This window comes from Microcoleus sp. bin38.metabat.b11b12b14.051, assembly GCF_013299165.1.
GTDB lineage: Bacteria > Cyanobacteriota > Cyanobacteriia > Cyanobacteriales > Microcoleaceae > Microcoleus.
On the sequence record NZ_JAAFKD010000009.1, the window covers coordinates 57,672 to 115,342 of the forward strand.

Consider the following 57,671-nt stretch of genomic DNA (forward strand, 5'->3'; position numbering starts at 1 on the left):
CTAGGGCGAGTACGGGGGTAGCGCCCCTAGAATTTGAAAACCCAATTGTTTTGGAAGAAACGGACACAACTGGTAACAAAACGATAGAATCCTATGTCATAACTTCTGACCTTCAGATCTCCAACTCTACCATGATGGATTCAACAGCCGATACCCTGGAGAACTTGCCCCGCGAGGTGAGGGTTCAGGAACTCCGCAACCTGATCGAAACGTTGCACATAGCTGACGAAGTTGCCACCAAAGGCTACTTGATTACCAGTTCTGAACTGGCTGATTTGATGGATGTAAATGCCAGCGCTGTCACCAGTCGCGGAGACAACTGGGTGTGGCGCAACTGGGTAGTTTCTCGCGTGCGCCGCGAGGGCAACCAAATTCTCTGGCAATTAGAGAGAATCGACCATGTAAGTACAACTGATTAGTCGTTAGTCATCAGTCATCAGTAGACCTCTTGCAAAAATAGCTAGGAACGGGCAAGATGCCCGTTCCACAAAATAACTTTTTCTGTGGAACGGGCATCTTGCCCGTTCCAAGATCTGATTAAAAAGACTTTTGCAAGAGATATAGTCATCAGTCAGGTTCTGACCAGTGGCTTCTGCCTATGACGATATCTAGGACTAATTCCCAGAACTATAACGGTAGGTGCGCGCCGCGCACCTTACCTCATTTCAAGATATTAAAAATAATTTCACCTATAATTAAAAAAGATAAACAAATCATGAACATACCGTGAATAACCAGAGTTTGCTCGGTTTAATCAACTGGCTGCAACCCAAACAAGAAACCGTTTTGCTGTGCGACTCAACGGCAGCAGCTTCTGACATGGCATTTATGCTCAGCGGTCACTGGGATGGCTGCAATAGTTTGGTTCTACCTAAGTGCGACAAGGTAGCAATTGAAGCAGCCGCTAGTTTGCTGGAGACATCGTGGTGCTACCAAAATGCTTGCGAAACAATATTAATTCGGCTGGCAGTTGACGAATTTCTGCGCCGTTACGCCCTGGGAGAAAGATTTTTTATTAATGCTAACTTGAGATGCGCTCAATTGGGTGATGTTTGCTTGGAAAACATTGATTTGAGTTATGCCAAATTGAATTTGGCTGACCTGGGCGGCACTAATTTAAACAAAGCAAACTTAAGAGAAGCCGAGATGCCAGCAGCAAATTTGAGTGGCAGCAACTTGAGTGGAGCGCAACTTGTCAGGGCTAATTTAGCAGGAGCTAATTTATCAGGCGCTAATCTGAGAGGTGCCGATTTGAGTTATACAGAGTTAAGCAATGCTAACTTAAAAAATGCAGATTTAAGAGGTGCAAATTTAGGGAGGACAGACTTAAGAAAAACTTGCTTAACTGAGGCGATAGTTGACTAAAATAAGTGGCACGGTGAAACCTTCACTTACTTCGATCGCGCGCACGTTCGTAGTGCGGACTTCAGTCCGCTCCCAGGCTGCGGACTGCATCCGCAAAAAGGCTAGACGATCGCTCAAAGGACAAAGCCAAAACAGCCCTTTGTACCACGTGCGATCGATCGCGCGCGCGCACGTTCGTTCGTAGTGCGGACTTCAGTCCGCTCTCTGGTTACGGACTGAAGTCCGCACTACGAACCGTTTTTGCAAAAATATTCGATCGCCCTCTCCCGCGCAAGTCCTCCGGCGGAGAACGGACTGAAGTCTGCACTACGAACTGCAAGCGGACTGAAGTCTGCACTACGAACTGCAAGCGGACTGAAGTCCGCACTACGAACTGCAAGCGGACTGAAGTCCGCACTACGAACTGCAAGCGGACTGAAGTCTGCACTACGAACTGCAAGCGGACTGAAGTCCGCACTACGAACTGCAAGCGGACTGAAGTCCGCACTACGAACTGCAACCGGACTGAAGTCCGCACTACGAACTGCAACCGGACTGAAGTCCGCACTACGAACTGCAAGCGGACTGAAGTCCGCACTACGAACTGCAAGCGGACTGAAGTCCGCACTACGAACTGCCACACTTGTATAAGAACACAACCTTAAAGTCCAGATATTTTATGCACAATGCAACTGTCACCGGCCCAGCGGGGCGGCTCAATTTCACCGACACGGGCGCGGTAAGCAGCGCAGAATCACCAACTATTCCCCTCCTCCTGGTACATGGTATGGCATATCACCTCGGAGTCTGGGATGAGACGATCGCACTTTTGCGCGCCAATCTCGGTCAAAACCAGCGCATTCTGGCGATCGACCTCCGGGGCCACGGCGCATCCGATCCGCCCGCAGACGGCGATTACACCCCCGATAGCTGCGCCGCCGACATCCTCGCCGTCCTCGACGCGCTGAATATCCCGCAAGTAGCCCTTGTCGGGCACAGCTTCGGCGCCCTTGTCGTCCTCGCCACCGCAGCGGCAGCACCAACGCGGGTAGCGCAGGTCATCCTCGCCGATCCTCCCGGTGACTTTAACTACCTGCCGCCCTCCGTATACGAGGAACAGATGGTTCCCTTCCTCGCAGCCTTGGCGGGCGATAACTACCGCGCAGCAGCAGAGGAAAAATTCGCCCAAGCGTTGGAAGGCGGTACTCCTGCGACGCGCGAAACCACGATCGCACGTCTCGGGGCCACGCCGCGCGATCGCCTAATCGGTATGTACAAAGGTATGTTTGCTTACAATGCAGTCGGTGCGATCGATCGCTATCTAGCAACTCCGGGCACTCAAATCTCAGCAATCCTCGCGCCGTCCAACTCCTGGCCTTTCAGCCTCCACCTACTCCGCCCCCAAATTCTCACCACCGTCATACCAGAAACCAGTCACTGGTTGCAGCTTGATGCGCCGGTTCCCTTCGCGGAAGTCGTAACAGCAGTCATTCGTCATTAGTCATTCGTCATTAGTTTTTGGGATTTAGTCCTTGGGATTTAGGGCGATCGATCTGCAACTACAACGACAATCATCTAATAAAGTATCAAGTTCTTTAGCAACTTTCCACGGATTTCGACCTTTAAAAACAGCAGCGATCGCAGCTTCATAGGGATTTCTCCCAGTTTTTTTGACAGCCGCGATCGCCTTTTCGTTAGAAAATCCCCGCCCGCTAACCAACCAAGCAGCCAAAACCTGTCCCGTGCGCCCAATCCCACCGCCACAGTGAACTACCACCCGATCGCCCGATCGACTTGCAGATGCCAAAAATGGTAAGATGCGATCGACTAAAATCGAGCGATCAGCTAATTCAAAATCTGCGATCGGAGCCCAACAAACGCGATCGTACCCGAATACTGTTCGATAGCTTCCCAGCAAGTCACCATAGCCGATAAGTTGTGTCTCCGGAAGCAAGCAACAAACTCGATCGATCTTCTGTCGCCGCATAAAATCAATCCAGCCAACAACTTCGCGATCGCCGTATCCCGGTTTTGCCGCACCAAACACAACTAATTCATCCTCCGCAGCCGCCGCAAACTTGTACATCAGCCCTAAATTTTAATCCTAAATTAGCTTATACCTTTTTAACTATTCTTAGTCTTATGGTGTCATTTTTGACCTGATTATTGTTCCTCGTTACCAGGCTCTGCCTGGTAACGTATATCTTGAGGCTCTGCCTCGTTTTACCTCTCAGCTTATAGGAAAAAAGACTATAGGAGGTGTTTAAGTTGTTATTTTTACCCATTAACCAGATTTATTCAAACCCGTATCTGTAGGGTGTGTCGCCATCGATCGTACCCAAAACAGCTCAAAAATCTTATAGCGACGCACCGACAATATTTGAGAAAACAACCCGCACGTTCACTACGCCCCAAATTTGTATTGTAGCAAGCATTTTTCAAGTTTAGTATTACGGGTCTTTTCATTTTAGCCCTTTTTTCAGAGATTTGCATTCATTGAGATGCACCGTAGCCATTCGGTACTTTTTGTGGTTGCAAATTACAGAATAACTGACTAAATCATTGACTGCAATTATCTCGCTCGAACTTCAAAACCTTGCAAAACATACTTTTAAGCTAATAACTTCTGTTGTTTGTGCAACAGTTTTTAAGTGGCTAGCTTAACTGTCTAACTGTCCTGGACGTTAGCTGTCAATCAGGACAAAGTTGATATATCAGCGTGCAGCGTTAGATTTCAACAAATCAGGAAATCAAGAGTATGCAGTTTAAGGATTGCGGTATTTCCTCTTGTTCTAATTTACATTTCACTCAAATTCACAGCCAAGTTTTGAGTGCGACACCTATCGCCGCACCTGACATCTGCAAATTGCCAGTCTAATTCACAAATTGCAGATAAGTTATTAACCGATCGTGGCGCTTGCTATCGCCCGATGCAGTTCAGACAAATTGATCATTGTTTTTGGAGAAAATTAAGATGGCTAACATTCCAGGTACTCCTAATAACGACTTACTAAATGGCACGCCTGACAACGATACCCTCACAGGGTTAGCAGGGAACGACACACTCTACGGTAAAGATGGAGACGATGAGCTTGATGGTGGTTCTGGTGCAGACAAAATGTATGGTGGTAGCGGTAATGACGGCTACTTTGTCGATAATATTGCTGACGTAGTTGTGGAGAACACTGCCGAAGGTATCGATCGAGTAGAATCCACTGTAAGCTACACCTTGGGAGCCAATGTCGAAGACCTGTTTTTGAAAGGAACCGCTGCTATTGACGGCACGGGCAACAACGCGCACAATGCTATGGTAGGCAACGATGCCAACAACTCGATGTATGGTTTGGGCGATCGCGATTACTTATTTGGTGCAGGCGGTAACGACTTCCTAAATGGTGGCGATGGAGATGACCAAATCTATGGTGGTACCGGAGACGACCAACTTTATGGTGGTGCTGGCGCCGACGAAATGTTTGGTGGTACAGGTAATGACCAATTCCTTGTTGATAATGTTGGTGATTTAGTTACCGAAAAACCAGGTGAAGGCATTGATACCGTAGTCACTTCCACTATCAGCTATACCTTGGGTGCAAACGTCGAAAACCTGACCTTAAGTGATACTGCTGATATCGATGGCACCGGTAATGACTTGAATAATTATATTCTGGGTAACGCCGGCAAGAACTTCATCAAAGGTGAGAGTGGAGACGATCTAATCAATGGTAGAGGTGGCAAAGATATCATTCTTGGTGGTGATGGATATGACACGCTTTTAGGTGATGCTGGAAATGACAACCTACAAGGCATGAAAGGTAACGATATCCTCTACGGTAACGATGATAATGACCAACTTTCCGGTGGTGGTGGCGACGACATCCTCTATGGCGGTAATGGTAATGATGTCTTAGTTGGTGGTGGCGATATCGATCCTGCCGGCAATAACATTCTTTGGGGCGGTGCAGGCGCAGATGGATTCAGATTCTATTTTGCTCCCACAGGCATTGACACCATCAAAGACTTCCAGAAGAGTGAAGTTGACAAAATTGAAATTCACCGAAGTTTTGGCGCTACTTCTCTCGACCAATTCAGCTATAACAAGACTACTGGTGCTTTATTGTTCGGTCAAGTTCAGTTTGCAACTCTTGAGAATAAGCCAGCAGACTTCTTAGTATCGCGAGATATTGTTCTATTACCATGAGGCTGAATTGAGTTCTATCTGAGTTCAAGTCCGTTTAAATCAGTCATGTCTGGCAACCCATGCGACAAAGAAACCGGGTTTTTACCTAATCTGTGGACTACACAGAAGGATGTTTGTAAGAAACCCGGTTTCTCTCCATCCGTGGGTAACTCTGATGTATTTTGCACCATTTTAGATTAGCCATGTACGGGCGAAAAAAATGTCTGCATACAATAGAATTAACTCTTTGTAGAACAGGCAAAAAAGTTTATTTGTGATAGAAGTGCAAGATATGAATTTAATCTAAAATTTCCACGGCGGGAAACTTTTAAAATGCTATAATTCTTGTGAAAATAAGAATTATAGCATTTTTAAATTCGATGGCTACACCCATAGATACAGCCAATTTCAGGTAAGTGAAATACATATCAAGCAGAGGTATGGACACGGCATTGCTGTTTCCTATAATTAATCTATCAGCCGTACTTCATAATGTGGAATCTCCTATATTTAGGGATTGTTGAAATTGTCGCTTGGTGCGTCGCTATGAAATTTTCGAGAGAATTCAGGGATTTTTCACAGCGACGCACCCGTACAAATTAGGGATTATTGAAATTGTCGCTTGGTGCGTCGCTATGAGATTTTTCATAGAATTTAGGGATTTTTCACAGCGACGCACCCTACAAATACTGACTGAATCACTGAATATCATCATTTTAGAAAAATCTCAAGCCTTTGCAATATCTATATTTAAACCTTAATTACTCAGTTTTTTTTTGACTTCCGCTTAAGTGGCTAGCTTAAGTGTCTAAATGTCCTGGACGTTGGCTGTCAGTCAAGACAAAGTAGATATATAAGCGTGCAGCGTTAGATTTAGCTCAATCAGGTAATTAACCTCATGATCAAAAATGTGGTACTTCCTATTTTGCTAATTTCCATTTCACTCAAAATCACAACATATGTTGGGTACAACCTTAATCTATCGCTACACCTTATATCTGCTCGATCGCACAAATAGCGCTTGTGAATCTAATTCGCAATTCTCACATAGGTTCTTAACTTTTAGAACCAGAGAAAATAAGCCAACAAACTTCAAAATTTAGGAGAAATTCCGATGGCAAAGCCAATTATCGGTACATCATTCGACGATACGTATTTGGATGGTACTAACGGGGCGGATACTATCTATGCCTTAGCGGGTAACGACTCTTCCTCTGGCGGGGCTGGCAACGATACGATGTATGGAGGGTCTGGAAATGATACCTTGTGGGGATACTCCGGCAATGACCTCATCTTCGGTGAAGAGGATAATGACTACCTCTATGGCGAAGAAGGCGCGGATACCGTCTGGGGAGGTGCAGGTAATGATTACATCAACGGTAGCAATGGTTTATTTAATAGTACCGATTCTGCCGATCGACTTTACGGTGAGGCCGGCAACGACACCTTAGATGGTTGGACTGGTAACGACAGCCTTTACGGTGGATATGACAACGACCTCTTGCTTGGTTCCTTCGGTAATGACTACCTCAATGGTGACTATGGCAACGATCAGCTTTATGGCGAACCTGGGAATGACACACTGTATGGAGGTGGAGGCGCAGATAAGTTTATTTTCGACTTCAGCCCAGCCTACGAAGGCATTGATTTGATCCAAGACTTTAATTACTCCGAAGGTGATAAAGTTCAAATCTCTATCAGTGGGATGGGAGTGTCTTCAGTCAGTCAATTCCAATACAACAACAGCAGTGGTGCGTTGTCGTTTAACAACCAACAGTTTGCCAAAGTGCCGGGTGGATTTCGCCCCGATTCTGATATCGTCTTCGTTCCTTAAGACTCCTAGCCCTTGCTAGGAAAGTCCTGGACAAATCAGCGAAAAGAAACCGGGTTTTTTACCTAATCTGTGGACTACAACCAAGGATTTTAGTAAACAAATCCGGTTTCTGATTATTTGTGTCTCCGAGATTGAAAAATTAACATCAATGAATCGATTTTGTTCTGGAAAATCTCAAGCCGGAGAAAGCCCAGGTATAGTAGGTATTTTGCAAAAGTCCTTTCGATCTAAATTTGGAACGGGCTCTTCGGCCCGTTCCACATAAATAATTCTTTTTGTGGAACGGGCCGAAGAGCCCGTTCCTACCTATTTTTAGAAGAGGTCTAGTCAGGTTTGATGTTTGAAAAATATTTGCGGTCTATAGAACCCATTTGACATCTTTGAGTTTTTGGGTTGGGTGACGAGAAATACCGAGATTAACCCGGTTTCTGAGATTTACGCCCGGGGCAAGAAACCGGGTTTCTACGAGTTTTTGGGTTGGATGACGAGAAATACCGATAGAAACCCGGTTTCTGAGATTTACGCAGAATAGATCTCAAATGGGTTCTATAGCACTTAAAAAATGTATTAGATCGCAACTGCGGTATAATTATAAGTTAGCGCGCAGCGGGCGGCATGGTCGCGCCTTGTGTCGCAGAAGGAATACAATCATCAAATCAAGCGATCGCATTGTCTAGAGGAGCAAGACTGTATGAACAAATTGCGTGTTGCTCGGCCAACAGATAATTTGGTCGAAATTACCAATTTTTATTGTGATGGGTTGGGGATGCAAGTTCTTGACTCCTTTGAAAATCACAACGGCTTTGACGGGATTATGTTGGGACATCATAACTCTGCTTATCATCTGGAGTTCACGCACCATAGGGGCCACACAGTCGGTAAGGCTCCAAACCAAGACTGTCTATTGGTTTTCTATATTCCCGATACATCAAGTTGGGAAGAAACTATCTTAAATATGGAAGCTCGCGGTTATCAAGCCGTCAAGTCCTATAATCCGTATTGGGATGAGAACGGCAAGACATTTGAGGACATTGACGGTTATCGTGTGGTGTTGCAAAACACAGAGTGGCAACTATAAATAAGTCTTCAACTGCCGCGCTAACAATCTGATTAGATTGTCGATTCTGGAGTCAATCTAAAATCTATAATCTACAATCGATTCGCCCCCAACACCTCCAATCTGGCTTTCTGACCTTCTATAATACCCATGACTCTGGTAATATTCTTATCTTCATAGGGGCGATCGACTCTGAGAGTTCTCAAACCTTCACCTGTGTTGACATCGCAGAGTCGAATTTCTACGGATTTGACTATATTTTTAATGACTAAGTAGGTAGGTGCAAATAAACCAAAGTATGTAACAAAAGGTAAAGGAATCGCAACCGCTGCGATTGCTTCGCTTCACTTCGTTTCGCTCGCAATGACAACTTATGTTTTTTTGCACTCATCTACTTACAACTGCCAATTAACCCGTTCCCGATTTCAGCATAAGTGACCGAATTGCTGGAGCGACTGCCGAGCAAAAAACCTCAAACCCTTCGAGAGGAAGGCTTGCAGTCTTCAGTCATCGATTGTTTTTCAAGCAAAATTAAGTGACCAGCTTAAGTGGCAAACTGTCCTAGACATTTTCTGTCAGTCATGACAGATTGATTTCATGATTTCAATTACAACTTTTCATCGGGGGAAGAGATCGTGGCTTTACAAACAGATCCATCCGAACCGCGCCGCTTAATTGGCGACAATACATCCGAACAAGTTTTTCTATCTAGCGCAGATGCCAATAATTTCCCTTTGGGAGTCTGGATGCTTGGAGGCGACGATACAGTCAACAGCTCAGCAGCTAACAATTTGGTGTATGGCAATGAAGGAGAAGACATTCTCAGGGGAAGCTTGGGTAACGATTCCTTATTCGGAGGCAGGGGGAAAGACTTACTAGGTGGAGATGCTGGAAATGACTATCTCAGCGGAGGACAAGATGCAGACTTGATTTATGGCTTTGGGGGAAACGATATTTTATTGGGCGGTAGAGGCAATGATTTCTTAGTTAGCGGTAATGGGTATGACACTCTAATTGGAGGTTTGGGGCGAGACTTTTTAGTGGGCTTTAATGATGACAATTCTGGGCCTAAAATCGGCAGCAACTTGTATGTCCTGCAAGCAGAGCCAGGAGTTACAGATATCAATAATATGGATTTGATTGTTTATTTTGGAGCTGGCGATCGCATTGGATTAGCAGGAGGTTTGACTGCCAATGATGTAGTCCTGGAAAACCTAACAAATGTGACAATTGTATTGGACTTCGATGGGTCACAAGCTGTAAAAAATATTACTCAGGCATCTCCACTAAATCCTGGGCCAATTGTCACTAAAGGAACTTTAATTAAGGTTAAAAATTCCGGGGATATATTAGGTTTTGTTGACAGTGTAACACCGGCCCAGGTTCAAAACAATCTCATCTCGGTTCAAGGATTTTAATTGCCAATAACAAGATGGTACTCTTGACCGGACAGAATCACTTTGTCCGATTGGATCGGTTGCGTCGTAATAATCGGGGCAAAGCATTAGGATACAAATCTAATTGAATTTATTTCAAAAATAATCGCCCGAATGCTTCTCCCCTACAACTGTCAACTGTTTACGATCGCCCCCAAGACCTCCAATGTGGCTTCCTGAGCTTGTGTAATGCCCGTAACTCCGGTAATATTCATACCTTCATAGGGGCGATCGGCTCTGAGAGTTCTCAAACATTCACCTGTGTTGACATCCCAAAGCTTAATCGTCTCATCGGCACTGCTGCTTGCCAGAACCAAGTCGCGATTTTCTGTCCCATTCCAGACAACAGGACGCCAACTAACTGACCAAACTTGACTTGTGTGGCCCTCCAAAATGTTCAAACATTCTCCCGTGCGCGCATCCCACAGTCGAATAGTTCGATCGTGCGAACAACTAGCCAGCATTTCACCGTCGGGACTCCACACCACCGCCCTTACCCTATTGCTGTGTCCCTGCAAAATTTTCAGACACTTACCAGTTTTGCTATCCCAGAGTCGGATGCTTCCATTCTGCGAACCAGTGACAACAGTTTTGCCATCAGGACTCCAAGCTACCGATTCCACCCAGTTGTTATCTCCGTGCAAGATATTTAAGCATTCGCCACTGCTGCTATCCCAGAGTCGAATAGTTCGATCGTGACTACCACTGGCAAGGGTTTTACCATCGGGACTCCAGGCTACACTCGTAACCCAATTGCTATGTCCCTCCAAGATTTGCAGGCATTTCCGCTGTTGAATATCCCACAACCGAATCTTCAAGTCGCCCGCTGCACTGGCGAGAATTTGACTGTTAGGACTCCAAGCGACAGCCCATACCCAAGCTTCATGACCTTGCAGAGTTGTCAAGCATTCGCCGTTGCTGGGATTCCAAAGCCTGATATCGCAGTCATCCGAACCACTGGTGAGGATACTGCCATCGGGACTCCAAGCTAAACTCCAAATCCAATTGCGATGCCCCTGCAACATTTTCAAACACAATCCTGTATCGGGATTCCACAACCGAATCCGACTGTCGGCACTGCTACTGGCAAGGGTGCGCCCATCGGGACTCCAGGCGGCTGCAAACATCGAATTGCTGTATCCCTGGAAGGTTTTGAAACTGCGGCAATCACTCGATCGATCGCCGCATACTTCCCACAGTCGCACGGTTTGGTCGTGGGAACCGCTGGCGATCGTTTTCCCGTTGGCACTCCAAGCCACAGTCACAGCCCAAATCGAATTGGTGTGTGCCTCTAAGGTTTGCAAACATTGACCGATTTCTGCATCCCAGATTGTGATGTTATCGCCTCCACTGGCAGTGGCCAGCATTTTGCTATCGGGACTCCAAGCAACTGAGAATACACGGGAATCATATCTTTGCAAGGTTTTGAGACATTGACCGCGATCGGCATTCCAAATCTTTACACTGCCATCTTCGCTACCTGTGGCGAGTAGTTCTCCATCGGAACTCCAAGCAATAGACCAAATTTCACTGGTATGTCCAGATAAGATATTGAGGCACTCACCGCTGTGGATATCCCAGAGTCGAATGGTTCGATCCAAGGAGGCATTGCCGAGGATTTGACCGTCGGGACTCCAAGCAACAGACGAAATCCGATTGCTATGTCCTTGGAAGATTTTGATACATTCTTGGGTACGAGTATCCCAGAGTCGAATTTCGCGATCGTCCCCAGCAGCAAGCAGATGTCCGTTGGGCTGCCATGCCAAGGTTCTGATGGTAGCTTGATGTCCTTCCAAAATTACCAAACAATTGCCAGATTCAATATCCCAAAGCCTGATGCTGCGATCTTCACCTGCACTGGCTAGGATTTGACTGTCTGGACTCCAAGTAATTGCCCAAATCCAACCAAAATGCTCTCTAAATATCCCTCTGCATTGTCCGTCAGCAACCTGCCAAACTGATACTATATTGTTGCTATCTCCGATCGCCAGCAGTTGACTGTCCGGGCTGAAAGCAACTCTTAAAATACCGCCTAACGGTTGGGTAAACCTGGATTTGGATAGGTCAGAATGGGCGAAATTTACTCGATCGAGATTCGCATCCTGAAAATCTGCTTGCCAAATACTGAGATAGGAAAAGTCGCAGTTGCTGAGGTCAACTTCCAGGTGGCGTAACAGATTGATCGTGTTACCGCCCGCATATCCATTTCGATTGGGACACTCGGTTTGCAGGCGATGTAGAATTTGATGCAATTGATAAACAAGGTCTTTTTTTGAGCCTAACTGGTTTAGCAACCGGGCGACTAGCGGCGTTAAAATGATGCGTATTTGGCTGTCTCGAATATAGTCTTTGTCCTGTGCTTTCATCAGGGCATAGGTTTGCAGCAGGGAATTTGGGGACAAGGGGGCAGAGCAGGATCTGTCTGCAATTTCCTCACAAACTCGATCGATCAGCGTCTGCGTGACATATTCCATCACCACAGGTTGTAATGTAAAGTGACCTGCGTTAGTTTCAATCAACGATCGCCATTTCAAATTTTGCAGGGCTTCCATCAACTGTGTTGGGGATACGCCAGCATTCAAATCTGCTCGCAGTTGGGCAAAGGAAACCCATTCGCGATCGATCGCCAACCAGCACATGACTTGATGCTCTAAACTCGAAAGACGATTGTATTGTTGTTGAATTAAATCTGAAATGTCACCAAATATGGTAATGTCTTGTTCTAAAAATAGAGCGATATTGCCATCAAACAAGTCTTGAATGGTAGTGGCAACAATTTTTAAGGCTAGGGGATTGCATCGATAGCGATCGCACAAATCCTGTTTTTGACTTTCCGATCCAGTTAATTTCGTCACCTTAATCAATGCTGCTGCTGTTTCTGGAGAACCGCCCAAGGACAATCCCTGTACTGCTAAGTCGCCCGCTTCCAATTGAGCGAATCCAGCGCATTTTTCCCGGCTGGTTAACACCAAACAGCTTTGATGGGGAGTTTCGGCCACCGCGCGCAGCATTTCTCCGTAAGCTTCATAGCCGGGACGATATTGTTCACTCTGATTCCCAGGTTGTGACAGGCTTTCGGTATTATCCATCACCAGCAGACAGCGATGATTCCGCAGACACTGAATCAAGCTGCTAATTTCTGCTTTCGTATCCTGTTGTCCTGAGAGGAATGAGACTAATTCTGCTATCAAAATTTCCGGAGGCGGGACATTGCGGAGACTTCGCCAAATGACGTAGGTAAATTGGTTTTGTAGCTGTTGGGCCAGTTTGACAGATAAAGTCGTTTTGCCGATGCCACCAATCCCAAAAATACCCACCAACCGACAATTATCTTGCAGAATCCATTGGGTGAGGGTGGTAAGTTCTGCGGTACGCCCGTAAAAGCGGGAAACATCTATGGCTTCTCCCCAATTTTGGGCGATCGACTTTACGGGCTGACGTTCTGGCGCTGTTGGCTCTGGCTGGATGTAGTCTTGCTCGGTTATAGTGAGGTTAAAGGCGCGAAATAGCTCTTCTAGGGTTTGGCGATCGACCGCTGCTTTGCCACTTCGCAGCCGTCCGATCGATCGAGCACTTAGCCCTGTCAAATCGCTTAATCGCTCTAATGTGTAAGCATAACCACCATTTTCAGTAATAGCTAATTGTTCTTGGGTATTCTGGAGACGCTGCAAACCCCAATCTGAAAGAATCACGCCTCGGCGCTTGCGCTTTTGCGGCATTTTAGTCATATCTTAACTATTTCAACTATTCCAACTTGAACAGAGACTTGTTATTACATCCGTAGTTTGATTTAACCGCAGTAAGACTGGTTCGTAGTGCGGACTTCAGTCCGCTCTCAATCTGCGGACTCAAGTCCGCACTACAAACCGCAGTAAGACTGGTTCGTAGTGCGGACTTCAGTCCGCTCTCAATCTGCGGACTCAAGTCCGCACTACAAACCGCAGTAAGACTGGTTCGTAGTGCGGACTTCAGTCCGCTCTCAATCTGCGGACTCAAGTCCGCACTACAAACCGCAGTAAGACTGGTTCGTAGTGCGGACTTCAGTCCGCTCTCAATCTGCGGACTCAAGTCCGCACTACAAACCGCAGTAAGACTGGTTCGTAGTGCGGACTTCAGTCCGCTCTCAATCTGCGGACTCAAGTCCGCACTACAAACCGCAGTAAGACTGGTTCGTAGTGCGGACTTCAGTCCGCTCTCAATCTGCGGACTCAAGTCCGCACTACAAACCGTTTTTTATGGTCATCGACCAGACAAGATATCAACTGCCAACTATCAACTGTCAACTGTCAACTGTTATAAAGCTTGTCATATCTCAAGTTCAGATTCAACCCGTCATTTGCCGTAGTCAATTGTTAAGAAACTGATACAAAAGCATCTATTTCTCCTCGAAACTCGTCTTAGTCGATCGAGTCCGAATGATTGGTCATTAATTTATCAGGGAAAATGCAACACTTAACTCAGAATGAGTTTCACAATTTTTCTGGATGCCTGCTGGAACTCTACAAAACTTGTAGCGTTGAGGATTTCTCATCTCATCTGCTGGCGATCGTCTCAAAAGTGATTTCCGCAGTAGATTACACCCATACCACACTCTCCTTTGAGAACCACAAGACTACCACCCTCGACTACAAACCCGCCCCTGGGTTCGATCGCCTTGATACAGAGAATTTTGAGCAAATAGCCCACCAACATTTTTACGAAAACCCTCTAGTCGGTAATTATCTCAGAACTCGCGACCATCGAGCACATAAGGTTTCAGACTTCTTAAACGAGCAGCAACTGCATCGTTTGGAAGGGTTGTATGGAAAGCTGATGCAGCCTAGAGGAATCAAGGATCTGATCGCAGTTGCACTACCTCTGGCTTTGGCTGCTAAATCTGCTAGCAAGCTCTACTCTGGACAAGATGATATTATTGCGATCACACTTTTTGGAGACCGGATTTTCACTGAGCGCGATCGCTTTTTATTCAATTTACTGCACCCTCATTTAGTACAAGCCCAGCAAAACATGAATCAGTTTACCCAGATAGAACAAGAGTGGGTACAACAGCGCAATACTTTAGAGACATTGGGAATTATTTCGCTCAACGGAGATGGGCAAGTCCAGTTTATGAGCCAACGAGCTTGGCAGTGGCTCAAACAGTATTTTCAAGACTCACAATGTTCGACCAAAAACTTGCCAGATAATTTGCAGCGATGGGTTAAATACCAGTTGTCGCTGTTAATACCAAGTGATGATATTCCTGTACCTCATTTACCGCTTAAATTAGAACAAGAAGGAAAACAATTAATCGTGCGCTTTGTGACTGAGCAACCGCTGGAAAAATATCTATTATTGCTGGAAGAACAGCAATTTTTGACTCTATCATCCGTATCTTTGGAATTTCTAGGGTTGACCAAGCGGGAAACAGAAGTTTTATTTGAGGTGACGCAAGGTAAGACTAATCCAGAAATTGCGGCAACATTGAGCCTGAGCGTTGGTACAGTCAGAAAGTATTTGGAACATATATACTCAAAGCTGGGAGTACAAAATCGTGCGGAGGCTGTAGTCACGGCTTTGAAACAGCTTGGAGGAATCGGATAAGAGTCTGTTCTGAGTTTTAGACGATCGCAACAATATAGCAATCCTAAATGATTTGTACATATCTGTAGGGGTAGTGGATGGTGCGGGCCTACCCCCAGCGTAAGCTACAGAGGGCAACCACGGGGGGTTGCCCCTACAAGAATTACACTGATGAACGGACTGGATAATGATTTAGGATTGCTATATGCGAAAATCGGGTGCATCTCAATGAAGGCAAATATGTTTGTAGGGGCGAAGCATGACCGCAGTCAATATGGGATTATAACTAATAACTTATATGCGGTCATGCTTCGCCCTCTTCAAAAGTGAGATGCACCCGGAAAATCTCCCAAGCGCGATCGAACATTTGCTCGATCGCACTTGGTGCACCCTTCCCGTGCAAAATCATCTTTTAAGTCTTCGATCGATACATCAACCGCAGATGTCGGGCAGATAAACACAGATAAACGCAGATAATTTTAGGATAGAAAAGCGACTTATGCAATCTTGTCTAGAATAGAAGTATCTTCAATCTGTTTAGCTAAAGATGAGAACACCAGAGCAACAGCAGGTCAATCTAATTGATTTTAGCCGAGAACCGACATCAGATTTTCTGCTACCTCACCGTGCTTTGCTCAAAAGTTCGGGATGGGGAAATATCCACTTTGAACTGCACCAACAGCCAGAGTTTGAGACTCCCGAACATCAAGCTACTTGGCACGTTATTGCTCATTGTCCGCGTTTTTACGTCTCAGGATCGCGATCGGGCGATCGCTGGTTGGATGGTAAGAGGAAAACAGAAGCGCGGAATGAGGGAGACATTGGGATTATTCCTGCTAATGTTTCCCAGCGCTGTAGCTGGAATATTTTATCTCAGTTTACGATTCTGGCGATCGATCCAGCACTGCTCAAACAAGTCGGTCAAGATTTGGTCGATCCCGATCGCATTGAACTCATCCCTCATTTTATGACTGAGCAAGATCCTCTGATCCAAGGTATTATCGCTGCCTTGAGAGACGAATTAGAATCAGCCAAAATTGGCGGTTATTTGCTGGTTGACAGTCTCAAAACCACTTTAGCCCTTCACCTGTTACGAAAATATTGCACCGCGCCACCGCAGCCCAGAAGCTATGCGGGTGGATTATCCAAAGCAAAGCTGCAACAGGTGACGGAATATATCGCAGAACACCTTCATCGAGAAGTAAAGTTAATTGAGCTTGCTGCGATCGCCCAAATCAGTCCGTATCACTTTTTACGTTTGTTTAAAAATAGTCTCGGCATCACACCTCATCAGTACATCTTGCAGCGTCGGATTGAAAAAGCTAAGTATCTTTTACTGCACACCGAACTCAGTATCACAGAAGTTGCGGCCACCGCAGGATTTTACGATCAAAGTCATTTAACCCGCTATTTTAAGCGGATTGTTGGGGTGACGCCGAAACAACTCCTGCAAGATTGAAACCTTCGGCAAGCTTCGTTAATCTGATAATTCTTTTATTTGGCAAAACTCGGATAAAGCGTTGCCATTCCTTGCGGTTCATGGCTGTATTTCCCACTTTGCCACGGTTTGTATGTCTCATTATATAAACAGAGGCTATCGGGATTTTTCAACACAAACTGCATCATCCGCCGATGGGCTTCACCTCGGAAAAACTGTTTTAGGTCAGCTTCTGAACGCCAGTAACTCACCATAATTACTTCCTTCGGCCCACAAATTCCTGCTTTCATTTGCACACAGCCTTCAGCTTTCGCCGTCGAACTACTGATCCACACCAGATTTTTCCACATCCAGAAAAACCCCGCGCGATCGCGTGTCAATATCCCGTTGACAAACACGACGGCCTCCGGGCGATCGGGCAAATCGATCTCGTACATGGAATATCTGTTTGTATTTGCCATCTTCAGACTCCTTGACAATCTTGCTACCTGGAAGTTACATATTCAATATTACGACTATTCATAAAATTTAGTATGTAAGCCTAGTGTATATTCAACTTAGTGAGTATGTCAACCCCTAGCCTATGTCTCTTAGCTATGCCATTCTGTCAGTCTTACTCAGCGCCCCCAGCAGTGGCTACGACCTAGCCAAGCGCTTCAATGCCTCTGTGGAAGGGTCAGTTGGTTTTTTTTGGAACGCCAGCTTCCAGCAGATTTACCGAGAATTGAACCGCCTCGAAGAAAAGGAGTGGCTACAAGCCGAATCCGTACAGCAGGAAAATCGACCCGACAAACGTATCTATACCCTGACAGGATTGGGTAAACAGCAGTTGTGTCAATGGATTGCTGAGTCCGAGGAAATGGCACCAATCAAGGATGAGTTACTCGTCAAACTCTATGCTGGCTATCTAGTGTCTCCTCAGATAATGGTGGCAAAACTCGAAGCCCACCGTCAGCAACATCAGCAGCGATTAATGATTTATCAACAAATTAAAGGCCAGGAATGCACAAATCCCCAAAAATTGTCAAACAGCCTCAAATTTCAGTACATGACGTTACTGCGCGGAATTCACTACGAAACAGGCTGGCTAGCTTGGTGTGACGAGATCCTGCCGTTGCTGAAATAAGTGCAAGGCGAAGGCAATAATTTACTAAAATTCCGCAATTTTCTCCTAGATTCCTGGCTGGTAAATTTTCTAAAGTGTTAGCAGCAGTTTCGCCAGGTAGAAAGATCGTGCAAATTCAACCGACAAATATGACTTTTCCTCTCTGGGGTTTAGTAATTTTCATCCTGTGGACGATCGCAATTGTCGTCTCGCTGATCGCATTCAGGCTTCGGCATCTATCTAAAGGCGGATCTCCCAAAGATTTCGGCACACCACAAAACGATGAAAACTTATTCTGGCGACTATATCGAGTACAATCCAACTTAATAGAAAACCTGCCTTTGTATTTGGGAGTTGTTTTTTTGCTAACAGTTAGAGGTGTCTCTGGAACAGCCGTAGATGCGCTGATTGTCACCTACATCGTATTTCGGCTGCTGCATTCAATGATTCATATCGCCAATCTCAATCCCATGTTTAGGGTATTGAGTTTAGGGATTCAGTTTAGCTGCTTAGTAGCCTTAACTGTTATGGCACTTGTCTAGTTGAGGAATTACCAAATAACCCAAGATGGTTGACTTAAGAGGGCGGGTTTTGTATTGATACAGTCGATATTTTGATAAATTATTCGCCGATAAGTAGGTAGGTGCAAATAAACCAAAGTATGTAACAAAAGGTAAAGTAATCGCAGCCACAAGCGAAGTGCTTCGCTTCACTTCGTTTCGCTCTCAATGACAACTTATGTTTTTTTGCACTCATCTAATTACACGCTTTTACCGCAATATGGTTGAACGAAAAGAGTTCGGAAAATCGTCAAAAGATCTTAAGTCAATCACATTGCCAAACAACCTTATTTAACAACAGAAATCGCAATTCTTGGGGTGCATCTCACCTTGGCAAATATGTTTGTAGGGGCGAAGCATGACCGCAGTCAATATGGGATTGTAACTAATAACTTATATGCGGTCATGCTTCGCCCTCTTCAAAAGTGAGATGCACCCAATCTTTTTAAGATTTAACACTTCATTTTCCGAAATACCGATGACAACTGCTGTATTAAAAAGCTAAGCTAGCTGCAAGTATCAACTTCCAAGCTAGAGATACACCATAGCCAATTTTACTCGCCTTTTAATTATGGCAAAAGAATTAGCAATAGACACTCGCGGACTTACCAAACAATTCGATCGCCATATTGCAGTCAATGACATCGATTTGCAAGTCGGCGCAGGCGAAATCTGCGGGCTCATCGGCCCCAACGGTGCCGGCAAAACTACGTTGCTGCGAATGTTAGCATCCGCTGAAGAACCGACTACAGGGGAGATTTATATCAATGGCTGTCCCTTGTTGCGCGATCGATCTAATCCCACTCTCAAACAGCACATCGGCTATCTTCCCGACGACTTTCCCCTGTACGATGACTTGACTGTGTGGGATTATTTAGATTACTTTGCCAGACTCTACAACTTGCGGCAACCCCGCCGCCGAGAACGCATTCATGCAGTTTTAGAACTCGTGCAATTAACAAACAAGCGCAACAGCTTAATTTCCACTCTGTCGCGGGGGATGAAACAGCGTCTGAGTTTGGGACGCACTATTATTCACGAACCGCTGTTGCTGCTATTAGACGAACCAGTTTCCGGTTTAGATCCGATCGCGCGATCGCAATTCCGCGAAATCATCAAAGCCTTGCAACAAGCCGGCATGACCGTAGTCATATCATCCCACGTTCTCAGCGATTTAGCTGAACTTTGCACCTGGGTAGGCATTATGGAATTGGGCTATCTTGTGGAAAGCGCCCCTTTGCAAGAACTTTACAAACGCCTCGGAAAACAACAGATTTTCCTGTCAACTTTGGGTAATCTAGAAGCCCTGACATCTGAACTCAAGAACTTTCCTTGGGTAGAAAGTTGGGAAATTTTGCCCGAAACTCAGCAGGTGTGCGTTCATTTTTCAGGAAGCCGGGAAGATGCAGCGAATTTATTGCGATCGCTCGTCAATGCTAACATTCCGATTACAGAATTCCACTGCACTCAAGAAGACCTAGAAACCATCTTCCTCAAGATGGGACACAAACAAGCATCTTAAATAGTCTTGGACGCACGGGTGGTCAGAAACCGGGTTTTTTCCAAAATCTTTCATCGGAGCCACGAGATTCAGCAAAAAACCCGGTTTCTTTGGTCTAAATGCGTCCAAGACTATTAAATAAATCTCCCCGTTTCTAATTTTTCACTCACGACTCAAAACGATTACCTATGAACACAAACATACTAGATACAATCGGTAACTGGAACTCCCAGTTATTTCGAGAACTCAAAGGCCGCCTGAAAATGGGCAATATCGCGATCGCCAGCGCCATTTCCCTTAGCAGTCAACTGGTACTGTTTTTATCTTTGAGTGCCCAGATACCCGTTGTCCCTCTTGGCTATAAGCCCAGTTCCCCCATTTATCACAGATTCTGCACTGGATTTAATGGTAAGACCAGAGGTAATGGAATCAAGTGTATCCAAGATGCGGCAGGAAATTTTATGATTCACTGGCCGTCTTGGTGGCTAGAAATATTTGTTTTCCTGAGCATATTTAGTGCGATCGCACTTTTAGTAGCAGGAACCTATCTGCTTGTGGGCGACTTAGACAAAGAGGAACGCCGGGGCACGCTCAACTTTATTCGCCTCAGTCCCCAATCTGCTACCACAATTTTTCTCGGCAAAATTCTCGGCGTCCCAATTTTAATTTATCTCGCAGCTATTCTAGCTTTACCGCTGCACATTTACAGCGGACTAGCCGCTCAAATACCTCTGCACCATATTTTATGTTTCGACATAGCAATGGTAGTTAGCTGTGCTTTATTTTACAGCGGCGCGATGCTATTTGGCTTAACAACCAGTTGGTTGGGAGGGTTTCAACCTTGGTTAGCTAGCGCTGCGGTTTTGGGTTTTATCGCCACAGCTTTTAATGTGCCAGCAGTCGGCAATGCTGCTGATTTGCTCGTATTTATGTCTCCGGCTGCTGTCCTGAAACAAGTAATTAGTCAAGTAGTTGACTCACCCTATTCTAGCGTTGATTGGTTAGTTAGAGATTTCGCTCGCATGGAATGGTTTCATTTGGCGATCGGCAAAAATATTGTGTCTTGTACAGGCTTATCTTTCTTGGTTTGTGCAGTCGCAGCCTACTGGATGTGGCAGGGATGGCAACGCCGCTTTCCCAACCCTACTTCCACTGTTTTGAGCAAGAAGCAAAGTTATTTGCTGGTAATTTGCTATCAGTCAATTATTTTAGGATTTGCGCTTCAATCAAGTCCATACTCGCTGGACGGTATCGCCTTTTTATGGATTCCCAATTTGATGGTATTTTTAGCTTTAATTGCGGCTTTAACGCCTGAAAGACAAGCGTTGTATGATTGGGCGAGGTATCGCCGACAAATAGTTCCCAGCAGTCAGAAGTTGTGGCGCAGATACCCGATTCTAGATTTGATTTGGAGCGAAAAGAGTCCGGCACCAGTTGCGATGGCTATCAATCTCCTGACTTCAACACTGATTTTAATACCTTGGATATTGTTGACATCTAAGGCTTTTGTCTGCATGATTTTGTTTGTAAATTTCATTCTGATTTACGCCGCAGTTACCCAGCTATTGATGTTTACAAAAAGCCGAAACCAGCAAGTTTGGGCAGTTTGTACAATTGGAGGTTTGCTCTTTTTGCCACCAATCATTTTATCTATGCTAGGACTTACCGCAGATAAAGCTCCTTTAATGTGGCTGTCTTTAGTATTTCCCATCTTTGGAAGATCGGGCCCGGAGAGCGTATCTGACATTTTGCTCTCAATCCTCGGACAGTGGACTGTGTGGGTGTTACTAAACCTGCAATTGAGGCGGCAACTCCGCATCGCAGGCCAATCAGCCTCTAAAGCTTTGCTGAAGGCATAAAAAGGGGAGAACTTAGCCCGATCGCCAATCGCGATCTGTGGGGGATTCGTCACCTCAGAAACCCGGTTTCTTTGTAGATTTATCGTCAACAAATGTAAAACTCGTAGAAACCGGGTTTCTAGCTATCTCTGGCTCAGCAATAAAAGTCTCCGAAGTCTTGTGATTTTTGTGAATTCAAAAATCTAATATGTCTCTGATAACACTCTTTAAATCTGCATCAGCAGGACGTTTAGAAAACTGTTCGTGACTGTAAATCCAAACGAGTTTAATAATGCAAGTAGTTGCGTTAACGGGTGCATCTCTGTTTTGCTGTATACAGTGCTGTCTCCGCTCGCTGTATATAGCACGCGAGCGGGGACAGCACTGTAAAGAAACATCCTTTTTGCAAAAAAGAGATGCTCCCTGCGTTAACTAAGTACATTAGTCTCAAACGCTTGAAATTGTCTGAAGTTTCAATCGAGAAGGGAGTTGAGCCAGTCATGGACTTCTCCTTTTTTAATGCGATTTGATGATTCGGAATCAAAGGCATCTTTTAAAACTTCAGAGATGACTATTTCGTATGCGGGGTGATTGCGTTCTATTAAGTCGAGTTTTTGACAACTCAATTCTGTGATATTTTCGAGAATAATTGGTTCCGTTGAAATTGTTTTAGGAAGTATACATTTATGAGCTTTTGTCCCAGAAAATTTACCGTGATTCATACTAGCTTTTCTCAATTAAGTGAGGTGTGTGGATCTGGATCGTAGCGCAAGTAATACCAATTTCAAAAATTCTGGCTACAATACTCTTCGTTGAGTTTGTTTCCTCAAATATTATTGCGCGTGCTGGTGCGTCGCTACCTAGATTTTTCGTATTTTTTTGAGTTAAATCGATGGCGACACACCCTACGAATCTTTACTCTTTAGTCCGCGGAGGCGGACATCGTTTGTATAGACGCGGTTTCCAACCGCCGAGTTGTTTCGGGTTTGTCACTAACTATATTGGCGGCCGCGCCACTGAGTCGGCTGATTAAACGCAGAAATCAGAATTCGCAAAAACGCCAGCGGATCGGCTAAAGGTGACAGCCAAAACAGCCATTTACCCGATGCCTGAGTACGATCGTAACTTGGAGCGATCGCAAAACACAAAGCCGATCGCACTGCAATCAAAAACACGTTCAATCCCCACAGCCAAAACTGCGGAAACACACCAACCGCAGGGACAGAACCCGATAACAAATACCACAGGACGATCGGCACCGGCAAACCTTGAACCGCGAATAACAGCCACAAATCGCCCCAAATTTGACCGCCAGTAGCAGCATCTTTCAAATCGAGCGATCGTCCCCACTCGTTCCAAGTCTCGATCGCCCCCTCATACATCCGCACCTTCAACACCTTAGCCCCATCCAAAAAACCCACCTTAAAGCCCTTAGCAGCAGCATAGCGAGCCAGAGTCACATCATCGCAAAAAGAACCTTTTGCGACTTCATAGCCCCCTAAAGCCACCAAAACCTCGCGCTTACACAAGAAACACTGACCGTTCGCCATCACTCGTTCCGGCACATCTCCGCCCGTTCCCGTCGGGCCGAACCGATACACCAAAGTCATTAACAGCGCAGGTTGCAGCCACAACTCCCCCGGATACTTAAGGATAAACTGCGGCGATAGCGAAATCAGATCGTAATTTCCAGCAACAGCAGTTTTGAGCAAACTCGCGATCAAGCCCGGATGAGGCTGAGTATCCGCATCTATCCCCAAAATCCACTCGCATTTCTCGGAACTTGCTAAAAAACCCCAATTCAGCGCCCACGGACGCCCCACCCAACCCGCCGGTAGCGGATCGTCGTTAATCAAGCGAAACCGGGGGTCTTTTTCGGCCTCCGCTTTAACTAAATCTCCGGTTCCATCTACCGAATAGCTGTCAACTACAATTACTTCTCGGAGCTCGTAACTTTGGTGGCTCAATCCTTCTAAACAAGGTGCAATTCTCTCTGCTTCGTTCAATGTCGGCACCACCGCCGTACAAGCACCCAGCATATCCAGTGTCGGCGAATCCGGTTCTAGGGGCGGGATGCGGGATGGGCCTTTAATTAACCGCGACATTAAAAGAGCGGAGGCGGGTAATTGTAGCAACAACAATGCAGCAGGTAAGATAGTTGTCAAGAGATTTGGGATATTGGGGGAAATCATCAGATTTTAGATTTTAGATTTTAGATTTGGGATTTTCGATTTACAATACTTCGGACAGCTTTATCAATGGGGACGGAGCGCACTCAGAAAACCCGTGAGTGGAATCTGAATCTAAAATACAGAAAAAAAGGTACTCTTTAGGTTTAGCTAAAAATACACATGGTTGCATCTCTGTTTGGCATTTACAATGCGATCGCACTGTAAAAGAATGCTTTTTACCAAACTGAGATGCTCCCACACACATTAACTTAACAGACTGCCTCCTGAATATCATAGCAGGCAACTGTGGACTGTTTGGGAACCTGTGGGATCGTCATCGAGGACTATAATTTTGGGCTGGGCGGTCATACTGATTTTGGGACTAATTTTAATACATTTGTTTGAGCACCACTAAAGTTATGTCATCATACACTTTTTGCTTCCCGATGTGGCGCTTCACGTCCGCGATCGCAGCTTCCTTAATTTCAACACTTGAATGCTGGCGGTTTTGTTTAACTATTTCTACAAGCCGCTCTCAACCGTATTGTACTTTATTGATATCAAAGGCTTCAGTAATCCCGTCAGTGTATAGTACAACAACATCACCTAAATTCAACTCAACGCTAGTTGAGGCTAAAAAATCTGCAATATCGTCTTCCAGTCCAATCAGAAATCCTAAATTCATCGTATCAATCAACTCTACTTCGCCATCCTTTCTTACCACAATTGTTTCTTGGTGTTGACCGCTCAAAGTCAGGGTGCGCTCGCTGTAGTCTAGCAAACAAAGACTCATATTTTTATTGCATTTTATCCGCTCCAAGCTGTCATACATTGTGCGGTTTATTGTATTTAAAATTTTAACATTATCGGTTTCATTATTTGTCATTAAAGTCCGCACGGCGGTTTGCGCCATCAGCATCAATACCCCGCTTTCTCAACCGTGTCCAGTTACATCGCCGATGCCAATTTTAACTTTTCCATTACAGTTTAGTACATCGTAATAGTCCCCGCCTACTTCGTCTGCTGGTTCCATAAATCCTGCAATTTCTAAACCTTCAACCGCTTGTAGTTCTGACTCTTGGGGTAAGTTCATCTGTTGGAGTCGGCGCGTAATATCTAATTCGGCGCTGATGCGGATGTTTTCTGCGCGGAGACGGGACAGGTTAATATGAGTTTTGATTCTGGCTAACAATTCATCTTTAGCAACGGGTTTACTAAGATAATCGTTAGCACCGACATTCAATCCTTCCACTAAGTCTCTGACTTGATTTTTAGCAGTTAATAGCACGATGGGAATTTCAGTTACACTGTACTGTTCGCGATTTTTTTTTGTGACTTCATAACCAGTCATTTTGGGCATCATTACATCTAGCAATATCAGGTCAGGAATGAATTTTTTCTCAATTATTTCTAAGGCTTCTCACCCGTTATTTGCTTGGAAAATCGCATAATCTTCTCGAAAAAGATGATTGACAAGTACCTGAAGATTAACTGGTTCATCATCCACAATCATAATTTTTATTTTAGCTGATTGCTCTGGAAAATTTACTGTTGAATATTGAATAATTTTATCGAATAGTCCATCAGCAGCTAACTGGAAACTCGTAACGGGAGACACATCTCGCCTTTGCTCAACTTCGCCTTCGGAAACAGGGATAGTAAAGGTGAACTTTGAACCCACACCTATTGTTGATTCTACCTTGATTTTGCCACCGTGTAGTTCGACTAGCTTTTTAGTCACGGCTAAACCTAAACCTGTACCGCCGTATTCCCGCGCTGTGGAACCATCGCCTTGCTCAAAAGATTCAAAAATCCGGTCAAATTTATCTTCAGAAATACCAATACCTGTGTCGCAAATAGTAATAGCTAAATATGAGTTAATAATAGTAAATTCTTTTTTTTGTGGATAATCTTGGTTGGTTACTAATTTTGCCGATATTTCAACATGACCTTCAGTAGTGAATTTAATTGCATTACTGACTAGGTTGTGCAAAATTTGCTGAAGGCGATTTTCATCGGCATTAGCAGGGGGTAAGTCGGGAGAAATGTTATTAATTAACTGCAAACTTTTGCGACATACTAGAGATTTGCTAAACATCATAACTATGTCTGCTATTTCTCGCATTCCTACAGGCTTTAATTGTAGCTCGATATTTTTATGCCGTAGCTTTGAAAAATCGAGAATATCATTCACTAAATTGGATAGTCTGTGTCCGCTTAAAGCAATCATTAACAAATTTTTGCGCTGAATTTCTGTGGTTGCGCCAGTAGCGCCATCAATCATCGATTCGGCAATTCCGATCATGCCATTTAGGGGAGTGCGAAGTTCGTGAGAAGTATTAGCTAAAAATTCGTCTTTGAGTTTATCGAGCCGTTGCAAATCAGCATTTTTTGATTCTAAGGCAGCAAAGGATTCTTGTAGTTGCTTTGCCATGCTATTAAATGATGTAGCTAGCTCTCCTAGTTCATCTGATCGTTCTATTTCAACTGTCTGTTCCAATTTGCCTTGAGCGATTTCTTTGGCTGCTATATTTAAACGTAAAAGTGGCTGAATCACTGATTTTGCAGTGAGAATCCCGGCACCCGTTGCTAATATTAAGGCTGCTATGCACAGCAGTATAGTTGTGTGGGTGTTGGCGTTGATTTGCTCCATGAAATCGGCTTCTGGAACTACCACTACAATTAACCAGTCCAAACCGCGAATGTCTTGAAATGGCTGTACTTGAATGAATTGCCGCTTACCGTCTATGTCAAAGTCTAATTGCTGAACGCTGTTAATTTCAGTAAGATTGCCAAACTTTTTGTGTAACTGATTTTCGGCTGCTCGGATTAAGGAATTTTGGCTTGATGCAGCATTGATACGTTCTGTATCTTTTCCTTTGACAAGTAAAACGGGATCGAGAGTAGATGTACTAACAAGTTCTCCTGTCCGCTCTATAATAAAAGTTTGCCCCGACTTGCCAATTTTCAAACTATGGAGAAATTTATTGACTTCAGTGAGGGTAATGTTGACAGCAAGAACTCCCACCATTTTTTCCGATTTGTCGGAGACAGATTGAACCCCTGTAATCAAAAGAGATTTGCTGACAAAATCAGTATAAATTTTACTCCAAGCAGGTTTACCAGCGCCTATAGCAGCTTTGTACCAAGGTCGAACTCGCGCATCAAAATTAGGAGTAGATGTTTTGAATTCGCCAATGCGATCGCCCTGACTGTTAGCAGAATAGTAATTGAGACTATGGTTAGTTGATTCGTCAGCCAGACCGATCTGTATTGAGCCATCTGCAACTCTTTTTGAGCCAAAAAGTTCTCCGTTTGTAGTACCAATATAAGTATGAGTAACTGAATCAAATGATTGAATAATATTCCAAAAATAGCGTTCGCGGCTAGTCGGTTTCTGCAAGTTCAAGTTACCTAAATAAATTGCTTTGGCATTGAGGTCGTTGAGTAAATGAGGAGTTGCCATATAGCGCTATAAACGCTCTTGAATGCGAGAACTAATTTCTGACCGCAACTGTGAAGCAACATCATTAACAGCTTGTTGCCCATTCCGAAATGATAGCCACCCTACTAACCCTACTGTCCCAAATATTTGGAGTACAAAGGGTACGACGAGAACGATGCGGAGAGGGACTTTTCCTGAAACCTTAGAGAATGAACGGTTCAAAGATGTTAAAGACATATTATTCCTGTTTTGTTGTCAATTTGTGCAATGTTTGAAAAGCTCTCTGTCCATGTTACAAATTACGAATTCTCATGTGTAGCAAGGCTAAGAGAAAAGCTTCGCTATACTCACAACGACAGAAAATCATAGTAAGTGCGTAAGTCCTGAATTTTAAATAAGTTTATTTTTTTGCAACCCTTTGATCCCAGTAACCAACGTAACAAAAAAAAACTGTTGCCGCGTAAAACCTTGATAATTTATAAACTTTTGCGTGTTTTATGGACGATGAAGTTGGGGATCATTTCAATAATCCTATCGTAGTCAATCCATCTTTTAGATTTTAGATTTTAGATTTGGGGGATTGGGGGATTGGGGAATTGGCTATAACGGCTTCGCGAGCGGGTAAAGATTGGCGGATTGGGGGATTGGGGGATTGAGTCGAGAGGCTCGGACTCTATGATCATTTGAAGTGTACTCGCTTCAATAAAAAATGCTTTTTGCAACCATGAGATGCTCCATGAAGTTGTACCCCAACTCGTTTTATATTAGCATTAGCATAGATGTCAAGTATCTTTAGGTTAAGATAAAAATGACAAACCCTCAGCCTCAACTATTCCCATTAATCGACATCGCCATTATCGGTGGGGGTGCCAAGAGTGCTTATACTGCTTATCGCCTGATGAAGGCTAATCCCAATGAAAGTCCTGTACTTAAGAGGCTGTTGGAGCTGAGCGGGAGGGAACAGCTAGATGTCAAGCTCTTTGAGCTAAGCGATCGCATTGGGGGTCGGCTTTGGTCAATTAATTTACCTGGATTGCCGAATATTCCGGCTGAAATGGGTGGAATGCGCTTTCTCAAGTCTCAGCAAAATGTCTATGGTTTGTGTACAACAGAACTGAAACTAGAGGTCAGTTCATTCAACTTTGGTAACAATATTCAATATCTGCGGCGGCAGCGATTCAGGTTTGAAGATTACCCCAATCCCGAAGAAGTACCGTATTTCCTCACCGATGAAGAGAAAGGCAGCTATCCAATCGATTTAGTAACCAATACAATTTACAATCTCGTCCCGGAAGCTAAGGGTTTGTCGGGTACAAAACTAATCATGTTTCTCCGTGACGCTTGGGTTAGGGATGAGCCACTATACAACCAGCCACTCTATGAAACTGGTTTTTGGAACTTGCTAGCTAGTAAGTTGAGTATAGAAGCTTACAATCTCGTGATTGCTGCCAGCGGCTATTTCACTCTAGCCGATCGCGCAATTAAACTAGATTACGGTAAAATCGAGTATGACCGACAACATGGATAAGTACCGCATCGTCGAAACTTTGACGGAAAATCAGGTATCTGACTTGATGGATTTGTACAAAAACGAGTTTTGGTGCGACAAGCGGAGGCGGGAGGATGTGGTGAAAATGCTGGCCGCTACTGATGTTATCATTGGTTTGGTCGATGAGGGCGATGGCGTCCCGCCCCGCAAGCTACGGCTAATTGGCTTTACCCGCGTCATGACTGATTTTGTCTACAGGGCGATGGTTTTCGATGTGATTGTCCACCCAACATACAGAAATACTGGACTGGGTAAGGTGTTGATGGATGCAGTCTTAAATCATCCCAAACTCCAAGCAGTGGAGAATATTAGTCTTAACTGTTTGCCGAAAATGATACCATTTTACGAGCGTTGGGGTTTCACGAATGACGTGGGCGAAATGAAGTATATGCGGCGACTAAAACGCTGATATCTGCTAATTTAAAGCCCCAATTTTTCGTTAATTACTTCTGCTTTGAAACCTACTAAAACAGCGGTTCCATCTTTAACAAAAAGAGGACGTTTCAGCAGCATCGCATCTTTAGCAAAAGCCTCCACCCACTCTGCACTCGTCCAGTCTTTCCTGTCGTCGCCCAAGGCGCGGTAAGATTGGCCGGAAGTGTTTCGCATTGGTAGAAAACCTAACGCAGCTACCCAGTTTTGAATTGTTTCGCGAGTGGGTGGCTGTTCTTTTGTGTTAATAAACTCGTAGGTAACACCACTATCTTTTAGCCATTGAAAGGCTTTTTTGCAGGTGCCGCAGTTGGGAATTCCGTAAACTTGAATTGACATAGGGACAGTTGGCAGTTGACAGTTGACAGTTGACAGTTGGCAGTTGACAGTTGACAGTTGACAGTTGGCAGTTGACAGTTGACAGTTGACAGTTGACAGTTGACAGTTGACAGTTGACAGTTGACAGTTGACAGTTGACAGTTGACAGTTGACAGTTGACAGTTGGCAGTTGACAGAAGAAAGAAAAAGGAAAAAGGAAAAAGGAAAAAAGTAATGGTTTTAGGAATTAAGAAGATTTTAAACGTCTTAGTAGTTACTGTACTAATGACCAAGGACTAATGACGAATGACCACCCTTCGACTTCGCGAGCGGGCAAGATGACTAAGGACTAATGACCAATGACCAAGGACTAAGGACTAATGACTAATCTAGCTTGTAAGATCCATTTTTGCACGCGATCGACTGAAGGAGTCAAATCATTGCGCTGCATTGTGGCTACGTGGAGTCTCAGGATTTGTTGGTGCAGTCTCTCTACGGGCATTTGAGCTAATTGAGTCGCTGAAGCAACGCCTGCGTGGAGTAATAGCCCGCAATACTGACACCCTACGCTGGGAATTCGAGCTAACTCGGCCATTGCTACCCATTTGTTAACAGATTGAATGTTAATTTGTAATTGATGTGCTAGCAACGATTTTGCAGCGGGTGTTTTCGTCATCCGAATTAGTTGTCCGATGGTGGTGATGCCGCACTCTTCTAGTTGAGACTGGTTTGCGTTGCTCAATCCCGGTAAGTGTTCGATCGGCCAATCGCGTACTTGTACGGAAGTTTTAGAAGCTGTGTGAGAAGTTTTCATATTTTTTTCAGTGATTTTACTTATACTTTAAAGTCTCAAATGTAGAACCGTCAATAGAGGCGATCGCTCATGTCACAAAATCAAGAAAAACGACAAGGACGAATTTGGTTGATCCCGGGTGTTGAATACTTGCTCTATTGCTGGCGCGCTAGCACTTTCAGGCTTTTAATTTTGCAGTCGAGTCTGGTTTTTGCACAACAAAATTATGCTGGGGATGATGACAAAGACGATCGCACAAACAGCGGCAAACATCATAGCAAAAAATAAAATAAAGATTCGACTTTCCCCTAAAATAGCTGTTAAGTTTTAAATCAGGGCTTTCAGCCTGTAACGCTGAGAATCTCAGCACGCTCAGTGCGAAAGAGTGAACTAAACTCAAAATTATCAAGTTTGACTCATGGAAATTACAAAAAGTGATGATTTGTTAAGAAATATTTTACACCAAAGGCGGCAAAAACTGGCGAGTTTAATTAATTATCCGGTAATTCTGTGGTCTGGGCGCAGCATTCCTCGCAATTATCCGGCACTGGTTTATCCTTTTCGCGCCAGCAGTCACTTTTTGTATTTTGCGGGTTTGCCCTTAGAAAATGCTGCGATTCGCTTAGAATCTGGGAAGTTAGAACTGTTCTTAGATGATGCCGATCCTAGCAGCACGTTGTGGCATGGCGAAATGCCGAAAAGAGCAGAAATTGCTGAACGAATTGGTGCTGATGCTGCTTGGACAATGAGTGAGTTGAAAGTGCGATCCTCTTCGAGGGCTCCGCTAACGACAAATGCAGCAACGATCGCCCTCCAGGATAGCGTGATTCGGTTGCAACAGTCTCAAATACTCGATCGACCTGTGGCACCCTCCAAAACGCCAACAGGTATCGACCTAGAATTAACTCAAGCAATTATATCTCTGCGTCTGAGCCACGATGCAGCGAGTTTGGTCGAATTGCGTCAAGCTGCGGCTGTCACCGTAGCAGCTCACAAAGCGGGGATGGCAGCAACTCGAACGGCCAAGATTGAAGCGGGCGTGCGGGCGGCCATGGAAAGTGTCATTATCTCGGAAAATATGACCTACGCCTACCCAAGTATTGTCACCGTACAAGGGGAAGTCCTGCACAGCGAACACTATCACAACCCGCTACAAGCAGGAGATTTGCTGTTAGCAGATGTCGGTGCGGAATCGTCGATGGGATGGGCGGCTGATGTGACTCGCACTTGGCCTGTTTCTGGTAAGTTTTCGCCGACTCAAAGAGCAATTTACGATATAGTTTTGGCAGCCCATGATGCTTGTATTGATAAAATTAGTCCGGGTGTGGAATATCAAGATATTCACCTGTTAGCTGCTCGGACGATGGCGTCAGGCTTGGTGGATTTGGGCATTTTGCGGGGCAATGTTGAAGAGTTGGTAGAAATGGACGCTCACGCCTTATTTTTTGTCCACGGTATCGGACATTTAATCGGTTTGGATGTTCACGATATGGAAGATTTGGGAGATTTGGCTGGCTATGCAGTAGGAAGAACCAGAAGCAGTCGGTTTGGCTTGGGATTTTTGCGGCTGAATCGTGTTTTGCATCCGGGAATGCTGGTATCGATCGAACCTGGATTTTACCAAGTTCCGGCAATTTTAAATAACTCAGAAACTCGTGCCAAATATAAAGATTCTGTAAACTGGGATCATTTGGAAAAATTCGCAGATGTGCGGGGTATACGCATTGAAGATGATATACTTGTCAGCGCAGAGGGTCGAGAAGTTTTAACGGGGAAATTGCCAACAAAAGCTCTGGAGATCGAGGAGTTAGTTGCGGTGAGTGCATAGGTATCGATCGCCCGCAGTTCCATCAGGTCTGACAACTATAAACAAATATGAATAAAGCTTGGCAAATAAGTTTTTTTGTGCTGGTTGAGAAACTAGCGACGCAAGTCCAAAAATTCGCAGGACGGAAACTTGCACGCATTTTTCACAAACGTGCAGTCGCACCGCCGCCGATGCAAGCTGCACCTTTACCTAGCAACGAAGCAGACAGGCTAAAAGCACTTCACCGCTACAACATTCTCGATACAGATGCTGACCAAGCTTTTGATGACCTAACAGCTTTAGCATCCTATATTTGTGGTACTCCTATTGCTTTGGTCAGTTTAGTAGATGCTAACCGACAGTGGTTTAAATCAAAAGTCGGTCTGGAGGTGCCAGAAACTCCGAGAGAGATAGCTTTTTGCGCTCACGCTATTTTAAATCCCAATGAATTGCTAGTTATACCTAACGCCCTAGACGACGATCGCTTTGCTGGAAATCCGTTAGTAACTTCCGATCCAAATATTCGATTTTATGCTGGGGCGCCGCTAGTAACTTCTGATGGTTTCCCGATCGGCACTTTGTGCGCGATAGATACTGTTCCCCGCCATCTCACCCCAGAACAGCTAGAAGCCCTGCGGACTTTAGGAAGGCAAGTTATCAGTCAAATGGAGTTGCGAATTAATTATGCAAAATTAAAGCGCGCGCAGATCAGACACAAACAAGTTGAAGCAAAACTCCGTTCTACTGACGAGCAAATTGTCAATTTTTTAGAAGGAATGAGCGATGCTTTTTTTGCTCTAGACCTCCAGTGGCGATTTACTTACATTAATTACAAAGCATCACAATTTTTGCAGCGATCGCCGGAAGAACTTTTTGGTAAAATTTTTTGGGAAGAGTTTCCTGATTTAGTAAGTTCGGTGTTTTATGAAGAATCTCACGAAGCTGTAGCTAAACAAGTTGGAGTAACTTTTGAAAAATATTATCGCCCCTTGCAAGTGTGGTTTGAAGTGCGGGCATTTCCTTCTCACGATGGCATTTCTGTATTTTTTCACGATATCACCAAGCGCAAGCAAATGGAATCTGCACTCAGGAAAGAACAAAGAAAAACTGAGGATTTACTGCTAAATATTTTGCCCGGAGCGATCGCCCACAGGTTGAAGCAGGAACCGGGGGTAATTGCTGATAAGTTTGAGAAAGCAACAATTCTTTTTGCTGATTTGGTGAATTTTACCCAAATTTCTACTACCATGTCGGCAACGAAATTAGTATACTTGTTGAATGAAATTTTTTCAACTTTCGACGAACTGAGCGAGAAACACGGGTTAGAAAAAATTAAGACGATCGGGGACGCTTACATGGTAGCAGGCGGCATTCCCATCGAACGCCCAGACCACGCAGAGGCGATAGCCGAAATGGCGCTGGATATGCTAGTAGCAATTCAGGAATTAAATGTGAAGCTGGATGCAAAATTTGACATCCGCATCGGGATTAATAGCGGCCCGGTGGTAGCGGGGGTAATCGGCACTAAAAAATTCATTTACGACTTGTGGGGAAATGCGGTAAATACCGCTTCTCGCATGGAATCTCACGGCATACCCGGCCGCATTCAAGTTAGCTTCTATACTTATGACTTGCTGCAAGATAAATATGATTTTGAAGAACGCGGCGTGATCGAGATTAAAGGTAAAGGGGAAATGCTGACTTATTTTTTGAAAGGTAGAAAAACAGCAAGCCCTAGGTCAATAGTGCAGTAGGGTGCGTCAGCTAGGAAAATTTTGGCAAATTGACAATTTCAGAACTGACGCACCAGGTAATGAATGGTGCGTCAGTTCTGAAATTGTCCGCGATGGTTGAAAATTATCTTTCCTGACGCACCCTATTGCTGATTGTTGAGTAACGGATAGTGAAGTAGGGTGCGTCAGCTTGGAAAATTTATGCGACAAATTCACAATCTCATTCTGACGCACCAGCTAAGAAATGGTGCGTCAGAGATGGAAATCGGAGAGTAAATAGTGAAGTAGGGTGCGTCAGCTAGGAGGATTGTCGCGATCAACTGACAATCCTCCTAGCTGACGCACCATTCATTAGTTGGTGCGTCAGTTCTGAGATTAGGAGTGATGATTGAGAATTATCTTGCCTGACGCACCCTACGGCTAAGATTTGAAAGTAGCCGAACAATCAGGCCCGATCGCCCGCCAAGGAAAACGACCGCAGCAGATCAACCAAAAAAGATTATGCTATAGACAGAGATATCCGAACCATACTGTGGGCGGTACTCGATCTTATAAAAATATTAAATTGAAGTGTCGGAGCCTTTAATATGGTTCAATTTCATATTCAAACAGATAGCGATATCCCCGCATCTACGCAATTATTCAATCAAATCAGGTTTGCGATCGCCTCGCGCCAGTTTCCGCCCGGACACCGGTTGCCCAGCACCCGACAGCTAGCGATGCAGACGGGCTTGCACCGCAACACCATCAGCAAAGTCTACCGACAGCTCGAAAATACCGGACTCGTAGAAGCCCAAGCCGGATCGGGCATTTACGTCCGCGCTCAAGGCCACGAAGGCGGCAGCAAACTCAAGTCTCCCATCCTAGAAGAATATCCCCTTGCTAACAAAATAGTGCAAGAAAGTATGGATCAACTGCTGGGACAGGGCTGTACGCTCAACCAAGCCAGGGAATTATTTTTGGCAGAAATTGACTGGCGGCTCCGGTGCAGCGCCCGAGTGGTCGTCACAGCCCCCACAGAAGACATCGGCGTGGGGGAGTTGATGGCTCAAGAACTCGAACAAGCTTTGCGGATTCCGATCCAGTTAGTAGCGATGGAAGATTTAGGTACTTTTCTGGATAACATCTCTGCGGGAACTGTAATCACGAGTCGTTATTTTATCGGACAAGCAGAATCGATTTCGGCGCCGCGATCGGTGCGGGTGATTCCGGTAGACATCTACGATTACGTGCAGGAAATCCAGCTAGTGGGGGGTTTGCCGAAAGACAGTTATTTGGGTTTAGTCAGTCTGAGCCCGGGAATGCTGCGATCGACCGAAGTTATCATCCACAGCATCCGCGGCGAAGATTTGCTGGTGATGACGGCTTTGCTGTCCGATGAGTACAAGATTAACTCGATCGTGCGATCGGCAAGAACAATTTTTTGCGATCAACCGAGTTTTGCTACAGTCAAAGCGGCGATTAACGCTGCCAGAGAGGATATTATTCGTCCCCCACAACTGGTATGCTGCGAAAATTACATCGGCTCTAAGTCGATTAATTTGCTCAAGCGCGAGTTGGGCTTGGGGTAAGGAAGGAAGAAGGAAGAAGGAAGAAGGAAGAAGGAAGAAGGGAGACGGGGAGACGGGGAGAGAGGGAGAGGGAGAATTGCACATTCCCAATTACCGATTCTCAATTACCAATTACCGATTACCCATTACCAATTTCCCATTACCAATTTCCCATTACCAATTCCCAATTCCCAATTCCCAATTCCCAATTCCCAATTCCCAATTCCCAATTACCGATGACAATTGAAATCCAACCTTCAATTAATGTTAAAACCGCGATCGAAAGCCGACGGGCCGCGCGCAGCTTCAAACCCGATCCAATTCCCCCAGCCATACTGGCAGAGATTTTGCGGTTGGGAGTGCGATCGCCCTCCGGTTATAACTTGCAGCCTTGGCGGTTTATTGTACTGCAAGACGTAGCGAGCAAAGAAAAATTAAAAAGTTGTGCCTTCGACCAGCGCCAAATAGTAGAAGCCCCGATCGTGTTAATCTGTTGTGGCGATCGGCGCGCCACCCAACCCGAAAACACCGAAGCCGTCATCAAATTGGGTAAAGCCTCCGGCGCCATCAACGACAATTTAGCCGGTTATCTGCGCCAAGCAATCCCGCAAATGTTCGAGAACCATCCTTGCTTCGAGTCCGTCGAAACTTGGACAAACAGACATACAATGCTGGCAGTAGCTCATTTAATGATCGCAGCTAAAAGCTTTGGAGTAGACAGTTGTCCGATGGAAGGTTTTGTCGGCACTCAAGTGAAAGAAGCCTTTCAAATTCCTGCTGAAGTAGATGTTTGCTGTTTGCTCCCGCTCGGTTATGCAGCAGAACCTTTCAAACAATACGGCGGGCGTTTTGACGTGACTCAAGTTTATTATGGCGAAAGTTTTGGAGAACCGTTGCAAATTTAGATTTGACGGTTAAGATTTGAGAGCTGAGATTTGAACGAATCGGTACAAGTTCACAAAAGAAATCGGAAACAACGAAAATTTCGCAATCCGAAATCGCCCATCGAAAATTTCTAATGGTGAGAGCAGACAGAGGAAAAAACATGACAGTAGCAGCGCGACAAAGTAAGGCACAAATCCTAGAATTAAAGTTGCATAAATACTTGCAATCAGCCGGCTTTAAAGATTTGCCACTTTATATCAGTTGCGATTTGAGAGAAGATTCTTTAACGGTTGTGGGAGAACACCCACGCAATTTAGTTCTGAAAGCAAAACCGACTTTTACAGTGCTAGAAGCAGCGATTCTGGAAATAGAACCGGAAGCTATTCAAAAAATCGGACTTTGCCTGAAAATCACAGGGCAAAATCAGCCTTATGCTTTTCATTCTTTTACCATGCACAACCCGGTTTTGTCAAGACCCAGAACTGTAGAAGAAGTACGCAAAAAATCCGAGAAAATACCTGAAGAAACGGGGATGGTGCTAGTAGAAAATACAGCGGATGTAGCGGAGGAGATGCCGTCAACAACAGATGTTGAAACTGCGGGGGTAGATGAATATTTCCCCGATTTTTCGGAGAGTTCCAGCGAGGTTGGTGCTAGCTCGTTTCAAGTAGGTGCCATCCCCCCCGATATGGGAGATAATCCCTTCGACGTGCTGGATCTGGAACCGCTAACGGTTCCGGAAACACCCAAACATTCACCGTTTGCAATGCTGGCCGCCGCAGGCATCTTCAGTCTGGCGGCGGTAGTTTTGGCAGGCGGTTTTTACTTGCTCAGCCGCCCCTGCGTCATCGGAGAATGCACTGCGCTGGCTAATGCCAAACAGTTGAGCGATAATTCGGTGAAGACTCTCAAAACTTCAAAAGTTGCTAACAGCCCGCTCGAAGCGCAGGAACAGTTACAATCGGCGATCGCCCTTTTAGAACCGATTCCGTCTTGGTCAATTCATCGCGGTGAAGCTCAAACCGCTCTGGAAAACTACCGCCAGCAAAATCAGAACTTGAATTCTGCGATCGATGCAGCGCGCCTCGCACAATCGGCAGCCCAAAGAAACCAAAATCCGCCTGTTTCTGCCCAGAACGCGCAGGAAGCACAAGCTCTGTGGCAAAGCGCGATCGCCCAACTAGGGGAAATTCCCGACAGCAGCCCAGTTTATCCCTATGCTCAAAGAAAGGCGAAAGAATACCGCAAGAATTTAGCAACTGGAAATCGGCAATTAGGTACAGAAAAACAAGCCGAAAAAATCTTGCTCCAAGCCAAAAGCACAGCCCAAATAGCAGAAGCTCGGGAAGCAGTAGCTCAGACAGCCGAAACCTGGGCTGGAGTGCAAGCAGGTTGGGAAAAGGCGATCGGCGCGCTATCAGAAATTCCCAGCAATACGCAATCTTATCAACTAGGTAGGCTCCTAGTTCCTAAATACGAAACAAAACTTTCACAAGCTCGCGAGCGCAGAAATGTTGAAGGAATTTCGGAAAATGCCTATACTCAAGCTGTGACTTTAGCAGCAGAAGCTAAAATTTCCGAGGGCAAAAACGCCTGGTTTCAAGCATCGGAATACTGGCGGAGAGCTTTGAGTTACGCCGAGCAAGTTCCGGCGGCTACTGCTTATTCCCAGAAAGCGAAACCGCTGATCGAGTCCTACAAAACATCTTTGCAGCAAGCTGAATCGAAGCTGCGGGAAGAAAGAAACCTCCAAAAAGCGCGCACGGATTTAGATAGAACTTGCAAAGGTAAACCGAAGATTTGCGACTATACTGTTAGCAACGGTTTGATTGCGGTACAGATGACTCCTGATTACGTGCAGAAGCTGCAACAAACTTTCATCCAAGCAAATAACAACAATGCTGTGAAGACTCGCCAAGCTGTGGAAAACCACGTTGCAACTTTGCAAACAGCCTTGGAGGCGATCGCCGAAAATGCGAAAATTCCGATGCAGGTTTACGATGGTGATGGCAAGCGCATTGCGAGTCACGAACCGAAGTAAGTTGAAATGTGTTGCAGTGCGATCGTCCCGGCTCAGCTTAACCGGAGCATCTCAGCTTTGCTGTTGTAGTAAAGCTGAAATGCTTTTTGCAACAAAACTGAGATGCTCCTGTTCCATTCTATGCCTTTGAGATTTTTCACTGTCGGTGCGATATTGATGTATCTATTGTCTAGTTGTTGACATACTCACCGTCCTAAAGGAGCAGCGATTCTTGTTCATGGTTCACAGAAGTCCACTTGCTACGTCAAGTCGCCCATCAGTAGTAGAGGTAGTCTTCTCCCCATGCTTTTCCTCTTCCGAGGCAGATTCCCAATGCCCTTGGGTACTGTTTTGCCACTCTATTCCCAAGACATTCATCCCTTTCTGCAAGATATTGATTGCCGCATTTGTATCACGACAAATCTCTGTCTTGCAATTGGGACATGAATGAGTTCTGGTACTTAATGACTTCTTTACTCTGTGACCACAGTTTGAGCAGTCCTGAGACGTGTAATGTGGTGATACTGCTACCACTACCTTGTCCCAAATCTTTCCATAATAATCTAGCCATTGAGTGTATTGATACCAACTGGCATCAGAAATTGATTTAGCTAAGTGATGATTCTTGACCATGTTCGACACCTGCAAGTTTTCATAAACAATCACATCGTTAGAGTGAACTACGCATCGGGCTTGCTTAATTGCCCAATCTTTACGCTGTCTTTGAACTTTCAGATGAATCTTACCTAATCTTTTTCTGGCTCTATGGTAGTTGTTGGATTGTGGCGCAAGCTTCCTTGACAAACTTCTTACTTAATCTGCGTTGAGCTTTCTTAAGTTGCTTTTCAGCTTTCCTTAAGAACTGTGGATATATTACAGCGTTATCGTTTTGGTCTTTGGTGAAAAACTTTAGCCCCAAATCCAAACCAACAACATTGCCTGAATACTGTCCTTGCTCTTTACGACTGGCATCAAAACAAAATTGGGCATAATACCCATCTGCTCTACGCACAACTCGTACTCGATTAATCTTTAGTCTGTACAAATCCTCTTGGGTTTCGTTGTTGCAGAATATTGATAGAGTTCCAATCTCAAAACCATCGGTGAAAGTAATACTTCTACAATCTTCCGATAACTTCCATCCTGAAACTTTATATTCTACTGAGCGACAATGTTTCTTGAAGGTGGGATAGCCCTTCTTTTTGTCTGTTGTTTTACAACGGCGATAGAAGTTGGAGATAGCAGCCCAAGCTCGTTCAGCACTGGCTTGACGAGCAGCAGAGTTTAGCTTTCTTGCGAAAGGAAACTCTTTGGCTAAGTCTTTACAAAGGGAATATAAAGTTGCTTTACTAACGCCTTGATTGTCGATCCAAAAACCTACAGCTTTGTTCCTAATAAACTGGGCTGTACGGATTGCTTCATCAAGGGCTAGATACTGCTCTTTTGTTCCGTTCTTTAACTTTGCTTCTCTTACTATCATGATCTGATTATATCATATTTATCTGGTATGATGTTAGATAAATAAAGCCGCCCTAGAACGACGGGGCTTTAGACCCAATTTATTGGTAAAATTCGCTCAAATCGACAGGGCAATGCTAATAATAATTAAACCCAATAAAACCAACCAAACGAGATTGCGCTGACACCAATTTTTGATGGATTGGGGCCGGCCGCCGCTGATGTAACGGCTGGTATGCGGTACAAGAGGCTCGGCTTTGTCGTGATAAAGCGTGCATTCTTTGGCGAAGGGACGCTGCGGGTAGTTGCAGGTGTCGTCTTCGTGGTAAGTACAGGTAGCGCACAGAAATTCTGCGGATGGCGATCGATAAAGGGGGATACCCGGATGACCGAAAGCTTTGAGAGGGGTTTTGCAGTGCGCGCAGGCGATCGCTCGGGCGCCTACAGGTTGGTGACAGCGGGGACACTCAGGCATTAGATAGCAGGGTGGGGTAATGTTGTAGGGAGGCTCATACCATTTTAGATTTTAGATTTTAGATTTTAGATTTTAGATTTTAGATTTTAGATTTTAGATTTTAGATTTTAGATTTTAGATTTTAGATTTTAGATTTTAGATTTTAGATTTTAGATTTTAGATTTTAGATTAAGAATGACTTACTGTCTAAAAGTTTGGAGCTTGCCTACAGTGGCATTTTTTGTGAGAAATTGCGATCGGAGTGCGGGTTTTCCGAACGCCCGCTGGCGGGTTAGACTCGCCAGCAGGCTGCTAGATGCTCCAAAATAGAAAGGTAGGTCAGTGCTGATGTAACTTAAATTGTACAAAGGGTTTCGCAGCGACCGCAGGCGACCTGAGCCGATCGGGTATTTTGGGGCAAACAGTAGGAAAAATCTATGGATAACAATAGCAACTTACTCAAACAACTGGTAATGCTGGGCATTGGTACTACCTCCTTGGTGGCGGAGAAATTGCAGGAAGCCAGCGAGCAATGGGTCAAAGATGGCAAAATCAATCCCGAGCAAGCCAAAACCTTTGTCGATGACGTGACTGAACATCTCAAGTCCGAGCAGGGAAATTGGGATACGCAGTTGCAGCGCCAACTCCGGAATATGCTGCAAGATATGGGCGTTCCCCGACAGTCGGAAATGGATGAGTTGCGCGGCAGGCTCGATCGACTCGAACGTCAGATGCGGGATCTAGAAAACCGTAACTGGCGCTAAGTGCGATCGCGTGCTCTCGCTGCTCGGACTTGTGATAAAATTGTCACCCGAACGCAGAAGGCTCGATCGGGCACTTCTTTAGAAAGCAGAAGGTAGAATTACAAAGATTCTGACTTCATACTTTCTTTTGCCTTTAAAATTAACTGGCACCCGCTGTTTTTGGGCGGAAAAGTTCAGATAAAATTTTGTGGTTCTTGTTGTACTAGATGTCTTAGATATCTGAGATATCGCGGTTAAAAGTGTCAGGAGGATTAATTGTGCAAGGAATTCTGGTCAGCTTGGGCATAATGCTGGTTTGCTTTGTGTTTTTGATAGTCGCTCAAATGAGCGGCTATGTACCTACAGCAGTTGCCTCCGAAGTGAATAATCCTTTAACCGATGCTGCGCTTGAGATACTCTCAGCGAAGTCTTTCACTGAAGATAGCTTGCTAGTAGCTGATGCTAATTTACCAAAAGAACCAGCTACTATCGCTGGCAATAACATGACTGGAAATACTGAGAAAACTGGAAATACTGAGAAAACTGTCACCACAGGTTCAGGTCTGAAATATGTTGAATTGAAAGAAGGTAATGGGGCGACTCCAAAAACCGGTCAGACGGTTGTAGTGCACTATACTGGCACTTTGGAGGATGGCACAAAATTTGATAGTTCGCGCGATCGCAATTCTCCTTTTCAGTTCAAAATTGGCGTCGGTCAAGTAATTAAGGGTTGGGATGAAGGTGTCGGTACAATGAAAGTTGGAGAACGCCGCAAGTTGATTATTCCCCCTGAACTAGGTTACGGTGCTCGCGGTGCGGGCGGGGTGATTCCTCCTAATGCTACGCTGATTTTTGATGTGGAATTATTGAAAATCGCTGGCTAGGTAGCTCAACCTAACTAAGCGTAAAACTTTTAAGCTGTTTGTAAACCCGGTTTTTGTCTTGAGAAACCGGGTTTCTGCGTAAATCCTGGTTGATTTAAGTAGATTGACCTAAATTAAACGTAAAATACGGATCGTGCTCAAGCTTGCTGTGTGTTCCTTCTTCCTTCTTCCTTCTTCCTTCTTCCTTCTTAAGAGCGCTTTGGAGATGCCAGATTGCGGAACGAGGTATATTGAGCGTCAAATATTAGTTTGATGATGCCTGTGGGGCCGTTTCTGTGTTTGGTGATGATGACTTCGGCAATTCCGCGATCGGGCGAATCCGGGTTGTAATATTCATCTCGGTAGAGCATAATTACTAAATCCGCGTCCTGCTCGATGCTATTATGGACTACGATTTCATTAGCGACAAAATTATGCAGTGCAGGCACTGTTAAATCGTAAACTTCCGCTTCGCCATCAACTTCTATTAATGCAATTTCATCCCAGTAAATATCGCTCTTAGATAAGAGGGCAAGTTCATCAGATTTGACAATTGTAGCTAATCTTCCTGCTCCTTCTCGACGGAAGTTTTGTTGGTAAAGGGTTGTGCCGCAATATAAGTTTTCAAGCTGTGCTTGCATAGGTAAAGCAATACGATCGCCTATTTTCAACTCGTCCAATCGCCGCCAGCCCTGAATGGTTAAGAACTTATGATTAGCCGTTGCTCTAATTGCCCGTCCCGAAAGAGTTTGCAGTCGCAAAACAGGTTTCACACCTGTAGCAAAGGCATTGGTAACAACAGCTTTTTCTAACTGCATGGTGGCTTGATTTAGCGCCCAAATGGTGAAGCCAGATTTCCCTACTAATTCACGAATTGGTACGCGTACATCGGTATCTGCTAGCATTACGCAACTATCACCTGTTAAGCAGCCACTTTCTCTCAAGTCTGACATCATCGGCCGCTTATTTGTCCTCGCTTCCACACTTCGACTCAACTGAGACAAAGCAATAATCGGCACGTTGAGTTCGCGGGCTAAACCTTTGAGACTTCTGGTAATTCGAGATAATTCTTGCACGCGGTTGTCGCTGCTACCTTCCATTAATTGTAGATAATCTAGCAAAATTAATCCGAGAGCTCCGCCTTGTTCTGCTTGGAGGCGGCGGACTTTGGAGCGAATCTCCATCACGGTAATATTAGGAGTATCATCAATAAACAGCGGTAGTTCTGATAAGTTACCAATGGCTGTACTGATGGGTTCCCATTCGTTCTGACTGATTCTGCCCGATCGCAACCTATTACTTTCTATTTTGGCTTCACTGGATAGAATACGCTGCACTAGCTGTTCTTTCGACATTTCCAAGCTAAAAACGGCAACCGGCAATTTTTGCTGTCCAGCGGCGATATGATGGGCGATATTGGTACAAAAGGCCGTATTGTGAACGCAGATATCGTTAGCCACAAAATTGTGCGTCTCCGGGATAGTTAAGTCATAGACTTGCTTGTTTCCCATCGGTTCGATCGAAACTATTTCATCCCAGTAGACCTCGCTATTTGCTAGTTGTTTCAGCGACAAATTATCTAAAGCAGTTGCTAAAACTAAAAATCTTTCCCTGGACAGCGCACGTTTACCAACGTGAATATTGGAATAACCTTTGATACCTGCACGTTTTGCTAGCGATACCCAAGATTCGTTGCCTTTGGCTAATGCTAGGTATTCCCAAGCCTCGACAGGAATTAAATCGCGATTATTGTGAGATATTTTATTTTCTAGTGCTTCTTCTACTTTAGCTAGTGCTGCCTCTTTGCCAAAAATCCCAATTTCTGATATGAATATTTTGATAGATTTTGCATTAGTAATATCAATAAACCAAGCTGGGTTGCGAGTATTTTTGTATTTGACTAAACGCTTTTTGAGGGCGGCAATGATGCCAAATCTCAGCAGTAGATGCTGTACGTGTCTGGCTAGTCCTTCACTGACAGAACAGTAGCCTAGCTGAGATTGACCGCTGGTAAGTACGGTAGCCCAGCCGTCAGTGGAAAAGAGGCGGTTGAGGAAAAGGGCAACTTGCGATCGCCGCAATCTAAACACTATATCCGGTACGGTTTTTTGGTGAGCATCTTTTCCCATCAGACCTAACTTTTCTAACCAATGTGTCAGGGGATTTTTATGAGTTGTATTAATAACATCCATTCCCTCATCGGCTAGGTGTTCTGGTTCTACTCTTAAAACTCTGCAAATGCCACTAAATAATTTTTGATTGGGAAATGCTATTCCTTCCATCCAAGACCGGACTAATCGCGGTTTAATTTCCAATTCTCGCGCTAATTTTTTAGCATCGAAATCTCGTTTGAGAAGGATTATTTGTAAATTATAACCAAAGTTTTTTATACTATCTGTGTAACTTTCTCGATCGCTGATAAGGCGATATTCGGGTGCGCGTCTCCCTTGATCGTTGAATCGCAGCTTAAGACCTCCGAAGCTAGTAGCAGCTTCAGCAAAATCTTTCAGTATAGCAGTATTTCCATTGGTGAAGTGTGGCGCAGTCTGTGTCAAACACCCATCGCCAATTAGATAAGCTAATAACTTAACTTCACAGTCGCGGATGGTTTCTCGACCAAAAACATTCATCCGGCGAGGTACAGCAATCTTATCGCCTGCTTGTATTTCCGCCAACTGTCGCCAACCCTTAATTGTTAAAAATGGGTGTGTAATCGTAGTTTCTATAAAACGTCCCAGTCTGGTTGTTACCCGAAATACAGGCTTAATTCCATCATCTATAAAAGCTGATGGTCTAGTTAGGTGAAATTGCAAATCTTTTCCTAATGTTAGTAATTCTGCTTGACGTTTTTGATAGATTTCTTTAATGGTAACAAGGCTTCCATCGCTTTGTACGATAGCAGCCTCATCCGTGGCGCATTTGCCCATTGCCGGCCTGGCAGCAACGATGATTAAATCCGATCGCTGAAAGCCTCCTGTCATCGCATCTAAATCATAAAAACCGCACGGAATACCGGGAAGCGTGAGGCCTTCATTGCGATTTTCTAAGTCTTGAAATGTTTGGTTTAGGGTTTCGCCGATGGATACTAAATCTTGTTGCGGGCGGTCTTGAGTGATGCCAAAAACTTCTTGTTCGGCGCGGTCTAAGACTGTTTCTAGCGGCGCTGCTGTCTCGTAACCTAATTGTACTATGTTGTTGCCCGCTTCGATCAATCGGCGGCGCTGATATTTGTCTTCGACTAGGGCAGCATATTGGTCGATGTTGACTGCTGAAACTGTGCGATCGACTAATTGTGCTAATTTAGTTAATCCTCCGACTTGTTCTAACTGGTTGCGATCCGTCAGCCAAGTTGTTACGGTCATCAAATCCGTCGGTTGACCTTGCAAAAATAGCCCTAATGCCGATCGATAAATGACTTGATGAGCGGTGATGGCAAAAAACTCCGGTCGCAACATTTCAGCAATTCGCGAAATAGCTTCGGGGTCGATTAAAATCCCGCCCAAAATTGCTTCCTCTGCCTCTATATTTGTCGGCATCAAATCGCTCATTAGTCAATAGTTATTGGTTATTAGTTATTGGTTATTGGTTATTAGTTATTGGTTATTGGTTATTGGTTATTGGTTATTGGTTATTGGAAAAACTATTGACCAGTGCTTTCATGCCCAATGCCCAATGCCCAATGCCCAATGCCCAATGCCCAATGCCCAATTACCAATTACTATTACATCGGAACAACTTGAACATCAACTTCGGCGGTAACTTCTGCGTGCAGTTTGATTTCAGCTTTGTATGTACCAGTGCCGCGAATTTCGGGCAGGGTGATGCCGCGCCGATCGACTTCTTGACTGGTAGAGTTGAAGATCAGCTCTGCTACTTCTTGGTTGGTGACAGTACCAAAAATCGCGTCTCCTTCGCCGACTTGCTTGGAGATGATGAAAGGCCCGGCTGCTTCCAGGGCGGTTTTGCGGACTTCTGCTTGCTGCTTGAGCTCTAGCTGGCGCAGTCTTTCTTCTTCTCTGCGGCGGGCTGCTTGCTTGAGAATGCCGGGAGTGGCTTTAAATCCCATTCCTTGGGGTACTAGGTAGTTGCGGGCGTAGCCTGGGGCTACTTCTACTACGTCGCCAGCTTTGCCGAGTTTGCTGACATCTTTGTTTAAAACTAATTGGACGCGCTTGGCCATGATCTTTGCTTGTGGGTTTTAAGTCGAACTGTCTATAATAGCGGAGTTTGAGGCGCGATCGCAAGAGCGAAGGAAGTTCGGCAACGGATTTTGTAGCGGATGTAACGGATGTAACGGATTTAGTAGATCGGTGTTGAGGGATGAGATCTCATTTTTGGTGGTTCATCCGTTCTCCGCGAAGGTAATGAAGGAATTCCATTGGACTGAAGTCCTCACTACGAATCTTTTTGAGAAGGACTGAAGTCCTCACTACGAACCTTTTTGAGAAGGACTGAAGTCCTCACTACGAACCTTTTTGAGAAGGACTGAAGTCCTCACTACGAACCTTTTTGAGAAGGACTGAAGTCCTCACTACGAGCCTTTTATGAGTTTTTTTGCCCGATCGCCGATCGCCCTCGCTACAGTTGCAACTAACTCACTCGGATCGATCGGCTTTGATAGGTGTTTGTTAAATCCGGCTTGCAAAATTTGGCGCTCGTTGGCTTCTCCAGCATAGGCTGTTAGGGCGATCGCCACCAACTCCCGAGACTTTGCCCCAAGCAGAGTGCGGATGCGCTCGATCAGCATATAGCCGTCCATCTCGGGCATTCCGATGTCGCTGATGAGTAAGTCCGGTACTGTTTGGCCGATCAACTCCAACACCTCAGCAGCAGATGACAGGGAAATTACCTCTGCACCCGATTCCTGTAACACGAAGGCGACAAAATCTCGCGAGTCTGGCTCATCATCTACCACCAAAATTCTCAATCCAGCCAGCGGCAAAGATGAACTATCGGGACTTAGAGATGAATTGACGGCTTCGGGCTGCTGCGTTCTAGAATCATCATTTAATAGTGGCAATCTCACCGTAAACGTCGCTCCTTGACCTTCTCCGGGGCTTTGTGCAAACACCGTACCGCCGTGAAGTTCGATTAGTTGGCGGACGATCGCCAATCCCAATCCCAAGCCGCCAAATTTGCGAGTTGTGGCGCCATCTTCTTGTCGGAAATTCTCGAAAACATAGGGCAAGAAATCGGGGAGGATGCCTTTACCCGTGTCTGTAACTTGAATTTGAACTTGATGTGGAATTTGGGTTAATCTAACTTCAACTCTACCGCTTTCCGGGGTAAATTTCACCGCGTTCGATAACAAATTCCACACAATTTGCTGTAAGCGACCCGTATCCCCGAGAACGAGTCCGACATCTGGGTTTAAGATAGTTTGGATTTGGATTTTTTTGGTTTCTGCTGCTAATTGTACGGTTTCCAAGGCAGACAAAATAATGGCGGCGACATTCACCGGAGCTACATTCAATCTGAGTTTTCCTTGCAGAATCCGAGACACGTCGAGCAAGTCTTCGATTAGTTGAGATTGCAGTCTGGCGTTGCGCTCGATTGTCTCCAATGCTTTGGCGGTTGTAGCGGCGCTCAGCTTGCCGCCGATGAGCAGTTGCGACCATCCTAAAATTGGATTTAAGGGCGATCGCAACTCGTGAGAAAGCACCGCCAGAAACTCGTCTTTAATCCGGTTAGCTCGCTCGGCTTCCGCGCGGGCAGTTTGTTCCAATTGCAGAACCATATCGCGCTCGGTTTCTACTTGTTTGCGCTCTGTAATATCGATCGCAGAACCGATCAAACCCTCAAATTGTCCGCTTTCTGTAAATCTGGGAGCAGCCGCATCCAGCACCCAAGAATATCCGCCATCCTTGCGTCGGATGCGATATTCCATGCGGAAAGGTTCCTGACGTTCGTTGGCTCTCAAAAATGCGTTCATGGCGTATTCTCTGTCTTCTGGATGCACCGCATTTACCCAACCAAATCCCAAACCTGTTTCATCAGTTTGACCCGTGAATTCATACCAGTTGTCGCTGAGGAAAGTGCAGTAGGCTGTGGAGTCTGTTACCCAGACCATAAACGGAGCGTTGTTAGCCATATAGCGGAATCGTGCTTCGCTCTCCAGCAGTGCTGCTTCCGATTGTTTGCGTTCTGTGATATCCCTACAGACAATGACTCCGCCGGTAATTGTGCTGCTAATATCAACAACCGGATAACCGCTGATACTCACCCAGCGACTTTCGGCATTTTCGCGGCGGACAAATACTTCTACATCATTGACATATTCACCTTTGATTGCTCTGGCTAGAGGTAGTTCCTCATCGGGGAAAAGAGTTTTTTGGTCTGCCAAAAATAGTCCATAGGTACTCGACCATTCCTCTGAGGATTTTTCATTTGTTAGCGGGCCGAACATCCCCACGGCGGCTCGGTTAAACAGCACAAATTCCCCTTGTTGGTTGGCGAGAATCAAACCGTCACCAATGCTGTCAATAATTACTTGGAGTAACTTAGTTTGTTCTTGCAACTCGATTTCTGCTCGTTTGCGATTTGTAATGTCGCTGGAAATGCCAATTAAGCCGATGACTTCTCCCGCCTGATTGTGGTAGGGAGCTTTCATTACCAGAAATGTCCGAATGCCATCGTGAGATTCTTCGAGGACTTCTGTTTTGCCGGATTCCATAATGCGCCGATCGTTTTCTGTGACTGTGACTGCAAGTTCTACTACTGGGTATAAATCTAGATCGCGACCACCAATTACTTCAGAAGCAGATTTTCCCATTATTTCCAGCGTGGCTGGATTGGCATAAATAATCCGTCCTTCTCGATCTTTGACAAAAATTGGTGTGGGCGCTGACTCGTTAATCACGTTCAGAATTGCATTTTTTTGTCGTAGTTCTTCTTCTGTGCGTTTGCGATCGCTAATATCGCTCCAATAAGCCGTAAGTCCTTCGGCTGCTGGATAGGCGCTGACTTCTATATACATTTGCAGCGATGGCGAAAACTCTTCAAACTTGACAGAAACTTGGTCAGAAATGACTCGATGAAGTTCTTGATACAGCCTGGAATGGGATTCTGCCTCGGCGGGGAATAGCTCCCAGATCGATCGACCTAACAACTCGGCTCTCGATCGAGCCAGCAGTCTTTCAGCAGCGCTATTAACGTAGGTATAGCGCCATTGTCCATCGATCGCGATAAAGGCATCTGTAATACTTTCGATAATATTGCTGACTTGCTGTTTGGCCGCAGACAGCGCGAGTTCAGCATTTTTGCGATCGGTGATGACTTCGGAAAACATCATGATCCCGCCAATCTCACCGCTGTTGGTTCGCCAAGGATGAATTTCCCAGCGCACCCAGTCTACGCAGCCATCAGCGCGGGGAAACGGATCTTCTGGACAGGTTTCGACTGCGCCAGCCAGACAGCGCTGGTGGATTTGTTTCCAACGATCGGGTAAATCGGGAAAGATGTCGTAGTGCGATCGCCCCAGAATGTTTTGAACACCGATCCCGTAACTTGTCAGCCAGCGATCGCTCACCAGCATATACCGCATTTGGCGGTCAAACATTGCTACTCCAGCAGGCGTATGTTTGACGAACAGCCGCAGTTGCTCGGACTGTTGCAGCAGGCGATTTTCCGCCTGTTTGCGATCGCTGATTTCTTTGAAAAGTATGGCGACTTTGCGGCTCTGCGGTTCCTGGGTGCGAAACGCCGAAACCTCAAACCAGCGGTTCATGGCTTCGGAGCAGTGTTCAAAGCGCAATGGTTCCCCTGTCAGCGCAACTTTACCGTACATCTCAAACCAAAAATCTTCGAGTTCTGGAACGAGCTGGAGTGCTGTTTTCCCTGCTGCTTCTACCAGTCCGGTTTGTCTCTCGAAGGCGGGGTTGACTTCCAAAAAGCGGTAATCGATCGGCTTTTGGTTGTCGTCAAACAGCATTTCGATGACGCAAAAGCCTTCGTCTAGGGAGTCAAACAAAGTGCGATAGCGTTCCTGGGAGCGGCGCAAAGCTGCTTCTGCTTGCTTGCGATCGCTAATATCCACAAACGCGGCGACACAGCCGCAGACTGCGCCCTGCTCGTCAAATAACGGCACCGCATTCATCAACCAATCAAAAGTCGCCCCGTCCGATCGCACCATGTGAAATTCCGCATCTCGCACTTCGATGCCCGAAGCCGCAGCCCGCTGCATTGGGAGCTCTGCTGGCGGGATTTCCTCGCCGTTGCTAAATAGTTTGAATGGAAGGAGTGCGGCTTCGTCTCCGCTGGCAGAAACATTGGCACCGGGGCGCACTGTTAGCATCGACTGAGCAAACCTGTTAGTACGAATTACATGACAATGCGCGTCGTGGGCGATCGCAATCCCGACGGGTACAGCATCAAGTATCAATTGCAGTTCATTGACTCGCCATTCTAGTTGCTGGTTGAGCCGTTGAATCTCTTTTTGGGAAGCTTTGCGATCGGTAATTTCGTACACTGTCACATTCACGCCCAGTACGCGATCGTCCTCGGTTTTGAGCGGATAGAGACTCAACAGCCAATCACGTTTTACTCCCGGCTGTGCTGAGTTTTCCCCGTGAATTTCGAGCTGTTCGAGTGGCACTTTCGTGGCAATAACTTGTCGGTAAAGCGGCTCTAAATCATCTGCTTGTTGTGGCAAGATTTCGCGCAATGTTTTACCAATGTGGGCGGCGGCGGGAATTCCGTTAATTTCTGCGAGGCGATCGTTGATGCGGACAAATCGCAACTCGGTATCGATAAAGCAAAGTCCGATCGGCGCGCTAGCATAAATCGCCTCGATTTCTCCTAATTGTTGCTGCACTGTTTGCGCTTGGGCGATCGCAGCAGCCCGATCGGCTTTCTGTTGAGTGACATTTTGAAAATAAACGGCAACTCCCGAGGCGATCGGATAAGCTCGTACCGCATACCAACCATTCAATGGCTCATAAAAACATTCAAAACTAACTGTAACTTGCTCCGCAGCGCAGCGCAGGTATTCTTGCTCAAACAAACTGCCCACAGATTCGGGAAACTCATCCCAAACGTTGTTCCCAATCACCTCTTCCGGGAGTCGATTCAGCCACCGCGCCGCTTGGGAATTAACGTAGGTAAATCGCCAGTCTCGATCCAAAGTAAAGAACCCGTCGGAAATATTTTCGAGGGTATCTGAGAGTTGTGTAGCGGGCGCGTCAGAGACTTCTTGTGGCTGAGGTTGAGCGATTTCTGTGAAGGTGGTAATTACGGCGTAGGGAGTCGATCGATCTCCCTGAAATAAAGGTTGAGAATTCAGCCTCAACCAAATCAATTCTCCCTGTGGCTGATAAAAGCCCATGATGACATTTAAACAAGGTTTCCCAGTTTGCAGCGCCACCATCCCTGGGTGCATCTCCCCAGGAAAATCCGAGCCATCTTCACGCACAGTTTGCCACGGACAGTTTATTGAACTGTTACCCTGCATTTGTTCTGCTGTCATCCCCAACAACTCTTGGGCGCGAGCATTGCACGCCTGAATGCTGCCGTCTGCAAGTTGTAAAACCATCCCTGCATCCGTTGTTGGATCAGTCTCGCCCTGATAGAGTGCTTTGTTAGAATCCTCTGAAACAGAGGTTTGGATTTTGGGTTGCGGTTCAATATTACCTTGATTTTTCATCGGTTTCTAACAACGCTCGTTTTACATTTAGCCAAGCCAATCAGGTTCACTAATTATACGGCAATACGGTTTACTTAAGGCTTTTTATACCCCGGAGATCCCCCTAAATCCCCCTTAATAAGGGGGACTTTGAGGGCATTCTTGTCCCACCCCCTACTCCCCTTTGTAGGGGCGGTGCCAAGAGTGCCCGCCCTGGTTAGGGGGGATCTGTCTTAAGTGAACCGTATTGAATTATACGGACATAATTCAGAGGAATTTTCAATTTAAGGATCTCGAATTAAATAACTTACAATTTTAATTGTTATTGTGGGATAGGCGGGAGAACCTGTCCATCCCACAAACTTGTGGAAGTTATTTAATTCTCATTCCTAAGCAAGGTGACAATCCAATCTCACAGAGATGTCAAAGCCTGTACAATGCTATCGCAGCCCTTGCTACTCGTCAAAAACGATCTTTCATGCCGCGCAATCGAGCGAAGGTTTGGACGGGATCGTGGCTGTTGGCGGCTGATTGGAGGTTGGGAAAATCCCAGCGCAAAAATGGGTTTGTGCTTTTTTCGATGCCGATCGATGATGGTATTGTAGGTTGCGATCGACTGCGAGCTTCTTTGACTTCGCCCAAGCGTCGCTGCAAATCAGGATTGTCGCCATCTACGCCGATCGCAAATTGCAAGTTTTTCAGTGTATATTCGTGAGCGCACCAAACTCTCGTATGATCCGGCAAGTTTCGCAGTTGTTCGAGGGAAGCTACCATTTGAGCTGGAGTGCCTTCAAACAGTCTGCCGCAGCCTCCAGCAAATAAAGTGTCGCCGCAGAACAATTCGCCGGTTTCCCCTGGGTTGTTGGGCGGGAAATAGTAGGCTATGTGAGCTTTTGTGTGGCCGGGTATGAAGAAGATTTCGGCGGTGCGATCGGCAAAATTAACCCGATCGCCCGCTTGCAAAAACACTTGCTGTCCGGGAATTCGGCCTCGGTCTTCGGCGCCGCCGTAAACTGTAATTTGGGGAAAGCGATCGATCAGTTCCTGGTTGCCACCTACGTGATCGCTGTGGTGGTGCGTGTTGAATATTGCGGTTAATTCGGCTCCGAGCGATCGCACTTGCTGCAACACGGGTTCTGCTTGGGCTGGATCGACGACTGCTGCTGTATGGCGATCGGGGTCGTGCAGCAAAAAAATGTAATTGTCCGACAGTACCGCAATCGGATAAACCTGCATAGAAAACTGCCTCTGTACGAAAATTATTATAGAATTTGATTGGTGTCAGGGCTATCCCAAGGCATGATGCAGAATTATTAATTCCGCGCATCTATCTTTAGAAGTAAAACTCTGATACATTATTGATGCTGTTCCACAAATAGAGTTGTGGTCTGGTATGCACGATTTTGGGATCAATCCCTGCAATCAACTTTAGTTATTTTGACATAAATGCGATCGAATAAATGCGAACATCTCAAAACAAATCGAACTTAACAATTTCTCAAATGGTCGATCGGATTGTCGCCTCTGGCAAGATTGCTCGCAGGGAACATCTAGTTTTAACTTCCGCTATCTTGTCTGATGATAAAATTTCTGAAGAGGATCGATATCAAATCAATCGCATATTTGATTACATCCAAATTGGTCGCCTCAAGTTCATCGATTGAAGTTGACAGTTGACTGTTGACTGTTGACAGCTTTATTCAGTTGACAGTTGACAGTTGACAGTTAACAGTTAACAGTTAACAGCTAACAGCTAACAGTTAACAGCTAACAGTTGACAGCTACCTCTCCCGGTCAGGAATAAGATTGAAGCAGTTACAAAACAACCCAAAATAAAATGAGTACAAACAAACCAAAAATTTTGGTAACAGGTGGAGCTGGATATATTGGCTCCCACGCAGTATTAGCCATGAAAAATGCGGGTTACGGCGTGGTAATTTTGGATAATTTAGTTTACGGACACCAAGACTTAGTAGAGCAGGTTTTGCAGGTGGAGTTGGTAGTTGGCGATACCAACGATCGCACTCTTTTAGACAAATTGTTTGCTACCCAGGACATTGCTGCGGTAATGCACTTTTCAGCCTACGCTTATGTAGGCGAATCTGTGACAGATCCAGCTAAATATTACCGCAACAATGTCATCGGCACGATTACACTTTTGGAAGCCATGATTGCGGCCCGAATCAAGAAATTTGTATTTTCTTCTACTTGCGCCACCTACGGCGTACCGCAGAAAATCCCGCTCACCGAAGACCACCCGCAAAATCCGATCAATCCCTACGGTGCTACTAAGTTAATGGTAGAACGAATCTTGTCGGATTTTGACACTGCATACGATTTCAAATCTGTCTGTTTCCGCTATTTTAACGCCGCGGGAGCAGATCCGAGCGGGTTGCTAGGAGAAGATCACAATCCCGAAACTCACCTGATTCCGCTGGTGTTGTTAGCTGCTTTGGGAAAACGAGATTCGATCGCAATTTTCGGCACCGATTACGAGACTCCTGACGGTACTTGCATTCGCGATTACATTCACGTCAACGATTTAGCATCTGCTCACATTTTGGGATTGGAATATTTGTTAAATGGCGGTAAGTCTGACTTCTTTAATTTGGGTAACGGCGGCGGGTTTTCGGTCAAAGAGGTGATTGAAATGGCGCGCCAAGTGACGGGAAAAGAGATAAAGGCTGTGGAGTGCGATAGCCGTCCGGGAGACCCGCCTGCTTTGGTTGGCAGCAGCAAAAAGGCGATCGAAACCTTGGGCTGGCATCCAGAATATCCCGACATTAAGGATATTATAACTCACGCTTGGCAGTGGCACCAAAAACGCCATCATTCTTAGTCTTGAAGGTGCGCGGCGCGCACCTTACTTTTACCAAAGTACAGGGAATTTAAGCCCCCATCTTTAGGTGGATTGTTTTTAGGCAGGCAATTTAAGCCCCTGCCTAAAAACTTCGCACTCCGAAGTCAACCCCTCGACTTCGCTCGGGGCAAGCTGTCAACTGTCAACTGTTAAGAAAAGTATGTTGATAATATCTGCTAAATCGGGACAACTAGGCAACAGACTGCTGCTGTTTGCGAATTTCATTGCTTGGGCGATCGAACACGATTTGACTGTGATCAATCCGGCTTTTGAAGAATATGCAGAATTTTTTGCCGGAACGGCGGGGAATTTTTTGTGCTGTTATCCTCCTCTCAAGTTTACCACGCCTACCAACAAATTTATCAGAAGTCAATATTATAAATTTATCAAATATTTAAGCACCAAGCAAGTATTAGCAACCCAAGAAATTACCAGAGAAAAACCTTTTAGTTGGAGCGCATATCACGAACGACAACCCATCAAACACGGTTCAAACGTTTGTTTTCAAGGCTGGCTGTTTCGAGATGGCTGGTTTGTAGAAGATACGCCCAAGTTGCGAAAGTACGCCGACTCGATTAGAGCCTACTTTACGCCATTAAAACGATATACTGTCAATCCAGAGCGTCTAATTTCCACCATCAAAGACAGCGCCGATATGATTGTCGGAATTCACGTCCGTCAAGGAGATTACGCGCAGCACCAAAATGGCAGGTACTTTTATGAGATCGCTCAATATATCGAAGTCATGAATGCAGTGGTAAATCTATTTGCGGGAAAAACCCTTAAATTTTTAATTTGCTCAAATCTCCCGCAAGCACCGAATGTATTTAAAAGTTTTGACTGTGTTTTTGGCAGCGGTGATTTAATCGAAGATATCTATGCTTTATCTCAGTGCTACTATATTGTCGGGCCGCCTAGTAGTTATAGTATGTGGGCTGCTTTTTACGGTGGAAAACCTCTGTACATGATTAGAGATGTTGGTAAATCAGTTAATCTCAAAGATTTTGTACATTTTTATGATTGGCAAGGAATCTTTAATTATCGAGATAACTGGAACGATAGTTTCTGGGATTGGACACACTGAGGTTGATTGTAGATTGATATAATGTGCGATCGATGGGTTCGTAGTGCGGACTTCAGTCCGCTTTCATTCTGCGGACTGAAGTCCGCACTACAAACCATTTTTTTAAATCTAAAATAGGATTCTAGGTTCGTAGTACGGACTTCAGTCCGCTTCCGGAGAGCGGACTGAAGTCCGCACTACGAACCATACTACAAACCATTTTTTTTAATCTAAAATAGGATTCAATGAATACTTGCTCAGTTGCCAACTAGATAGCATGAATGAGAATTTACCGCCGATTTATTTTTACATTCCCCAAAGCCAGTGGCCCGTAGGAGAGTTGCCGCAAAGTCCAGAGGAATACTGGCAGTGGATGAGTTTTTGGGGCAGCAGGTACGGCCGCGGAAAGTATGATTGGACTCTGCAAACTTATCTTTATTTGAAAGCGGACGGGTTGCCTTGTCAATTAATAGATTTTATGCCGGAACGAGGGATTGTGGTGTCCCATCGAGATTTTTTATCGGATAATTTACAACCGCTACCAAAGTTGCTGATTGTTTGTATTAAAGTCGATCGCTCGCCTCACCCTTATGCTCAGTTGCAAGTAGTGCAGAACGATCGCGATTCGCTATTTAATCGATCGCCCAATTTATGGCAGTGTCACCCCTTGAAATTTTGGCTGCAACCCGGGTTGATTCCCCGCGACCCCAGCCGGGGCGAAATCTTTGAGAAAGTCGCCTTCTTCGGGGTTACAGGAACTCTAGCGCCCGAATTGCAAGCACCTAGTTGGGGAGAAAAACTAGCTGCTTTGGGTTTGCAGTGGGAAGTTGTGGGGTGCGATCGCTGGCACGATTACAGTACAGTCGATGCGATCGTGGCGGTTCGCAGCTTTGAGGCTTCACAGACTTTTGACTCGAAACCTCCCTCGAAATTGATTAACGCTTGGCACGCGGGCATTCCGGCGGTTCTGGGACGCGAATCTGCCTACCGCAGCGAACGCCAAAGCGCGCTCGATTACATAGAAGTAGCTTCGCCCGAGGAAGCCATTGCTGCTGTTGAGATGCTACAGGGCGATCGGAATTTGCGGCGGGCAATCATCGAAAATGGTAGAATCAGAGCGCAGGAAACCGGAAATCCGCAGATTGTGGAACAGTGGCGCCATTTTTTGACAAACGTAGCTGTTCCTGCTTATTACCGTTGGTGTACCGCATCAATTTGGCAGCAACAAATATTTTTAACACGCCGCTATTTAACTATGAAAGCAAACCGCCTACATCAATTTGTATCAGAGAAATAGCCGTGAAAATTTCCTATTTTATCCAAACTCATCAAAATCCCCAACAAATTTATCGCCTGATTCGTACCATCAAAAAATCTAGCCCTCACGCTCAAATTCTGATCAATCACAACTTTCACAGGTGCGATTTAGACTTAACTCCGCTGCAAGATTTATCAGATATTCATTTATTGGAAAATCAAGAATATTTAATTCGCGCTGATTTTTCTTGTCAAGTTCAACCCTATTTAAACGCTATCAACTGGTTATTTGCAAATAACTCGGATTTTGACTGGCTGATTAATTTGACTGGCCAAGATTATCCGACTCAACCGCTATCAAAAACTGAGGATTTTCTCGCGCAAACCGACGCCGACGGTTTTATTCGGTATTGGGATGTTTTGGCTGAGGGAATACCTTGGGATCGAGACAAGGGATGCAAGCGATATTATTGTCGTTACTGGCGAATTCCCGGGCGCTGGAGTTACAGATTTTTGAAAGAGTTTCAGCAGTTGCGGGCGGTGAAAACATTGACGCCCCTGCAATTTTACCTGACTTACGGCCCGCTGGTGGGTATACCGCGCCGATCGACCTTATTTAGCGATCGATTTATTTGCTACGGCGGTTGGGCATGGTATACTCTTTCTCGAAAATGCGTCAAATATATCAAAGATTTTGTGAACGCTCGCCCAGATTTTGTAGATTACTACCAAAAAACTGTAGTACCTGAAGAGTCTTTCGTTCAGACAATCTTGGTCAACAATCCCAACTTAAATCTGG

The 57,671-nt window shown here is 45.3% G+C and carries 47 protein-coding genes and 1 pseudogene (2 of these 48 cut by a window edge); 30 read left to right on the top strand and 18 right to left on the bottom strand.

From position 1 onward, the window contains the following. The 3 genes from rnhA to QZW47_RS12005 all read left to right on the top strand — a co-directional run. Positions 1 to 419, top strand: the final stretch of a protein-coding gene (rnhA, locus tag QZW47_RS11995) for a ribonuclease HI (protein ID WP_293127430.1). The gene continues 487 nt to the left of window position 1, outside the view; 419 of the gene's 906 nt are visible here — the last part of the coding sequence; its start codon lies beyond the left edge, outside the window; it ends in the stop codon at positions 417 to 419. Positions 420 to 726: 307 nt separating this feature from the next. Next, a complete protein-coding gene (locus tag QZW47_RS12000) occupies positions 727 to 1,365 on the top strand; it encodes a pentapeptide repeat-containing protein (protein ID WP_293127432.1) in 639 nt (212 codons plus the stop codon). Between the two features lie 13 nt (positions 1,366 to 1,378). Then, positions 1,379 to 1,549 carry a hypothetical protein gene (locus tag QZW47_RS12005; protein WP_293127434.1) on the top strand — a complete coding sequence of 57 codons (171 nt, stop codon included), beginning with the start codon at positions 1,379 to 1,381 and terminating at the stop codon, positions 1,547 to 1,549. Positions 1,550 to 1,573: 24 nt separating this feature from the next. Here QZW47_RS12005 and QZW47_RS12010 read toward each other — a convergent pair whose 3' ends face one another. Beyond that, positions 1,574 to 1,972: a hypothetical protein gene (locus tag QZW47_RS12010; protein WP_293127436.1), complete on the bottom strand. Its 399-nt coding sequence runs from the start codon at positions 1,970 to 1,972 to the stop codon at positions 1,574 to 1,576. Between the two features lie 51 nt (positions 1,973 to 2,023). On the opposite strand from QZW47_RS12010, the gene QZW47_RS12015 reads away from it, so the two are divergent. Further along, a complete protein-coding gene (locus tag QZW47_RS12015; protein ID WP_293127438.1) occupies positions 2,024 to 2,845 on the top strand; it encodes an alpha/beta hydrolase in 822 nt (273 codons plus the stop codon). 24 nt (positions 2,846 to 2,869) lie between these two features. On the opposite strand, the gene QZW47_RS12020 is transcribed toward QZW47_RS12015, so the two are convergent. Beyond that, on the bottom strand, positions 2,870 to 3,430 hold the full coding sequence (locus tag QZW47_RS12020) for a dual specificity protein phosphatase family protein (RefSeq protein WP_293127439.1): 561 nt from the start codon (positions 3,428 to 3,430) through the stop codon (positions 2,870 to 2,872). Between the two features lie 888 nt (positions 3,431 to 4,318). Here QZW47_RS12020 and QZW47_RS12025 point away from each other — a divergent pair. The 5 genes from QZW47_RS12025 (at position 4,319) to QZW47_RS12045 (ending at position 9,830) form a co-directional block, all read left to right on the top strand. After that, the gene (locus QZW47_RS12025; RefSeq protein ID WP_293127441.1) at positions 4,319 to 5,542 is read left to right on the top strand and encodes a calcium-binding protein; all 1,224 of its coding nucleotides are present in this window, start codon (positions 4,319 to 4,321) and stop codon (positions 5,540 to 5,542) included. A gap of 1,093 nt (positions 5,543 to 6,635) precedes the next feature. Continuing rightward, positions 6,636 to 7,355, top strand: a complete 720-nt coding sequence (locus QZW47_RS12030) for a calcium-binding protein (protein ID WP_293127443.1) — start codon at positions 6,636 to 6,638, stop codon at positions 7,353 to 7,355. 397 nt (positions 7,356 to 7,752) lie between these two features. Next, positions 7,753 to 7,887, top strand: a complete 135-nt coding sequence (locus tag QZW47_RS12035) for a hypothetical protein (RefSeq protein WP_293127445.1) — start codon at positions 7,753 to 7,755, stop codon at positions 7,885 to 7,887. A 159-nt stretch (positions 7,888 to 8,046) separates the two neighbouring features. Next, positions 8,047 to 8,433 (top strand): VOC family protein, encoded by a 387-nt coding sequence (locus QZW47_RS12040; protein ID WP_293127447.1) that lies wholly within the window; start codon positions 8,047 to 8,049, stop codon positions 8,431 to 8,433. A 614-nt stretch (positions 8,434 to 9,047) separates the two neighbouring features. Next, the gene (locus tag QZW47_RS12045; RefSeq protein WP_293127449.1) at positions 9,048 to 9,830 is read left to right on the top strand and encodes a calcium-binding protein; all 783 of its coding nucleotides are present in this window, start codon (positions 9,048 to 9,050) and stop codon (positions 9,828 to 9,830) included. A 152-nt stretch (positions 9,831 to 9,982) separates the two neighbouring features. Here QZW47_RS12045 and QZW47_RS12050 read toward each other — a convergent pair whose 3' ends face one another. After that, the gene (locus QZW47_RS12050; protein ID WP_293127451.1) at positions 9,983 to 13,576 is read right to left on the bottom strand and encodes an NACHT domain-containing protein; all 3,594 of its coding nucleotides are present in this window, start codon (positions 13,574 to 13,576) and stop codon (positions 9,983 to 9,985) included. Positions 13,577 to 14,291: 715 nt separating this feature from the next. Between QZW47_RS12050 and QZW47_RS12055 the strand changes: the two genes are divergently transcribed. Both QZW47_RS12055 and QZW47_RS12060 read left to right on the top strand, forming a co-directional pair. Continuing rightward, positions 14,292 to 15,431, top strand: coding sequence for a helix-turn-helix transcriptional regulator (locus QZW47_RS12055; RefSeq protein WP_293127453.1), 1,140 nt, complete (start codon positions 14,292 to 14,294; stop codon positions 15,429 to 15,431). Positions 15,432 to 15,957: 526 nt separating this feature from the next. Further along, the gene (locus QZW47_RS12060; RefSeq protein WP_293127455.1) at positions 15,958 to 16,869 is read left to right on the top strand and encodes an AraC family transcriptional regulator; all 912 of its coding nucleotides are present in this window, start codon (positions 15,958 to 15,960) and stop codon (positions 16,867 to 16,869) included. A 35-nt stretch (positions 16,870 to 16,904) separates the two neighbouring features. On the opposite strand, the gene QZW47_RS12065 is transcribed toward QZW47_RS12060, so the two are convergent. After that, positions 16,905 to 17,309, bottom strand: coding sequence for a DUF4188 domain-containing protein (locus tag QZW47_RS12065; RefSeq protein WP_293127457.1), 405 nt, complete (start codon positions 17,307 to 17,309; stop codon positions 16,905 to 16,907). Between the two features lie 122 nt (positions 17,310 to 17,431). Between QZW47_RS12065 and QZW47_RS12070 the strand changes: the two genes are divergently transcribed. The 4 genes from QZW47_RS12070 to QZW47_RS12085 all read left to right on the top strand — a co-directional run bounded on the left by QZW47_RS12070 (position 17,432) and on the right by QZW47_RS12085 (position 21,873). Further along, positions 17,432 to 17,974: a PadR family transcriptional regulator gene (locus QZW47_RS12070; RefSeq protein WP_293127459.1), complete on the top strand. Its 543-nt coding sequence runs from the start codon at positions 17,432 to 17,434 to the stop codon at positions 17,972 to 17,974. A gap of 74 nt (positions 17,975 to 18,048) precedes the next feature. After that, positions 18,049 to 18,495, top strand: a complete 447-nt coding sequence (locus QZW47_RS12075; RefSeq protein WP_293127461.1) for an MAPEG family protein — start codon at positions 18,049 to 18,051, stop codon at positions 18,493 to 18,495. Between the two features lie 589 nt (positions 18,496 to 19,084). Then, positions 19,085 to 20,035, top strand: a complete 951-nt coding sequence (locus tag QZW47_RS12080; protein ID WP_293127463.1) for an ABC transporter ATP-binding protein — start codon at positions 19,085 to 19,087, stop codon at positions 20,033 to 20,035. Between the two features lie 167 nt (positions 20,036 to 20,202). Further along, positions 20,203 to 21,873 (top strand): hypothetical protein, encoded by a 1,671-nt coding sequence (locus QZW47_RS12085; protein ID WP_293127465.1) that lies wholly within the window; start codon positions 20,203 to 20,205, stop codon positions 21,871 to 21,873. A 452-nt stretch (positions 21,874 to 22,325) separates the two neighbouring features. On the opposite strand, the gene QZW47_RS12090 is transcribed toward QZW47_RS12085, so the two are convergent. The 5 genes and pseudogenes from QZW47_RS12090 to QZW47_RS12115 form a co-directional block, all read right to left on the bottom strand. Then, positions 22,326 to 22,574 (bottom strand): hypothetical protein, encoded by a 249-nt coding sequence (locus tag QZW47_RS12090; RefSeq protein WP_293127467.1) that lies wholly within the window; start codon positions 22,572 to 22,574, stop codon positions 22,326 to 22,328. 270 nt (positions 22,575 to 22,844) lie between these two features. After that, on the bottom strand, positions 22,845 to 24,044 hold the full coding sequence (cruG, locus tag QZW47_RS12095; RefSeq protein ID WP_293127469.1) for a 2'-O-glycosyltransferase CruG: 1,200 nt from the start codon (positions 24,042 to 24,044) through the stop codon (positions 22,845 to 22,847). A gap of 367 nt (positions 24,045 to 24,411) precedes the next feature. Then, positions 24,412 to 25,431 (bottom strand): annotated as a pseudogene (locus QZW47_RS12100) (SpoIIE family protein phosphatase). Positions 25,432 to 25,443: 12 nt separating this feature from the next. Further along, positions 25,444 to 27,489 carry an ATP-binding protein gene (locus tag QZW47_RS12110; RefSeq protein ID WP_293127471.1) on the bottom strand — a complete coding sequence of 682 codons (2,046 nt, stop codon included), beginning with the start codon at positions 27,487 to 27,489 and terminating at the stop codon, positions 25,444 to 25,446. A gap of 6 nt (positions 27,490 to 27,495) precedes the next feature. Further along, entirely contained in the window at positions 27,496 to 27,705 is a 210-nt protein-coding gene (locus QZW47_RS12115) for a hypothetical protein (protein ID WP_293127473.1), read from the bottom strand. Between the two features lie 571 nt (positions 27,706 to 28,276). Here QZW47_RS12115 and QZW47_RS12120 point away from each other — a divergent pair. After that, positions 28,277 to 28,996 carry an FAD-dependent oxidoreductase gene (locus QZW47_RS12120; RefSeq protein WP_293127475.1) on the top strand — a complete coding sequence of 240 codons (720 nt, stop codon included), beginning with the start codon at positions 28,277 to 28,279 and terminating at the stop codon, positions 28,994 to 28,996. Then, positions 28,977 to 29,426 carry a GNAT family N-acetyltransferase gene (locus QZW47_RS12125; protein ID WP_293127477.1) on the top strand — a complete coding sequence of 150 codons (450 nt, stop codon included), beginning with the start codon at positions 28,977 to 28,979 and terminating at the stop codon, positions 29,424 to 29,426. Before QZW47_RS12120 ends, QZW47_RS12125 begins: the two co-directional genes overlap by 20 nt. Positions 29,427 to 29,437: 11 nt before the next feature. Here QZW47_RS12125 and QZW47_RS12130 read toward each other — a convergent pair whose 3' ends face one another. Continuing rightward, positions 29,438 to 29,788 carry a Spx/MgsR family RNA polymerase-binding regulatory protein gene (locus QZW47_RS12130; RefSeq protein WP_293127479.1) on the bottom strand — a complete coding sequence of 117 codons (351 nt, stop codon included), beginning with the start codon at positions 29,786 to 29,788 and terminating at the stop codon, positions 29,438 to 29,440. A 349-nt stretch (positions 29,789 to 30,137) separates the two neighbouring features. Further along, entirely contained in the window at positions 30,138 to 30,581 is a 444-nt protein-coding gene (locus QZW47_RS12135; RefSeq protein ID WP_293127481.1) for a DUF4332 domain-containing protein, read from the bottom strand. 69 nt (positions 30,582 to 30,650) lie between these two features. Here QZW47_RS12135 and QZW47_RS12140 point away from each other — a divergent pair, with 69 nt between their 5' ends. The 6 genes from QZW47_RS12140 to QZW47_RS12165 all read left to right on the top strand — a co-directional run bounded on the left by QZW47_RS12140 (position 30,651) and on the right by QZW47_RS12165 (position 38,576). Then, positions 30,651 to 30,848, top strand: coding sequence for a hypothetical protein (locus QZW47_RS12140; protein ID WP_293127483.1), 198 nt, complete (start codon positions 30,651 to 30,653; stop codon positions 30,846 to 30,848). Positions 30,849 to 30,978: 130 nt separating this feature from the next. Beyond that, a complete protein-coding gene (locus tag QZW47_RS12145) occupies positions 30,979 to 32,388 on the top strand; it encodes an aminopeptidase P family protein (protein WP_293127485.1) in 1,410 nt (469 codons plus the stop codon). A gap of 47 nt (positions 32,389 to 32,435) precedes the next feature. After that, entirely contained in the window at positions 32,436 to 34,121 is a 1,686-nt protein-coding gene (locus QZW47_RS12150; RefSeq protein WP_293127487.1) for an adenylate/guanylate cyclase domain-containing protein, read from the top strand. A gap of 566 nt (positions 34,122 to 34,687) precedes the next feature. Continuing rightward, on the top strand, positions 34,688 to 35,671 hold the full coding sequence (locus tag QZW47_RS12155) for a GntR family transcriptional regulator (RefSeq protein ID WP_293127489.1): 984 nt from the start codon (positions 34,688 to 34,690) through the stop codon (positions 35,669 to 35,671). Positions 35,672 to 35,886: 215 nt separating this feature from the next. Beyond that, on the top strand, positions 35,887 to 36,555 hold the full coding sequence (locus tag QZW47_RS12160) for a nitroreductase family protein (RefSeq protein WP_293127491.1): 669 nt from the start codon (positions 35,887 to 35,889) through the stop codon (positions 36,553 to 36,555). Positions 36,556 to 36,668: 113 nt separating this feature from the next. Beyond that, positions 36,669 to 38,576 carry a hypothetical protein gene (locus QZW47_RS12165; protein WP_293127493.1) on the top strand — a complete coding sequence of 636 codons (1,908 nt, stop codon included), beginning with the start codon at positions 36,669 to 36,671 and terminating at the stop codon, positions 38,574 to 38,576. Positions 38,577 to 38,798: 222 nt separating this feature from the next. Here QZW47_RS12165 and QZW47_RS12170 read toward each other — a convergent pair whose 3' ends face one another. The 3 genes from QZW47_RS12170 to QZW47_RS12180 all read right to left on the bottom strand — a co-directional run bounded on the left by QZW47_RS12170 (position 38,799) and on the right by QZW47_RS12180 (position 40,488). Next, the gene (locus QZW47_RS12170; protein WP_293127495.1) at positions 38,799 to 39,359 is read right to left on the bottom strand and encodes a transposase; all 561 of its coding nucleotides are present in this window, start codon (positions 39,357 to 39,359) and stop codon (positions 38,799 to 38,801) included. Next, positions 39,319 to 40,035 (bottom strand): transposase, encoded by a 717-nt coding sequence (locus QZW47_RS12175; RefSeq protein ID WP_293127497.1) that lies wholly within the window; start codon positions 40,033 to 40,035, stop codon positions 39,319 to 39,321. The genes QZW47_RS12170 and QZW47_RS12175 overlap by 41 nt, the downstream gene beginning before the upstream one ends. Before the next feature lie 96 nt (positions 40,036 to 40,131). Continuing rightward, entirely contained in the window at positions 40,132 to 40,488 is a 357-nt protein-coding gene (locus tag QZW47_RS12180; RefSeq protein WP_293127499.1) for a zinc ribbon domain-containing protein, read from the bottom strand. 416 nt (positions 40,489 to 40,904) lie between these two features. On the opposite strand from QZW47_RS12180, the gene QZW47_RS12185 reads away from it, so the two are divergent. Together QZW47_RS12185 and QZW47_RS12190 are read left to right on the top strand one after the other, a co-directional pair. Next, positions 40,905 to 41,231: a phasin family protein gene (locus tag QZW47_RS12185; RefSeq protein ID WP_265235356.1), complete on the top strand. Its 327-nt coding sequence runs from the start codon at positions 40,905 to 40,907 to the stop codon at positions 41,229 to 41,231. Positions 41,232 to 41,488: 257 nt separating this feature from the next. Beyond that, positions 41,489 to 42,094: an FKBP-type peptidyl-prolyl cis-trans isomerase gene (locus tag QZW47_RS12190; RefSeq protein WP_293127508.1), complete on the top strand. Its 606-nt coding sequence runs from the start codon at positions 41,489 to 41,491 to the stop codon at positions 42,092 to 42,094. A 188-nt stretch (positions 42,095 to 42,282) separates the two neighbouring features. Here QZW47_RS12190 and dnaB read toward each other — a convergent pair whose 3' ends face one another. From dnaB to gloB, 4 genes are all read right to left on the bottom strand, one after another. Next, the gene (gene dnaB, locus QZW47_RS12195) at positions 42,283 to 45,621 is read right to left on the bottom strand and encodes a replicative DNA helicase (protein WP_293127510.1); all 3,339 of its coding nucleotides are present in this window, start codon (positions 45,619 to 45,621) and stop codon (positions 42,283 to 42,285) included. Between the two features lie 173 nt (positions 45,622 to 45,794). Further along, positions 45,795 to 46,253 (bottom strand): 50S ribosomal protein L9, encoded by a 459-nt coding sequence (gene rplI / locus QZW47_RS12200; protein WP_293127513.1) that lies wholly within the window; start codon positions 46,251 to 46,253, stop codon positions 45,795 to 45,797. Between the two features lie 351 nt (positions 46,254 to 46,604). Next, positions 46,605 to 51,713, bottom strand: coding sequence for a PAS domain-containing protein (locus QZW47_RS12205; protein WP_293127515.1), 5,109 nt, complete (start codon positions 51,711 to 51,713; stop codon positions 46,605 to 46,607). A 441-nt stretch (positions 51,714 to 52,154) separates the two neighbouring features. Then, complete coding sequence (gene gloB / locus QZW47_RS12210) at positions 52,155 to 52,928, bottom strand: hydroxyacylglutathione hydrolase (RefSeq protein ID WP_293127517.1); 774 nt, start codon at positions 52,926 to 52,928, stop codon at positions 52,155 to 52,157. A 224-nt stretch (positions 52,929 to 53,152) separates the two neighbouring features. Here gloB and QZW47_RS12215 point away from each other — a divergent pair, with 224 nt between their 5' ends. From QZW47_RS12215 to QZW47_RS12235, 5 genes are all read left to right on the top strand, one after another. Next, positions 53,153 to 53,356: a hypothetical protein gene (locus QZW47_RS12215; protein ID WP_293127519.1), complete on the top strand. Its 204-nt coding sequence runs from the start codon at positions 53,153 to 53,155 to the stop codon at positions 53,354 to 53,356. 173 nt (positions 53,357 to 53,529) lie between these two features. Then, complete coding sequence (galE, locus tag QZW47_RS12220; protein WP_293127521.1) at positions 53,530 to 54,531, top strand: UDP-glucose 4-epimerase GalE; 1,002 nt, start codon at positions 53,530 to 53,532, stop codon at positions 54,529 to 54,531. A 181-nt stretch (positions 54,532 to 54,712) separates the two neighbouring features. Next, positions 54,713 to 55,636 (top strand): alpha-1,2-fucosyltransferase, encoded by a 924-nt coding sequence (locus QZW47_RS12225; RefSeq protein ID WP_293127523.1) that lies wholly within the window; start codon positions 54,713 to 54,715, stop codon positions 55,634 to 55,636. Between the two features lie 256 nt (positions 55,637 to 55,892). Further along, positions 55,893 to 56,912 carry a hypothetical protein gene (locus QZW47_RS12230; protein WP_293127525.1) on the top strand — a complete coding sequence of 340 codons (1,020 nt, stop codon included), beginning with the start codon at positions 55,893 to 55,895 and terminating at the stop codon, positions 56,910 to 56,912. Between the two features lie 2 nt (positions 56,913 to 56,914). After that, on the top strand, positions 56,915 to 57,671 hold the 5' portion of the coding sequence (locus QZW47_RS12235; RefSeq protein ID WP_293127527.1) for a beta-1,6-N-acetylglucosaminyltransferase. Its footprint extends 176 nt past the window's final position; only the first 757 of its 933 coding nucleotides appear in the window; its start codon is at positions 56,915 to 56,917; its stop codon lies off the right edge, out of view.

Bases quoted from the DNA above. Each gene is read 5' to 3' on its own strand.
- QZW47_RS12040 (WP_293127447.1), top strand. From the start codon at position 8,047: ATGAACAAATTGCGTGTTGCTCGGCCAACAGATAATTTGGTCGAAATT.
- QZW47_RS12175 (WP_293127497.1), bottom strand. From the start codon at position 40,035: ATGATAGTAAGAGAAGCAAAGTTAAAGAACGGAACAAAAGAGCAGTAT.
- galE (WP_293127521.1), top strand. From the start codon at position 53,530: ATGAGTACAAACAAACCAAAAATTTTGGTAACAGGTGGAGCTGGATAT.
- QZW47_RS12140 (WP_293127483.1), top strand. From the start codon at position 30,651: ATGTCACAAAATCAAGAAAAACGACAAGGACGAATTTGGTTGATCCCG.
- QZW47_RS12185 (WP_265235356.1), top strand. From the start codon at position 40,905: ATGGATAACAATAGCAACTTACTCAAACAACTGGTAATGCTGGGCATT.
- QZW47_RS12060 (WP_293127455.1), top strand. From the start codon at position 15,958: ATGAGAACACCAGAGCAACAGCAGGTCAATCTAATTGATTTTAGCCGA.
- QZW47_RS12050 (WP_293127451.1), bottom strand. From the start codon at position 13,576: ATGACTAAAATGCCGCAAAAGCGCAAGCGCCGAGGCGTGATTCTTTCA.
- QZW47_RS12130 (WP_293127479.1), bottom strand. From the start codon at position 29,788: ATGTCAATTCAAGTTTACGGAATTCCCAACTGCGGCACCTGCAAAAAA.
- QZW47_RS12205 (WP_293127515.1), bottom strand. From the start codon at position 51,713: ATGAAAAATCAAGGTAATATTGAACCGCAACCCAAAATCCAAACCTCT.
- QZW47_RS12015 (WP_293127438.1), top strand. From the start codon at position 2,024: ATGCACAATGCAACTGTCACCGGCCCAGCGGGGCGGCTCAATTTCACC.
- dnaB (WP_293127510.1), bottom strand. From the start codon at position 45,621: ATGAGCGATTTGATGCCGACAAATATAGAGGCAGAGGAAGCAATTTTG.
- QZW47_RS12055 (WP_293127453.1), top strand. From the start codon at position 14,292: ATGCAACACTTAACTCAGAATGAGTTTCACAATTTTTCTGGATGCCTG.
- QZW47_RS12160 (WP_293127491.1), top strand. From the start codon at position 35,887: ATGACAATTGAAATCCAACCTTCAATTAATGTTAAAACCGCGATCGAA.
- QZW47_RS12070 (WP_293127459.1), top strand. From the start codon at position 17,432: ATGTCTCTTAGCTATGCCATTCTGTCAGTCTTACTCAGCGCCCCCAGC.
- QZW47_RS12025 (WP_293127441.1), top strand. From the start codon at position 4,319: ATGGCTAACATTCCAGGTACTCCTAATAACGACTTACTAAATGGCACG.
- QZW47_RS12110 (WP_293127471.1), bottom strand. From the start codon at position 27,489: ATGGCAACTCCTCATTTACTCAACGACCTCAATGCCAAAGCAATTTAT.
- QZW47_RS12180 (WP_293127499.1), bottom strand. From the start codon at position 40,488: ATGCCTGAGTGTCCCCGCTGTCACCAACCTGTAGGCGCCCGAGCGATC.
- cruG (WP_293127469.1), bottom strand. From the start codon at position 24,044: ATGATTTCCCCCAATATCCCAAATCTCTTGACAACTATCTTACCTGCT.
- QZW47_RS12225 (WP_293127523.1), top strand. From the start codon at position 54,713: ATGTTGATAATATCTGCTAAATCGGGACAACTAGGCAACAGACTGCTG.
- QZW47_RS12020 (WP_293127439.1), bottom strand. From the start codon at position 3,430: ATGTACAAGTTTGCGGCGGCTGCGGAGGATGAATTAGTTGTGTTTGGT.
- QZW47_RS12155 (WP_293127489.1), top strand. From the start codon at position 34,688: ATGGTTCAATTTCATATTCAAACAGATAGCGATATCCCCGCATCTACG.
- QZW47_RS12085 (WP_293127465.1), top strand. From the start codon at position 20,203: ATGAACACAAACATACTAGATACAATCGGTAACTGGAACTCCCAGTTA.
- QZW47_RS12120 (WP_293127475.1), top strand. From the start codon at position 28,277: ATGACAAACCCTCAGCCTCAACTATTCCCATTAATCGACATCGCCATT.
- QZW47_RS12090 (WP_293127467.1), bottom strand. From the start codon at position 22,574: ATGAATCACGGTAAATTTTCTGGGACAAAAGCTCATAAATGTATACTT.
- QZW47_RS12080 (WP_293127463.1), top strand. From the start codon at position 19,085: ATGGCAAAAGAATTAGCAATAGACACTCGCGGACTTACCAAACAATTC.
- QZW47_RS12165 (WP_293127493.1), top strand. From the start codon at position 36,669: ATGGTGAGAGCAGACAGAGGAAAAAACATGACAGTAGCAGCGCGACAA.
- QZW47_RS12125 (WP_293127477.1), top strand. From the start codon at position 28,977: ATGACCGACAACATGGATAAGTACCGCATCGTCGAAACTTTGACGGAA.
- QZW47_RS12150 (WP_293127487.1), top strand. From the start codon at position 32,436: ATGAATAAAGCTTGGCAAATAAGTTTTTTTGTGCTGGTTGAGAAACTA.
- QZW47_RS12065 (WP_293127457.1), bottom strand. From the start codon at position 17,309: ATGGCAAATACAAACAGATATTCCATGTACGAGATCGATTTGCCCGAT.
- gloB (WP_293127517.1), bottom strand. From the start codon at position 52,928: ATGCAGGTTTATCCGATTGCGGTACTGTCGGACAATTACATTTTTTTG.
- QZW47_RS12145 (WP_293127485.1), top strand. From the start codon at position 30,979: ATGGAAATTACAAAAAGTGATGATTTGTTAAGAAATATTTTACACCAA.
- rplI (WP_293127513.1), bottom strand. From the start codon at position 46,253: ATGGCCAAGCGCGTCCAATTAGTTTTAAACAAAGATGTCAGCAAACTC.
- QZW47_RS12215 (WP_293127519.1), top strand. From the start codon at position 53,153: ATGCGAACATCTCAAAACAAATCGAACTTAACAATTTCTCAAATGGTC.
- QZW47_RS12030 (WP_293127443.1), top strand. From the start codon at position 6,636: ATGGCAAAGCCAATTATCGGTACATCATTCGACGATACGTATTTGGAT.
- QZW47_RS12230 (WP_293127525.1), top strand. From the start codon at position 55,893: ATGAATGAGAATTTACCGCCGATTTATTTTTACATTCCCCAAAGCCAG.
- QZW47_RS12135 (WP_293127481.1), bottom strand. From the start codon at position 30,581: ATGAAAACTTCTCACACAGCTTCTAAAACTTCCGTACAAGTACGCGAT.
- QZW47_RS12115 (WP_293127473.1), bottom strand. From the start codon at position 27,705: ATGTCTTTAACATCTTTGAACCGTTCATTCTCTAAGGTTTCAGGAAAA.